Annotated in this window: 54 protein-coding genes (2 of these 54 cut by a window edge); 29 read left to right on the forward strand and 25 right to left on the reverse strand. The window is 44.3% G+C overall.

The window, feature by feature from the left end; translation table 11 throughout:
• The 6 genes from ACHFJ9_RS12085 to ACHFJ9_RS12110 all read right to left on the reverse strand — a co-directional run.
• A protein-coding gene (locus ACHFJ9_RS12085) for a hypothetical protein (RefSeq protein ID WP_074191004.1) crosses the window boundary here: on the reverse strand, positions 1–58 show its beginning. It extends 122 nt beyond the left edge of the window; only the first 58 of its 180 coding nucleotides appear in the window; the start codon lies at positions 56–58; its stop codon lies off the left edge, out of view.
• Between the two features lie 325 nt (positions 59–383).
• A complete protein-coding gene (locus ACHFJ9_RS12090) occupies positions 384–845 on the reverse strand; it encodes an NfeD family protein (RefSeq protein ID WP_301574887.1) in 462 nt (153 codons plus the stop codon).
• A 3-nt stretch (positions 846–848) separates the two neighbouring features.
• Positions 849–1,766, reverse strand: coding sequence for an SPFH domain-containing protein (locus ACHFJ9_RS12095; protein WP_005393087.1), 918 nt, complete (start codon positions 1,764–1,766; stop codon positions 849–851).
• A gap of 154 nt (positions 1,767–1,920) precedes the next feature.
• A complete protein-coding gene (locus ACHFJ9_RS12100; protein WP_048626123.1) occupies positions 1,921–2,775 on the reverse strand; it encodes a co-chaperone YbbN in 855 nt (284 codons plus the stop codon).
• Positions 2,776–3,254: 479 nt separating this feature from the next.
• Positions 3,255–4,082 carry an SDR family oxidoreductase gene (locus ACHFJ9_RS12105; RefSeq protein ID WP_395356932.1) on the reverse strand — a complete coding sequence of 276 codons (828 nt, stop codon included), beginning with the start codon at positions 4,080–4,082 and terminating at the stop codon, positions 3,255–3,257.
• A 40-nt stretch (positions 4,083–4,122) separates the two neighbouring features.
• Positions 4,123–5,037: a TIGR01777 family oxidoreductase gene (locus tag ACHFJ9_RS12110; RefSeq protein ID WP_005393083.1), complete on the reverse strand. Its 915-nt coding sequence runs from the start codon at positions 5,035–5,037 to the stop codon at positions 4,123–4,125.
• Positions 5,038–5,289: 252 nt separating this feature from the next.
• Between ACHFJ9_RS12110 and ACHFJ9_RS12115 the strand changes: the two genes are divergently transcribed.
• From ACHFJ9_RS12115 to yfcE, 6 genes are all read left to right on the forward strand, one after another.
• Positions 5,290–6,024, forward strand: a complete 735-nt coding sequence (locus ACHFJ9_RS12115) for a DUF1538 domain-containing protein (protein WP_005393081.1) — start codon at positions 5,290–5,292, stop codon at positions 6,022–6,024.
• Positions 6,021–6,812 carry a DUF1538 domain-containing protein gene (locus ACHFJ9_RS12120; protein WP_005393079.1) on the forward strand — a complete coding sequence of 264 codons (792 nt, stop codon included), beginning with the start codon at positions 6,021–6,023 and terminating at the stop codon, positions 6,810–6,812. The genes ACHFJ9_RS12115 and ACHFJ9_RS12120 overlap by 4 nt, the downstream gene beginning before the upstream one ends.
• On the forward strand, positions 6,802–7,152 hold the full coding sequence (locus tag ACHFJ9_RS12125; RefSeq protein ID WP_005393077.1) for a P-II family nitrogen regulator: 351 nt from the start codon (positions 6,802–6,804) through the stop codon (positions 7,150–7,152). Before ACHFJ9_RS12120 ends, ACHFJ9_RS12125 begins: the two co-directional genes overlap by 11 nt.
• Complete coding sequence (locus ACHFJ9_RS12130) at positions 7,149–7,556, forward strand: CBS domain-containing protein (protein ID WP_005393075.1); 408 nt, start codon at positions 7,149–7,151, stop codon at positions 7,554–7,556. Before ACHFJ9_RS12125 ends, ACHFJ9_RS12130 begins: the two co-directional genes overlap by 4 nt.
• Positions 7,557–7,706: 150 nt before the next feature.
• Entirely contained in the window at positions 7,707–7,916 is a 210-nt protein-coding gene (locus ACHFJ9_RS12135; protein WP_005393073.1) for a hypothetical protein, read from the forward strand.
• A 64-nt stretch (positions 7,917–7,980) separates the two neighbouring features.
• Positions 7,981–8,526 carry a phosphodiesterase gene (yfcE, locus tag ACHFJ9_RS12140; RefSeq protein WP_005393071.1) on the forward strand — a complete coding sequence of 182 codons (546 nt, stop codon included), beginning with the start codon at positions 7,981–7,983 and terminating at the stop codon, positions 8,524–8,526.
• Positions 8,527–8,564: 38 nt separating this feature from the next.
• Here the strand turns inward: yfcE and ACHFJ9_RS12145 are convergent, their stop codons facing one another.
• Genes ACHFJ9_RS12145 through ACHFJ9_RS12160 form a run of 4 tightly spaced genes read right to left on the reverse strand, consistent with a single transcriptional unit; the run spans position 8,565 to position 11,071 of the window.
• Positions 8,565–8,843, reverse strand: coding sequence for a SelT/SelW/SelH family protein (locus ACHFJ9_RS12145; protein ID WP_005382088.1), 279 nt, complete (start codon positions 8,841–8,843; stop codon positions 8,565–8,567).
• 21 nt (positions 8,844–8,864) lie between these two features.
• Complete coding sequence (locus ACHFJ9_RS12150; protein ID WP_256955889.1) at positions 8,865–9,620, reverse strand: sulfite exporter TauE/SafE family protein; 756 nt, start codon at positions 9,618–9,620, stop codon at positions 8,865–8,867.
• A gap of 46 nt (positions 9,621–9,666) precedes the next feature.
• Positions 9,667–10,182 carry a transmembrane regulator ToxS gene (gene toxS / locus ACHFJ9_RS12155; RefSeq protein ID WP_005393067.1) on the reverse strand — a complete coding sequence of 172 codons (516 nt, stop codon included), beginning with the start codon at positions 10,180–10,182 and terminating at the stop codon, positions 9,667–9,669.
• Positions 10,183–10,192: 10 nt separating this feature from the next.
• A complete protein-coding gene (locus ACHFJ9_RS12160; protein WP_395356937.1) occupies positions 10,193–11,071 on the reverse strand; it encodes a transcriptional regulator in 879 nt (292 codons plus the stop codon).
• A 271-nt stretch (positions 11,072–11,342) separates the two neighbouring features.
• Between ACHFJ9_RS12160 and htpG the strand changes: the two genes are divergently transcribed.
• The 3 genes from htpG (at position 11,343) to hemH (ending at position 15,344) form a co-directional block, all read left to right on the forward strand.
• Positions 11,343–13,247 (forward strand): molecular chaperone HtpG, encoded by a 1,905-nt coding sequence (gene htpG, locus ACHFJ9_RS12165; RefSeq protein ID WP_176320265.1) that lies wholly within the window; start codon positions 11,343–11,345, stop codon positions 13,245–13,247.
• 321 nt (positions 13,248–13,568) lie between these two features.
• Positions 13,569–14,213 (forward strand): adenylate kinase, encoded by a 645-nt coding sequence (gene adk / locus ACHFJ9_RS12170; protein ID WP_005393061.1) that lies wholly within the window; start codon positions 13,569–13,571, stop codon positions 14,211–14,213.
• Between the two features lie 168 nt (positions 14,214–14,381).
• A complete protein-coding gene (gene hemH / locus ACHFJ9_RS12175) occupies positions 14,382–15,344 on the forward strand; it encodes a ferrochelatase (RefSeq protein ID WP_395356940.1) in 963 nt (320 codons plus the stop codon).
• A 43-nt stretch (positions 15,345–15,387) separates the two neighbouring features.
• On the opposite strand, the gene ACHFJ9_RS12180 is transcribed toward hemH, so the two are convergent.
• Positions 15,388–16,776 carry a peptide MFS transporter gene (locus tag ACHFJ9_RS12180; RefSeq protein ID WP_395356942.1) on the reverse strand — a complete coding sequence of 463 codons (1,389 nt, stop codon included), beginning with the start codon at positions 16,774–16,776 and terminating at the stop codon, positions 15,388–15,390.
• A 334-nt stretch (positions 16,777–17,110) separates the two neighbouring features.
• Between ACHFJ9_RS12180 and rfaH the strand changes: the two genes are divergently transcribed.
• Entirely contained in the window at positions 17,111–17,611 is a 501-nt protein-coding gene (rfaH, locus tag ACHFJ9_RS12185) for a transcription/translation regulatory transformer protein RfaH (protein ID WP_005393056.1), read from the forward strand.
• A gap of 146 nt (positions 17,612–17,757) precedes the next feature.
• On the opposite strand, the gene asnB is transcribed toward rfaH, so the two are convergent.
• From asnB to nagA, 4 genes are all read right to left on the reverse strand, one after another.
• Positions 17,758–19,422: an asparagine synthase B gene (gene asnB, locus ACHFJ9_RS12190; protein WP_005393054.1), complete on the reverse strand. Its 1,665-nt coding sequence runs from the start codon at positions 19,420–19,422 to the stop codon at positions 17,758–17,760.
• A gap of 230 nt (positions 19,423–19,652) precedes the next feature.
• The gene (locus ACHFJ9_RS12195; RefSeq protein ID WP_006742714.1) at positions 19,653–21,242 is read right to left on the reverse strand and encodes a cation:proton antiporter family protein; all 1,590 of its coding nucleotides are present in this window, start codon (positions 21,240–21,242) and stop codon (positions 19,653–19,655) included.
• 81 nt (positions 21,243–21,323) lie between these two features.
• Positions 21,324–22,538, reverse strand: coding sequence for an ROK family protein (locus ACHFJ9_RS12200; protein WP_005393050.1), 1,215 nt, complete (start codon positions 22,536–22,538; stop codon positions 21,324–21,326).
• Between the two features lie 2 nt (positions 22,539–22,540).
• Complete coding sequence (nagA, locus tag ACHFJ9_RS12205; protein WP_395356945.1) at positions 22,541–23,677, reverse strand: N-acetylglucosamine-6-phosphate deacetylase; 1,137 nt, start codon at positions 23,675–23,677, stop codon at positions 22,541–22,543.
• Between the two features lie 490 nt (positions 23,678–24,167).
• Here nagA and nagE point away from each other — a divergent pair, with 490 nt between their 5' ends.
• Together nagE and glnS are read left to right on the forward strand one after the other, a co-directional pair.
• Positions 24,168–25,739, forward strand: a complete 1,572-nt coding sequence (gene nagE, locus ACHFJ9_RS12210) for an N-acetylglucosamine-specific PTS transporter subunit IIBC (RefSeq protein ID WP_006742711.1) — start codon at positions 24,168–24,170, stop codon at positions 25,737–25,739.
• Between the two features lie 235 nt (positions 25,740–25,974).
• Positions 25,975–27,645, forward strand: a complete 1,671-nt coding sequence (glnS, locus tag ACHFJ9_RS12215; RefSeq protein WP_005393044.1) for a glutamine--tRNA ligase — start codon at positions 25,975–25,977, stop codon at positions 27,643–27,645.
• Positions 27,646–27,934: 289 nt separating this feature from the next.
• Here the strand turns inward: glnS and fcrX are convergent, their stop codons facing one another.
• Complete coding sequence (gene fcrX, locus ACHFJ9_RS12220; RefSeq protein ID WP_005382141.1) at positions 27,935–28,384, reverse strand: ferric iron uptake transcriptional regulator FcrX; 450 nt, start codon at positions 28,382–28,384, stop codon at positions 27,935–27,937.
• A gap of 200 nt (positions 28,385–28,584) precedes the next feature.
• Here fcrX and ACHFJ9_RS12225 point away from each other — a divergent pair, with 200 nt between their 5' ends.
• Positions 28,585–29,088, forward strand: a complete 504-nt coding sequence (locus ACHFJ9_RS12225; RefSeq protein WP_395356948.1) for a DUF4442 domain-containing protein — start codon at positions 28,585–28,587, stop codon at positions 29,086–29,088.
• Between the two features lie 50 nt (positions 29,089–29,138).
• On the opposite strand, the gene fldA is transcribed toward ACHFJ9_RS12225, so the two are convergent.
• The 3 genes from fldA to ACHFJ9_RS12240 form a co-directional block, all read right to left on the reverse strand.
• Positions 29,139–29,672, reverse strand: coding sequence for a flavodoxin FldA (fldA, locus tag ACHFJ9_RS12230; RefSeq protein ID WP_005393040.1), 534 nt, complete (start codon positions 29,670–29,672; stop codon positions 29,139–29,141).
• A gap of 48 nt (positions 29,673–29,720) precedes the next feature.
• Positions 29,721–29,942: a DUF2788 domain-containing protein gene (locus ACHFJ9_RS12235; RefSeq protein ID WP_005393038.1), complete on the reverse strand. Its 222-nt coding sequence runs from the start codon at positions 29,940–29,942 to the stop codon at positions 29,721–29,723.
• Positions 29,943–30,054: 112 nt separating this feature from the next.
• Positions 30,055–30,822 carry an alpha/beta fold hydrolase gene (locus tag ACHFJ9_RS12240; protein WP_395356950.1) on the reverse strand — a complete coding sequence of 256 codons (768 nt, stop codon included), beginning with the start codon at positions 30,820–30,822 and terminating at the stop codon, positions 30,055–30,057.
• A 92-nt stretch (positions 30,823–30,914) separates the two neighbouring features.
• Between ACHFJ9_RS12240 and seqA the strand changes: the two genes are divergently transcribed.
• On the forward strand, positions 30,915–31,457 hold the full coding sequence (gene seqA / locus ACHFJ9_RS12245) for a replication initiation negative regulator SeqA (RefSeq protein ID WP_005393026.1): 543 nt from the start codon (positions 30,915–30,917) through the stop codon (positions 31,455–31,457).
• A gap of 92 nt (positions 31,458–31,549) precedes the next feature.
• Positions 31,550–33,196, forward strand: a complete 1,647-nt coding sequence (gene pgm, locus ACHFJ9_RS12250) for a phosphoglucomutase (alpha-D-glucose-1,6-bisphosphate-dependent) (RefSeq protein ID WP_012842047.1) — start codon at positions 31,550–31,552, stop codon at positions 33,194–33,196.
• A gap of 62 nt (positions 33,197–33,258) precedes the next feature.
• On the opposite strand, the gene ACHFJ9_RS12255 is transcribed toward pgm, so the two are convergent.
• On the reverse strand, positions 33,259–34,032 hold the full coding sequence (locus tag ACHFJ9_RS12255) for a DUF1853 family protein (RefSeq protein WP_152812699.1): 774 nt from the start codon (positions 34,030–34,032) through the stop codon (positions 33,259–33,261).
• A gap of 232 nt (positions 34,033–34,264) precedes the next feature.
• Between ACHFJ9_RS12255 and ACHFJ9_RS12260 the strand changes: the two genes are divergently transcribed.
• Complete coding sequence (locus ACHFJ9_RS12260) at positions 34,265–35,023, forward strand: Nif3-like dinuclear metal center hexameric protein (RefSeq protein ID WP_005393019.1); 759 nt, start codon at positions 34,265–34,267, stop codon at positions 35,021–35,023.
• 87 nt (positions 35,024–35,110) lie between these two features.
• Here ACHFJ9_RS12260 and ACHFJ9_RS12265 read toward each other — a convergent pair whose 3' ends face one another.
• Positions 35,111–36,400, reverse strand: coding sequence for a citrate synthase (locus ACHFJ9_RS12265; protein WP_005382163.1), 1,290 nt, complete (start codon positions 36,398–36,400; stop codon positions 35,111–35,113).
• A gap of 396 nt (positions 36,401–36,796) precedes the next feature.
• Here ACHFJ9_RS12265 and sdhC point away from each other — a divergent pair, with 396 nt between their 5' ends.
• From sdhC to sucD, 8 genes are all read left to right on the forward strand, one after another.
• Complete coding sequence (gene sdhC, locus ACHFJ9_RS12270; RefSeq protein WP_017634811.1) at positions 36,797–37,189, forward strand: succinate dehydrogenase cytochrome b556 subunit; 393 nt, start codon at positions 36,797–36,799, stop codon at positions 37,187–37,189.
• Entirely contained in the window at positions 37,183–37,527 is a 345-nt protein-coding gene (gene sdhD, locus ACHFJ9_RS12275; protein ID WP_005382169.1) for a succinate dehydrogenase, hydrophobic membrane anchor protein, read from the forward strand. Before sdhC ends, sdhD begins: the two co-directional genes overlap by 7 nt.
• Entirely contained in the window at positions 37,528–39,294 is a 1,767-nt protein-coding gene (sdhA, locus tag ACHFJ9_RS12280) for a succinate dehydrogenase flavoprotein subunit (protein WP_005393016.1), read from the forward strand. It abuts the gene before it with no gap.
• A gap of 15 nt (positions 39,295–39,309) precedes the next feature.
• The gene (locus ACHFJ9_RS12285; protein WP_109168617.1) at positions 39,310–40,020 is read left to right on the forward strand and encodes a succinate dehydrogenase iron-sulfur subunit; all 711 of its coding nucleotides are present in this window, start codon (positions 39,310–39,312) and stop codon (positions 40,018–40,020) included.
• 170 nt (positions 40,021–40,190) lie between these two features.
• Positions 40,191–43,016, forward strand: a complete 2,826-nt coding sequence (gene sucA, locus ACHFJ9_RS12290; protein WP_005393014.1) for a 2-oxoglutarate dehydrogenase E1 component — start codon at positions 40,191–40,193, stop codon at positions 43,014–43,016.
• Between the two features lie 28 nt (positions 43,017–43,044).
• On the forward strand, positions 43,045–44,253 hold the full coding sequence (gene odhB, locus ACHFJ9_RS12295) for a 2-oxoglutarate dehydrogenase complex dihydrolipoyllysine-residue succinyltransferase (protein WP_005393012.1): 1,209 nt from the start codon (positions 43,045–43,047) through the stop codon (positions 44,251–44,253).
• A 213-nt stretch (positions 44,254–44,466) separates the two neighbouring features.
• Positions 44,467–45,633, forward strand: a complete 1,167-nt coding sequence (sucC, locus tag ACHFJ9_RS12300) for an ADP-forming succinate--CoA ligase subunit beta (RefSeq protein WP_046874251.1) — start codon at positions 44,467–44,469, stop codon at positions 45,631–45,633.
• Positions 45,633–46,505 carry a succinate--CoA ligase subunit alpha gene (gene sucD / locus ACHFJ9_RS12305; RefSeq protein ID WP_005382181.1) on the forward strand — a complete coding sequence of 291 codons (873 nt, stop codon included), beginning with the start codon at positions 45,633–45,635 and terminating at the stop codon, positions 46,503–46,505. The genes sucC and sucD overlap by 1 nt, the downstream gene beginning before the upstream one ends.
• Positions 46,506–46,576: 71 nt before the next feature.
• Here sucD and znuB read toward each other — a convergent pair whose 3' ends face one another.
• Complete coding sequence (gene znuB / locus ACHFJ9_RS12310) at positions 46,577–47,362, reverse strand: zinc ABC transporter permease subunit ZnuB (RefSeq protein WP_046874250.1); 786 nt, start codon at positions 47,360–47,362, stop codon at positions 46,577–46,579.
• Complete coding sequence (gene znuC / locus ACHFJ9_RS12315) at positions 47,355–48,143, reverse strand: zinc ABC transporter ATP-binding protein ZnuC (RefSeq protein ID WP_006742704.1); 789 nt, start codon at positions 48,141–48,143, stop codon at positions 47,355–47,357. Before znuC ends, znuB begins: the two co-directional genes overlap by 8 nt.
• 78 nt (positions 48,144–48,221) lie before the next feature.
• Here znuC and znuA point away from each other — a divergent pair, with 78 nt between their 5' ends.
• The 5 genes from znuA to ACHFJ9_RS12340 all read left to right on the forward strand — a co-directional run bounded on the left by znuA (position 48,222) and on the right by ACHFJ9_RS12340 (position 56,244).
• A complete protein-coding gene (gene znuA, locus ACHFJ9_RS12320) occupies positions 48,222–49,109 on the forward strand; it encodes a zinc ABC transporter substrate-binding protein ZnuA (RefSeq protein WP_006742703.1) in 888 nt (295 codons plus the stop codon).
• A gap of 201 nt (positions 49,110–49,310) precedes the next feature.
• Positions 49,311–52,688 (forward strand): AraC family transcriptional regulator, encoded by a 3,378-nt coding sequence (locus ACHFJ9_RS12325; protein ID WP_256936111.1) that lies wholly within the window; start codon positions 49,311–49,313, stop codon positions 52,686–52,688.
• Positions 52,689–53,513: 825 nt separating this feature from the next.
• Positions 53,514–53,741: a ferrous iron transport protein A gene (locus ACHFJ9_RS12330; protein ID WP_005382190.1), complete on the forward strand. Its 228-nt coding sequence runs from the start codon at positions 53,514–53,516 to the stop codon at positions 53,739–53,741.
• Positions 53,741–56,017, forward strand: coding sequence for a Fe(2+) transporter permease subunit FeoB (gene feoB / locus ACHFJ9_RS12335; protein WP_048626130.1), 2,277 nt, complete (start codon positions 53,741–53,743; stop codon positions 56,015–56,017). The genes ACHFJ9_RS12330 and feoB overlap by 1 nt, the downstream gene beginning before the upstream one ends.
• Positions 56,014–56,244, forward strand: coding sequence for a FeoC-like transcriptional regulator (locus tag ACHFJ9_RS12340; protein WP_005396058.1), 231 nt, complete (start codon positions 56,014–56,016; stop codon positions 56,242–56,244). Before feoB ends, ACHFJ9_RS12340 begins: the two co-directional genes overlap by 4 nt.
• 93 nt (positions 56,245–56,337) lie before the next feature.
• Here the strand turns inward: ACHFJ9_RS12340 and ACHFJ9_RS12345 are convergent, their stop codons facing one another.
• Positions 56,338–56,766: an HIT family protein gene (locus ACHFJ9_RS12345; RefSeq protein ID WP_012842045.1), complete on the reverse strand. Its 429-nt coding sequence runs from the start codon at positions 56,764–56,766 to the stop codon at positions 56,338–56,340.
• 126 nt (positions 56,767–56,892) lie between these two features.
• Positions 56,893–57,671, reverse strand: partial view of an arginine--tRNA ligase gene (gene argS, locus ACHFJ9_RS12350; RefSeq protein ID WP_395356958.1) — the end only. Its footprint extends 955 nt past the window's final position; 779 of the gene's 1,734 nt are visible here — the last part of the coding sequence; its start codon lies off the right edge, out of view — the gene reads right to left on this strand; it ends in the stop codon at positions 56,893–56,895.

The raw sequence follows: 57,671 nt of genomic DNA on the forward strand, positions 1-57,671 counted from the left end.
AGGCAAAGGAAGAAAAAGAAAAGATACCGCATAACATTAAAAAGAGAAGTTTCTTCATAGTACATCCTCTTACTTACCAAATAAAAAGCATTCAACTTAAATGCTTATGCGTTAAGTATGTATGGGGGGGCAAAAAGATCAAAAAATAATTCAATAAAGTTTTATTTTTTAAAATAAATTTAGAAAGATAATTTATATCGATATATTTCTATCTTATTGATTATCGTATGATGAAGAATTAAATAATTGGAAGAATAGGGTAGGATATTAATAATATTTCTGCTACTTATTTTTTGTTCGATTTTAATTAAATCAATGAAATGAAAGCGGTTGTTTAGATTAAAATAATGGAGCATAGTTATGCCCCATTACTTTGGCATAAATTACTTAGAATCAGGCTCAATGATTAAAATAATACCATCGATATCTTTTATTTTAACGCGCGTTCCTGCTGGAAGTGCTTGATCCGACTGTGCCGACCACGTGGTATCGGCAACCTTGATACGATTGAGCCCAACAGAAAAGTCCTCTTCAATGGTAAGTGTGCGTCCGATTAACTGCTTATACTTTTGGTTCAGATCTCTTTCTTGGTCTTCTTTCTTGTCTTGAGACCATTGTCGTCGCCACCATAACCAAGTGGTGATTAAGCTGAAACTTGCAAAGCAAAGCCATTGTAATTGCCAGCTCATTGGCAAAACGGTCATTAGTGCCCCAACGATAAGTGCAGAAACTCCGAGCCAGAGAAAATATCCCGCCGTCCCAAGTAGCTCTACCGCTAGAAGTGCAAAACTGAAGGCTAGCCAATGCCAGAAAGAGACGCCTTCCAGCAAACTGAAAAAGTCCATAAGTTATTCTTTATCTTGTTGTTTAAACATCTCTGCTATCCCTGCAACCGAGCCCATTAGTCCGGTCGCTTCTAATGGAAGCATAATGATTTTGCCGTTTTCGGCTTGACCAATGCTTTTGATCGCTTCGGTATAGCCCTGAGCAATGAAGTAATTGACGGCTTGCATATCGCCTTTGGCAATCGCTTCAGAAACCATATAAGTCGCTTTTGCTTCTGCTTGCGCGGCGCGTTCACGAGCTTCAGCATGGAGAATAGCAGACTGCTTTTCGCCCTCAGCTTTTAATATCTCCGATTGCTTATGACCTTCAGCCTTTAAAATTTCAGCTTGGCGTACCCCTTCAGCTTCGAGAATCTCCGCTCGTTTATTTCGCTCGGCTTTCATTTGAGCATTCATCGCCGCCGTTAGATCGGATGGTGGCTGGACATCTTTTATTTCAATTCGTGTGACTTTTACACCCCATGGGTTGGTGGCTTGGTCAACAATTGCCAGCAGCTTTGAGTTGATCATGTCACGCTGACTCAGCATTTCGTCCAACTCCATTGAGCCTAAAACGGTACGGATATTGGTGAGAGTTAAATTTCTAATGGCATGTTCCAAATCGTTGACTTCATAAGCCGCTTTGGCAGCATCGATGACTTGAACAAATCCGACGGCATCAATAACTACGTTAGCGTTGTCTTTTGAAATAACTTCTTGCGCTGGAATATCAAGAACGCGCTCCATCATGTTGACTTTTTGCCCTATCTTATCAACAAATGGGATGATCAAGTTTAAGCCGGGTTTTAGCGTATGGGTGTAGCGTCCGAAGCGTTCGACTGTCCAGTTATTTCCTTGTGGCACCGTCTTAATGGCTGAAGATAAGATAACTACAGCAAGAACGACGAAAATACCGATGGTAATCAGTGAATCAATTGGCATGAGTTATTCCCTTAAGTGCATAATGTCCGATTCATTTTTACCTATTTATAGACAATAGACAATTGAAGTTCTGAGAACCTTAAGAGGTTATTGGTTTTTATATAACAAAGGCCGGAATATCCGGCCTTTAGTTGAAGTTTCGCTTTTCAGCGAGTTAGTACAGAATCGAATACAGCTGACGGCGATATTTGCTTGCTAATGCGTTGCCTTGACCTAGCGCACTGAGAATATCCATAAAAGTCTTCTTCACTTCACCGTCTTGGGCGCCCAAGTCTTTTTTAAGAATATTCCACAGCAGTTCCAGCGCTTCTTCATCACGACCCACTTGGTTGTACTGTACCGCCAATTCACAAGCAAGTTCGAAGTTTGCCATGTCTGCTGCGTATGCTTGTTCTAGTCGTTGTAACTCAGGGCTATCTGCAGCCTGCAAATGCAGCTCGAGCTTGGCTATTAGACTCTTGTAGTAGTTATCTTGATACTCAAGAGGGATAGCGTTCAGTAGCTCTTGGGCGACATCAAATTGTTTGGTTTCTAATAAACAATCAGCCATCGCGAGTTTCACATCGCCACGCTCTTGCAGTTCTGGCGGCAAAGTGTGGATGATGCTTAAAGCCTGAGCATGCTCACCTTGCTGAAGAAGTTCACTGACTTGCTTTAATAGCTGTTCATCTGGGCTTGGCAAATGCTTTTGTAGCATGGTTGCAATGGCATCAATTGGCTGAGGGCCACCCAATCCATCGACGGCTTGACCATTTATAAACAGCGCGATAGTTGGCAATACTTGCACACCAAATTGAGACGCTAGAGCCGGCTGATCTTCACAATTTAATAAAGCAAGCGTAAATGCACCGTTGTACTGTTGAGCAAGAGATTGCAACTCAGGGAGTATCTGTGCGCTTTCTGGTTGAGCATTGGCCCAAAAGTGGATCAGAACGGGAGTGTTCATTGATCCTTCAAGAGTTTCGCGAAAGTTCTGTTCTGTTATCTCAACGATAAATGGGGATTGCATCAGAGTATCCTTGCTTTGTGTCTTGTCGTTGATAATAGATATGGAGTTGATTTAAGGGAAATTCAAGCGATGGTTGCTAATCGTCATCAATAATGAATCATTCTATTTTGTGAAAGGATGCGGTAAGAGAATAGTGTTACTGCTGAGTAGGTGTAAGGCAAAAAGAAAACGCTGCCGAAGCAGCGCAGTTCTAATGCTATTTGTTAGTGCGGTATCAAAATAGGATGAACATGGTCAACACTACACCCACACTAAGCCAGTTAAGCTGATTTAATGTCATTATTGCCTCGCAGTAGTAAAAACATTGCTACAAAACGTAATGGGTGGCGATACCAAATCTAAGCAACTCATTCACTTTAGGCTGAATAGTGCTCACTGAATTGCGTAGAAATTGATTCGTTTGTTTGAGGTTTTTTTAACCTACATGCTCATAATGACATCACATTGTTACGATGAAATTACATTGTGACAAAACTTTTTTATGCAGCTTGTCGCAAAATTTTATCAAGCACACGGGTTGGTAATAACCTTTTCAAGATTGCGAATAATTTAGTCGGCGTAGTAATTCGATAGCGAATTTTAGGTGAAGCGCTAGTTAATGCATGAAGAACAGGTGCGACGCAGGACTCTGCAGGTAAAACAAATCGATTATTAGATTTGTCGTTGTTGAGTCGCTCTCTTTGTCCTTCATAGGCGAGGCGGTGAGGGCTGGATTCAATATCAATCCACTTCTCGAAGGCTTTTAATGCATTGTTTCTAAATTGAGTTTCGATAGGCCCAGGTTCTATCAATGCCACTTTGATATTCGTATCCGCAAGCTCTAGCCGTAGTGTGTCAGTCCAGCCTTCTAGGGCAAACTTTGACGCATTGTAGGCGCCACGGTATTTCATTGCAGTAAAGCCAAGAACAGAACTGTTTTGTATTATGCGTCCTTCGCCTTGTATGCGCATGTGAGGAAGCACTTCTCTGACTAACTGGCGCCAACCAAAAAAGTTGGTCTGAAATTGAGCTTGAAGAGCCTCGGTGGGCAAGTCTTCCAATGCACCGGGCTGGCCATAGGCACCATTATTGAACACGGCATAAAGCTTACCCTCTGCTAGCTCTAATGCTTGCTTCACGCCCGAAGAAATACTTTCAGGGCTGTTTAGGTCTAGCTTGATGCAGGTTAGCCCTTCATTAATTAGACGTTGGACATCTTGCTCTTTCCTACAAGATGCTATGACATGAAATCCCTCGTTTTGCAGGGCGTGAGCGCACACGTAACCTATACCGGTTGAGCAACCCGTAATAAGAATCGACTTTTTCATAAATTAAGCCTCAAGAAACATTGAATGAGGTCATCATTCATCAGCTCCGGTCATGAAGCAAGTGCTTGAGTGCTGGCTCTATTCTGGAGTAGCTAAATTTGAAGCCAAGTTCGGTGAGCTTTTTGGGTTTTGCTCTCATGCTATCGAACAATAAGCAGGAAGATTCACCCATTAGGAGTTCCATTGCCCATTTAGGCGTGAACAAGATATGTGGTCGTTTGAGCGTTTTTGCCAACGTACCGCTAAAGATACGGTTAGTCACAGGGTGAGGTGCGCACATATTGAACGCACCGTGGGCATGTGGTGTTTCAAGCAAGTACATGATGGCGCGGACCATATCCAGAATGTGAATCCAAGGCATGTACTGGTTACCGTTCCCGAGCGGGCCGCCTACGCCAAGTTTGTAAGGTAAGAGCATTTTCGCCAAAGCCCCGCCATTAAGGCCGAGTACAACGCCAGTTCGCAATAGACAAACACGTGTTTGTTCAGACTCTGCGCGTTTGGCTATTTGTTCCCATTTTGCACAAACCTCGTGAGGAAAGTCTTCACTGTTAACATGCAGGCACTCATCAAACGGGTGGTCTTGTTGATCGCCATAGTAACCAACGGCCGAGCCACTAATAAAAACTGCGGGAGGCTCTGTGCTGGCGTGGATCAGTTCAACGATTTGTTCGGTAATTTTCCAGCGACTTTTGCAGATTTTTTCTTTCTGCTCGCTGGTCCATCTTTTATCTGCGATAGGCTCACCCGCAAGATTAATTATGGCATCAATGTGATTGAGATCGGCGAATGACTCAAGCGAGTCAAGGTATTCGATATTACCCAAATCAGCGTGTTGGAGGCGTTGTTTTGCTTGCTCAGGAGAGCGTGTAAGTAGCATAACTTGGTGAGTGGATAGCAGCTTGAGCAACTCCGAACCAATAAACCCAGTGCCACCTGTGAGTAATATCTTCATGTTATCTCTTTGAATGTACACGTATTAGAACATTATAGTCGTTTTGTGCTGAGCTTGATCATCTCAACACTATTATTTCTAGGATAGTGGCAAGCCTGTAGCGAGGCTACTGACTTCACATATTGAAAAAATGTAACTAAATGTTATGTATGGCGCTAATTCGTTCACGGTAGGAGAACTAAATCTATGCCAGACTAAAAACATCGCTACCGGAACAAGCGTAATCAGTTTGCACCATCAAGGAGGATAGGTATGGAAGCATTTGTTGCTCTTTTTCGAGCGCTCCTTAATAGTGCTCGCGATCTGCTACCCATCGTTGTTGTTATCACTTTTTTTCAATTAGTTGTTTTGCAAGAGCCACTTCCTAATCTCATCTCCATTCTTTTTGGCTTATTGCTTGTGGTTTTAGGGTTAACGTTTTTTATTTTTGGTCTAGAGCTTGGTCTTTTTCCTATCGGAGAGAGTATGGCTCAAGCCTTTGCAAAAAAAGGCAGCGTATTCTGGTTGTTAGTTTTTGCGTTTTGTCTAGGCTTCGGCACCACGATCGCCGAGCCTGCATTAACGGCCGTAGCAGAAGAAGCATCAGAAGTTGCGGCAGAAGGCGGGATGATCCCAAACTCAGAGCAATCGATGCAGGATTATGGACAAGGGCTACGAGTAACGGTGGCTCTTTCTGTGGGAATCGCCATCGTTATTGGCGTTCTGCGCATCTTAAAAGGGTGGCCAATTCATTACATGATCATCGGCGGCTACGTCGGCGTTGTAGTCCTGACGTGGTTTGCACCTGAAGCCATTATTGGCGTTGCTTATGATTCTGGAGGTGTGACGACGTCGACTATCACCGTGCCTTTGGTCACTGCACTAGGGGTTGGTTTAGCATCGGCGATTAAAGGGCGCAACCCCATGGTGGATGGTTTTGGTTTGATCGCTTTTGCCTCGCTGCTACCGATGATGTTTGTGATGGTTTACGGAATGGTCGTAACATGATTTCAATTGAACATTTCCTAGACACTTTATTATCGACCGTTCGAGATGTCATTCCCATCGCCAGCATTATTTTTGGTTTTCAGTTAGCGGTGTTAAGGCGTCCAGTTAACAACCTTAAGAGGGTTTTGCTTGGGTTTGTTTATGTGATTCTTGGGCTCGCTCTTTTTTTGCTCGGATTAGAAATGGCTCTGTTTCCGCTCGGAGAGACCATGGCCGTGCAACTGACGGCGCCGGAATTTTTACAAGAGTTTAAAGTCTCTGTGGGAAAAGCCTTAGTGTGGGTCGACTACTATTGGGTGTATACCTTCGCCTTTTTTATCGGTTTTAGTACCACGATTGCTGAGCCTTCTCTAATCGCTGTAGCGATAAAAGCAAACCAAGTTTCTGGTGGCAGTATCAGTATTAACGGCTTACGCGTGGCTGTTGCATTTGGGGTGGCCATTGGCATCGCGCTAGGGAGCTATCGGATTGTTGTCGGTGACCCTATCCACTATTACATCATTGCGGGTTATATCGTGGTTGTGATTCAAACATTTTATGCGCCAAAGCTTATTGTTCCGCTCGCCTACGATTCTGGAGGCGTCACGACTTCTACTGTCACTGTTCCGCTTGTAACCGCACTAGGGCTGGGGCTTGCTTCTACCGTCCCAGGAAGAAACCCAATGATTGATGGCTTTGGCTTGATCGCTTTTGCCAGTCTGTTTCCTATGATCTCTGTGATGGGCTATGCGCAAATAACCCAATGGCTGAATAAAGATGTCTCGGAGGACGAAGAAAATGCGCTTTAAATTGATACTTGCGTTTGTTGAAGACAGCAAAACAGACAAGGTACTGGACGCTGCTCGCGAAGCTGGCGCGACTGGTGCGACGGTGATTAATAACGCTCGTGGACAAGGCTTAAATCAAAAGCGAACGTTTTTTGGCTTAACGCTGGAAGTACAAAAAGATGTGCTGCTGTTTGTCGTTGAGGAGCACCTTTCTCGACACATATTAGAAACCATCAATGAAGTTGGTGAGTTCGACAGAGAGTCGGGGCAGGGCATTGCTATTCAGATCGATATTGAGGATGCAGTCGGTGTCGCGCATCAAGTAGAGACGTTGACCAAAGTGGTTGAGGATGAGTTATGAGCAGTCAAACGATAATTAGAGTTCGAGATGTAATGGCGGCTACTTATGTCATGGTTGATGGGCTAATGACAGTTTATGAAGGCATAACGTTGGCTAAAAAATACCAAGTAAAAGCGCTGGTGGTGAAAAAGCGAGATGACAACGATGAATATGGCATCGTCTTGATGAATGATATCGCCAAAAAGGTGCTGGCGAATAATCGCTCTCCACAGCGCACGAATATTTATGAGATCATGACCAAGCCCGCTTTGTGTGTCGACCCTGATATGAATGTGAAATATTGTGCGCGCCTATTTGAACGATTTGGCATTAGCCGAGCTCCGGTCATTGAAGATGGGGAGGTCATTGGCATGGTGAGTTATAACAATATTGTCATCAATGGCATGGTGCGAGAAGAAGTGTAATAGGTTGATATAAATGAAAAATCAACGCATTTTTTTCTCAAGTCAGCGACTGTTACAAAGAACTAAAATATTTAATATATGTTAGGTTGCATATGTGTTAATTCACCATTATTCTTTGCGCCCTAAGTCTATTGTCGAGGAATTTGTATCATGCCTTTAGTCTCTTGCCCTGTGTGTGAGAAACAAATCTCAAAGCGCGCTCACGCATGTCCAGGATGCGGAGAGCCAGACCCGCTGCACCACCTAGCTAAGTCAAAATTTATGTCGATGGTGTTTTGGATACTGGTGTTGGTTGGAACTGCGTATGCCGCATGGTTCTATATTTTGCCTATGGTCATTGAATCATTGCGTTATCAGTAGTCGTTGGTTGAGCTGTCATAAAAATGCCGTAGAATGACCTCGTACTTTGTGAGGAGACGATGTCGTGAAACTATTTTTTGCCTCAGATCTGCATGGCTCTTTGCCAGCAACTAAAGAAACTATTGAGCTATTTTTAGCCTCTGGTGCGGAGCACCTGATTTTGTTGGGGGATACGCTAAACCACGGGCCAAGAAACCCGATTCCAGAAGGTTACAACCCACCGCAGGTGGCGGAGCTATTGAACCAATACAGTGATCAAATTATTTCTGTGCGTGGTAACTGCGATAGTGAAGTAGACCAAATGCTATTGAAGTTTCCAATGATGATGGATTACTCGTGGGTGCTACTTGAATCTGGCAAGAGAATCTTTTTGACTCATGGTCACTTGTACAACTCTGAAAAACGGCCGCCACTGCGTGAAGGTGATATCATCGCCCACGGTCATACGCATGTTCCTGTCGCAGAGATGCAAGATGGGGCCATTATTTTTAACCCAGGCTCGATGACATTTCCACGTAATGGTTTACCAAGAAGCTTTGGTACTTTAGAAGACAATACGCTAACGGTAAAAACGCCAGAAGGCGAAGTATTAGCACAAACCATGATTTAACGGTTTTACTAAGTAAAAAATAGGGAGCAAATTGCTCCCTATTTTGTGTCTGAATGTCCTAAATCGCGTTCTGGGTCGATAATGTCTCTTACGCGCTGTTTTAGCACCTTTGCTTCAGGAAAGCCGCTGTCTTTTTTCCGTTCCCAAATTTGCTGGCCATTACAGAAAATTTCGAAGCGACCACCCGTATCTGGGTGTAAGCTGATCGTTTCTATTTCTTCGCTAAAAGTATGCAGTAATTCTTGCGATAGCCAAGTTGAACGCAACATCCAGTTGCATTGGCGGCAGTAATAAATATCAATGATTGCTTTATCCATGAAACTTTCCTTTTAATCGGTTTAAACTAGCAACTTGATACCCACGGCAAACGTGAGAATTTCGAATGCAATTTTAATCACTCGGTTGCTGTATCGAGTCGCGGCCCATGCGCCTAAACTGCCGCCTAGAAATGAGCTTAACAATAAAACAGGCAACCAAGCCCAATGTATCGGAGCGCCAGCTTGGACGACGGCAATGCCTCCAATGCCATTCCAAAACAGGCCGACACAAATCATGGTGTAAGCAACGGCTTGTTTATAGTTATACCCAAACCAGCGAACTAAAAATAATGTCACGAGCAGACCAGAACCTGCGGTCAGCGACCCGTTGATGATACCTATGAGCATTAGTCCGACACCGCCGATGACCCAACCGATTGGGTGACGGTTACGTATTATTTCTGATTGGCCTAACGATTTCTTAAATCGTGAATAGATGCCGAGCGCGAGAATCATGCTCCCTAGCATTTTTTCCGCCATACCATCAGGTATTTGGACAATTAAATTCGCCCCTAAGACTACGCCAATGCTGCCAGAGACTATAAGGTAGAGCGCGATCTTCCATTTAATTGTGCCTGCTTTTAAGTGTGTACTTGCTGCCCCTAAGCCTAAAGCGACGGAAGCCACTTTATGTGTCCCCAGCGCAACCGAGAATGGCAAGCCGAGAAAGATGAGCAAAGGGAATTGAAGTAAGCCTGCACCGCCGCCAGAAAGCGAAGCCAGAGTATTGGCGATAAGTGAGCCGAAAAAGAGGGTGAGGGTATCTAGCCAATCCATAAGCAAAATAAAGGGGGCGTCTTGCCCCCTTATCATCAAATCAAAGTTAGTTTTTAAACAGCACCGAAGAACCGTGGTTCAAGCTAGTGAGCAATAGCGTTTTTTCGTTCACGACATCAATACGGCGACTTTGCTCAGCATCAAGCTTAAAGATTTGAGTGATCAAACGTAGCTGTGCTTCGGAGAAGTCTTTTGATTGAGAAGATGAAATATCTTTAAACTCAGAAGGCGAAACCAACAAATAGTTGTCACTTACTTCCCAGCGCCCTTTTTCCGAGATATTAATCGTGGATTCTGCCGTTGAACCTTGAGCGAATAGTTTGATATTTGCTACGCGAATATAGTCCCCATTAGGGAGATATTTCACATTTGATTCAACATTAACACGACGCAGTGGGCCGACAGGATCGTCAGGCAAGCTGTCTGTAATGACCGTCACCATGGTTGACTGCCACTCATTGGCAGTGAGGACCTGTTCCACTTTTAGGTCGCTACCCCAATATAACCAACCACTGAAAAGAACGGATACGGCCAAAACCGCAGATGCTAATTTTATCTTCATTCTGGCCTCCTTATTTACAGATATCGGTTGGGTCATTTTGACCAGCGAAAATACGCAATGTCACGTTCTCATATGAATGTTGACTGTCATGAATGTAGTTCAGAATCAGCTGATTGTTCTGGCCACCTGTAGCAATCACTTCTACCGGCATTGAATCTTCTGCATGGTATTTTACGTAGCGTTCAATGCACTGCTCAATGGACGGCAACCAACTATTGATTTGCGGGTGGTTCACTGGCGTCATCACAGGTACATTTTGATACTCACCAATCTGACGGAATTGGGATTCTGCAGGATTGGTGAAGAGCAATACACAAATAGGAAGCAGTAGAGACAAAAGAACGATCATACGCGGCAGCCAGTTATTAGTGTTAGCTGCTGGTTTTGGCTGTGCCTTAGGTAGTTCTACTTGAGGCTCTACTTCAATCGTGGTGTCTGCCGCCGCTTCTGTTGACGGCGCGTCACTTGTTTCTATTTCCGCAGCGTGCGCTTCATTTTCAGAAGTGGCTTCTTCAACGTCAGTATTAGAGTCAGCAGATAATGGGCTTAAGCGTTCCACTGAACAAATGAGTTGATAACCGCGTTTGGGAACCGTTTTAACAAACTCTGGAGATTTTGTTGAGTCCTTCAACATCTTACGCAGAGTAGAGATCGCTTGAGTCAGGCTTGAGTCATCCACCTCAAAACCTTGCTCACGCCAAACAAACTCGTGAAGCTCGTTACGGGTTAAAACTTCGTTTGGTCTCTCTGCCAACATCAGAAGTATACGGCTTTCGTTGCTTCCTAATCGTACAACGTCGTTGCCGTTTTGTTGGTCAGCGAGCGAATTACTATTTGGATCAAAGGTGAACCTTTGAGCAAGTAGAAATTTGGTGCCGATGTTAGTCATTTAGTTCTTCTTAGATGGATGATGTTGTAATTATAGTGATTTATGTCACAAAATTACCGAAGCGCATGGAGTGCGCACGACATTTTAGATGCTTTTAGGCTGGTAGGATAATTAAATTTTTCTAAAAAAACACCGTTTTTAGCAATATTGACCTTGAATTTACATTTGTCAGCCACATGTTAAATGACATCTCAGTAAGGTAATTTCAAGGGGAAAGTCACAAACTTATCTCCATGAAAAAGCCAATTAGTTTAGATGTTATGGAGCACACATGAGCGAAACCGTATCTCAAAACAAAGAAACTCGTGGTTTTCAATCAGAAGTAAAACAACTACTGCATTTAATGATCCATTCTCTTTATTCAAATAAAGAGATCTTTTTGCGCGAGCTGATTTCTAACGCATCAGATGCATCGGACAAGCTGCGCTTCCAAGCGCTATCTAACCCAGACTTATATGAAGGTAATGCAGACCTTTGCGTGAAACTGTCGTTTGATGAAAGCGCAAATACCTTAACCATTTCTGATAACGGTATCGGTATGAGCCGCGATGATGTGATCGAGCACTTAGGTACGATCGCAAAATCCGGGACCGCGGAGTTTTTCTCAAAGCTGTCTGAAGAGCAGAGCAAAGACTCTCAGCTTATTGGTCAGTTTGGTGTTGGCTTCTACTCTGCGTTTATCGTTGCTGATGCCGTCACCGTACGCACTCGTGCTGCGGGCCTAGCCGCTGATGAAGCAGTACAATGGCACTCAGCCGGTGAAGGTGAGTACACCATCGAAAACATCACTAAAGAATCGCGTGGTACTGATATCATTCTTCATATGCGTGAAGAAGGTAAAGAGTTCCTAAATGAATGGCGTCTACGTGATGTGATCAGCAAGTACTCGGATCACATTGGCATCCCAGTTTCCATCCAAACTGTTGTTCGAGATGACGAAGGCAAAGAAACGGATGAGAAGAAGTGGGAGCAAGTCAACAAAGCTCAAGCACTGTGGACGCGTAATAAATCGGATATCTCAGATGAAGAGTATCAAGAGTTCTACAAGCACGTGTCACATGACTTTGCCGATCCATTGGCTTGGAGCCATAACCGTGTAGAAGGTAAAAACGATTACACGAGCTTGCTTTACATCCCATCTAAAGCGCCATGGGATATGATGAACCGCGACCACAAATCAGGCTTGAAACTGTACGTACAACGCGTGTTCATTATGGACGATGCAGAGCAGTTCATGCCGTCTTACCTACGTTTTGTACGTGGTTTAATAGACTCCAATGATCTGCCACTCAACGTATCGCGTGAGATCTTACAAGATAACAAAGTGACTCAGTCTCTACGTAATGCTTGTACTAAGCGTGTGCTAACGATGTTAGAGCGCATGGCTAAGAATGATGAAGAGAAATACCAATCATTCTGGAAAGAGTTTGGCCTTGTGATGAAAGAGGGGCCGGCAGAAGACTTTGCAAACAAAGAGAAAGTTGCAGGCCTATTGCGCTTTGCTTCAACTGAAGTGGATTCTGCGGAGCAAACCGTGGGTCTAGCTGCTTACGTTGAGCGCATGAAAGAAGGTCAAGATAAGATCTACTACTTGACGGCAGACAGCTATGCAGCTGCGAAAAACAGCCCTCACTTAGAGCAGTTCAAAGCGAAAGGCATTGAAGTTATCTTGATGTACGACCGCATTGATGAGTGGCTGATGAACTACTTAACTGAGTTTGATGGTAAGCAGTTCCAGTCAATCACAAAAGCTGGGCTCGATCTAAGTCAGTTTGAAGATGAAGCAGAAAAAGAGAAGCAGAAAGAAACTGAAGAAGAGTTTAAGTCGGTTGTAGAACGCACGAAGTCTTACCTAGGCGATCGTGTGAAAGAAGTTCGTACGACCTTTAAACTCGCGTCTACACCTGCTGTTGTGGTAACGGACGACTACGAAATGGGCACTCAAATGGCGAAGCTTCTTGCAGCGGCGGGTCAGGCAGTGCCAGAAGTGAAGTACATCTTTGAGCTAAACCCTGAGCACGAGCTGGTTAAGCGCATGGCTGACGAAGCGGATGAAGAGGCATTTGGTCGTTGGGTAGAAGTCCTGCTTGGTCAAGCAATGCTTGCAGAGCGAGGCTCAATTGAGGACCCAACGGAGTTCTTAGGAGCTGTTAATAAACTTTTGACTAAGGTGTAATAACCTCAGTACATCAAAAAGCTCGCATTTCGCGAGCTTTTTGTTTGTTGTCGCAAAATTTTGCATCTCAAGTGTTGAGTTAATAATCAATAGGGCATGAAAGAGGGTATCGTTAACATTCTTTAGTCTTAATACACTCTTTGCGCGGCGAACCTGTGATAGAATCTACGACTTGAATGTGAGTAATAAGGCGTGTATTTTTGCTCGCCTATATACGTTATACCGAAACTTATCGTTGCGAGTGCTTCTCGGGTTTGATGTCTAAGAAGCCCAGCTATTGTGAGCTTCGGTATAAATCTTAAATATTAAAGAGGATAAATCATGCGCATCATTCTTCTAGGTGCTCCAGGTGCAGGTAAAGGCACACAAGCAAACTTCATCATGGAAAAATACGGTATTCCACAAATCTCTACTGGTGATATGCTTCGTGCTGCTATCAAAGCAGGTACAGAGCTTGGTAAACAAGCTAAAGCTGTTATCGACGCTGGTCAGCTAGTTTCTGATGAAATCATCCTTGGTCTTATCAAAGAGCGTATCGCTCAAGAAGACTGTGCAAACGGTTTCCTACTGGATGGTTTCCCTCGTACTATTCCTCAAGCTGACGGCCTAAAAGAAATGGGCGTTGATGTAGACTACGTTATCGAATTTGACGTTGCTGACGATGTGATTGTTGAGCGTATGGCAGGTCGTCGTGCTCACCTTCCTTCTGGTCGTACTTACCACGTTGTTTACAACCCACCTAAAGTGGAAGGTAAAGATGACGTAACTGGTGAAGATCTTGTTGTTCGTGATGACGACAAAGAAGAAACAGTACGTGCACGTCTAGGTGTTTACCACGAGCAAACTGCACCACTAATCAACTACTACGGTAAAGAAGCTGAAGCAGGCAACACTAAGTACCTTAAGTTTGATGGTACTAAGCAAGTAGCTGAAGTTAGTGCAGATATCGAGAAAGCACTTTCTTAATTTGCTGAAGTCAAAAATTTAATATTTTGATATATTGAAAGCGACCCAAGTGGTCGCTTTTTTAGTTTACTCGTAAACATATATCTAAATAACTTCAAGCTGCAGCGATGCAGCACTTTGAGGCTATTTAAGTATATGAACCAAGCCGTTTACCATGAATAGGATGTTATGAAAGAGAATAATAAACAGGGTGTACTCCTAGTGAACCTGGGTACTCCTGACGCACCAACCGCTCCTGCCGTAAAGCGCTTTTTAAGTCAGTTTCTTCATGATCACCGAGTGGTAGACATGACTCGATGGCTTTGGTGTCCGCTATTGCACGGCGTTATCCTTCCAATCCGAGCTCCCAAGGTTGCTAAACTCTACCAATCAGTTTGGATGGAAGAGGGCTCGCCACTGATGGTGTACTCTAAGCGTCAAACAGAAAAGTTGGCTCAAAAGCTTGATATGCCAGTCGAACTTGGCATGACTTATGGAAATCCAAGTTTGCAATCAGGTTTTGAAGCGCTATTGGCCCAAGGGGTAGAGGAAGTCATCGTTTTACCTTTGTATCCGCAATACTCGGGCACAACAACGGCAGCGGTTTCTGACGGAATCACTAAAGCGTTTAAAAACCTGCCCGTGATGCCGGGCTTTAGCTTTATTCGGGATTACTACAATCACCCGAAATACATCGAAGCGTTAGCGCATTCAGTTCGTGAACATTGGCGAGAGTATGGTAAGGGAGACTACTTGCTATGTTCTTATCACGGTATTCCAAAACGTTACGCTGATAATGGAGATGTTTACCCTCAGCACTGTGAAGAGACGACTCGCTTACTCGCTGAAGCGTTAGGGTTAAACGAGCAACAGATAGGTATGACGTATCAGTCTCGATTTGGCCGAGAAGAGTGGTTACAGCCCTATACCGATAAAACCCTAGAGGCACTTCCTGCAAAAGGGGTAAAAAATATCAATGTAGTGACACCAGCATTCTCTTCGGATTGTTTAGAAACGTTGGAAGAAATCTCGGAAGAGTGTAAAGAGATTTTCCTTGAAGCAGGTGGTGAAAACTTTACCTACATTCCTTGTTTGAACGATAGTGAGCTTCATATAGAAATGATGGCTGAGTTAGTTCACTCTAAGCTTTAGGTACAAAAAAGGGTCGCAAAAGCGACCCTTTTTTGTAGAGCGATTAAGCGACTTGCACTTGCTGCTCTTCGACTTGTTCTGCTGTGCTGTGAGTATTCTCTGCACCATGCATCCAGCGAACGAGCGTATTCGAGAATAGAAGTAGGATGACACCACTCACGGTAGCGCTGACGGCAATGCCACTAAAGATAGCCATTGCGCCCAATTCGCCTACGTGAGATCCCACATAGCCCGCAACGTAGTTTGCAATCGCATTACAGCCAAACCATGCACCCATCATGAGTGAAGCTAAGCGAAGCGGTGCTAACTTGGTCACCAGTGAAAGACCAATTGGAGATAAGCACAGTTCGCCCAATGTATGGAAGAAGAAAGCACCCACCAGCCACAACATTGATGTTTTTACCGTTGTGTCTCCACCTTGTTCTAGCACAGCGCCAACCATACATAGGAAGCCAATTGCCAAGAAAAATAGTGCCATCGCAAATTTAACTGGCGAAGTGGGTTCTCGTTTACCTAATTTTACCCAAAGGACAGCCAGAACTGGCGCTAGAGTAATAATGAAAAATGGGTTTAGTGATTGGAACCACGCAGCAGGAACTTCAAAACCACCAATCATGCGATCAGTATATTGTTGAGTGTAGATGTTCATCAGACCACCAGCTTGTTCAAAGCCTGCCCAGAAGACAATAGTGAATAAGCTCATGACCAGAATTACTTTTAGTCGATTCACTTCTTCTTTGGTGAGTGGCTGCTTCGTGGTTGAGTTTTTGTTGTTTAGATCTCGTTTCGCCGCCGGTTCGCGGCCAATGTCACCAAGCCATGATTGAGCTAGCACCATTTGCATCACTAAGCTAATAATCATACCTACACCTGCGGCCACAAAACCGGCTTTCCAACCGTAAGAGGTTGTCACAGAGCCAGAAACGACGCCGGCAAGTAACGCACCTAAGTTGATACCCATATAAAAGATAGTGAATGCGCCGTCACGACGGTTGTCACCTTCTTTATATAAATCGCCAACCATGGTTGAGATATTCGGTTTAAAGAGGCCGTTACCAGTGATAAGCAGGCCAAGACCTAAATAGAAACTGTGTAGCGAACCAATACCCAGAGCGTCAGCGGGAAGTGCGAGTGTAAACTGGCCGATAGCCATTAACGCGCCACCAAGCAAAATTGAACGGCGTTGACCTAGATAGTTATCCGCTAAGTAACCTCCGATGAGAGGTGTGATATACACAAGACCAGTATAAATACCGTATAGATCTAGTGCGTCTTTAGTTGACCAGCCAAGGCCGCCATTCATCGTTGTATCTGTAAGGTAAAGTACTAGAATGGCGCGCATTGCGTAGTAAGAAAAGCGTTCCCACAGTTCAGTACCGAACAATAAGAACAAGCCACGAGGGTGGCCGAAATATTGATGTTGGTTTGACATAAGCTCTTCTAATAATAGTTATTACATTTTTTAACGACTTCTACGTATACATTGCAATTTAATGAGTGACAAACAATAAAATTTTGCATTACGACTAAAGTTGCTTGTTAAGTAACTGTTTTTGGGTGAATTTGCAGATGATATGATGGTGTGTTGGCTGTGTTACAAACTTAATTTCCATTTTTGTCTATGGACTTCTTCTCGTAAGCTATTGAAAAGATATCGTTAATGCGAGCGATGTATAATCATACTTTTATAGATAAACTGAATGTCAATGACTCAACTTTGGCTTAATGCTAGGATAAAAACAAAATAGAATTGGCTAGTAAAAAAGATGAAACGTTGGTATCTACTTTATTGTAAACGTGGGGAGCAGGTTAGGGCGAAACAGCACCTTGAAAACCAAGGTGTAGAGTGCTTTTATCCAACTGTAGAAGTTGAGAAGATTTTGCGCGGGAAAAGACAAAAAGTCGAAGAGCCGCTGTTTCCTTGTTATGTGTTTGCTTACTTTGATTATGAACAGGGACCTAACTTCACCTCAGTCCGCTCCACTCGAGGGGTTGTTGATTTCGTGCGTTTTGGTGCTCAACCGAAAGAAGTCCAAGGTGACTTAGTCTTTGAATTGATGCAGCTAGAAAAATGCTGTAATGAAAATACCGCTTCTGAGTGTATGCCAAAACCAGGTGATCAAATCCGAGTTAAGAGCGGTCAGTTTGCAGGTATAGATGCTATCTTCCAAGAGCAAGATGGTGAGAAACGCTCAATCATGTTAGTGCAGATGATCACTAAACGAGTGCCTGTCAGCATTGACAACAGCGATTTAGACTTGAAATAGCTAATGCGTACAAACAAAAAAAGAGGTGCTTTGGCACCTCTTTTTTAATCTTGCTGGTGATCACCAGCAGTGGGACGCTGTTTAGCGAGCTTAGCAAAACAACGATGATTACCGATTAGGTAGGGCATGACACCCTACTTAGTCGCTTAGTAAGCGTCGTTATGGACGGTTTGCACCGCACGACCTGACGGGTCTACACAGTTTTGGAATGACTCATCCCATTCAATCGCTTTCGCTGATGAACAAGCTACTGAAGGACCACCTGGCACACACTCAGCCGCTGAAGGTAGTGGGAATAGCTCTTCAAAGATTTCTCGGTACACGTAACCTTCTTTGGTGGTTGGCGTGTTGTATGGGAAGCGGTATTGAGCCGTTTCCATCTGCTGATCCGTCACTTTTTGCTCTGCGACTTCTTTCAACGTATCAATCCAGCTGTAACCTACGCCATCAGAGAACTGCTCTTTTTGACGCCATGCGATCGACTCTGGCAAGTAATGCTCAAAACACTCGCGTAGAATGTGTTTTTCCATTTTGCCGTTGCCACACATCTTATCTGCTGGGTTTAGGCGCATTGCAACATCAATAAACTCTTTATCAAGGAACGGTACTCGGCCTTCAACCCCCCATGCCGCTAGCGATTTGTTTGCGCGCGCGCAGTCAAACATGTTCAGAGCAAGCAGCTTACGTACTGTTTCTTCGTGGAACTCTTTCGCGTTTGGTGCTTTGTGGAAATATAGGTAACCACCAAAGATCTCATCTGCACCTTCACCAGAAAGTACCATCTTAATGCCCATCGCTTTGATCTTGCGACCCATTAAGAACATAGGCGTGGATGCGCGGATGGTGGTCACATCGTACGTTTCGATGTGGTAAATCACGTCGCGAATCGCGTCGAGACCTTCTTGAATTGTATAAGTCATTTCATGGTGAACGGTACCGATTTGGTCGGCAACTTCGCGAGCGGCTTTCAGGTCAGGCGCGCCTTCTAGGCCAACAGCAAAAGAGTGCAGTTGTGGCCACCAAGCTTCTGACTTTTCATCGTCTTCAATTCGCATTGCAGCAAAACGTTTAGCCACAGCAGAGGTGATGGATGAATCTAAACCACCTGATAGTAAAACACCATATGGAACATCCGTCATTAGTTGGCGTTTAACCGCTGCTTCTAGTGCTTCAGTCAGTTCTTCTTTGCTGGTGGTGTTACCTTGAACGGCAGCGTATTCGTTCCAGTCACGAACATAGTAACGCGTTGGCTCGGCATCTTTTGAGCTGTAGTAGCTACCAGGAGGGAACTCGCTCACTGTTTTACATACTGGAACAAGTGCCTTCATCTCTGATGCAACATAGTAGTTGCCATGCTCATCATGACCTTGATAAAGAGGGATAATGCCAATGTGGTCGCGACCGACTAAGTATTCGTCTTTTTCTTCATCGTACAGAACAAAAGCGAAAATACCGTTTAGTTCTTCAAGGAGATCTGCACCCATATCTTGGTACAGTGCAAGAATGACTTCACAGTCTGAATCGGTTTGAAACTCGTATTTTCCTTCGTAACGAGCACGAATTTCTTTATGGTTGTAGATTTCACCATTGACTGCAAGGATGAGCTTTTTATCAGGGCTGTATAGCGGTTGTGCACCACTATTTAGACCAACAATCGCCAAGCGCTCATGCGCTAAAATAGCGCGCTCTGAAGAGTAAATCCCAGACCAGTCAGGGCCACGATGACGAAGTTTTTTCGACATTTCTAATGCGATAGGGCGCAATGCGGCTGCATCGCTTTTAATGTCTAAAATGCCAAATACTGAACACATACTACATCCTTACTAAACTAAATAATTTCTAATCGGTATGGCTTCAATTTGCCATTACTAGTAAAAAAAGCAACGTTTTGTGATTATAAAAATGATAAAAAGCCTTGTTGTGTAAATATTATTTAATTTAATGGCTCGTTTGGTGAATGAAATCAAGGTTTGGTATAAAAACCATACAAAAAAGCCTTTCTATTGATAGAAAGGCTTTTAAAAAATATTAGTATGGTTGCTTATTTTATTGGTGTGAACTGAGGTTCGAGTTGTTTACACACATGTCGAGCAAAACCGCTACCTGCTTCACTGTATATATTGAATGCGGCGTCAACTCCGCTTTCCAGCAAACCTTCCAACTGATCTGGGTACTCGGCGATAGCAGCTATTTGCCCTTTATATTTTCTGCGTTTAAGCTGCTCAAGTGCGGTTTGGTTACCTTGATGATGAGGCATGGCAAGCAGCACCAGTTTGACATGACCTGTATCTAAAATTCGTTCCCAAAAATCTGGGTCTGTGGCATCGCCAGCGATCACGTTTCTTCCCTCTGAACGGTGCTGATGTGCTGCATCTTCACGAATTTCTATGCCTAGTGAAATTTTGCCATAGCGCGCACGTAATTCATCATAGGCCCCAGTCCCGATGCGCCCCATGCCTAAGATCAATACCTGGGCATGCCCAGGGTTAATGAGTTGGTCACGCTGGTTAAGCTTTTCTGCGGCTGTCTCTTGCAGCCACTTGCCGGAGTGTTGATAAATTTTGTGGCTAAGGCGGTTAAGTGGCGCAGAAATAATAAAGGACACAGACACCGCAACCGCAATCGCAGCGAGCATATCGCTTGGCATCCAGCCCATTTTATAGGCCAACCCTGCGACAATAAGGCCAAACTCACTGTAGTTGAACAGCGATAAAGAGGCGAGCAAAGAGGTACGTACTCGAAACTTAAAGTGATTAATCGTGACGAAGTACAAGAGCCCTTTTATTGGCAGCAGTAAGATAAATAGTAGGGCGAGTACGACGCCATTGACGCTCAATGAAGCGGACAAGCCAATGTTTAAAAAGAAGCAGACTAAGAACAGCTCCTTCATATTGAATAGCGATTTGGATAGCTCTGAAGCTTTAGGGTGGCCTGCGAGTAACATGCCTAAAATCAGCGCGCCCAAGTCTGGTTTCATACCGACCAGTTCGAATAGCCCAGCCCCAACAACAAGCGCGAAGAAAATACCGAACAGCACCAGCATTTCGCCGTGGCCAACTTTATCTAACAGCTTATAGAATAGCGGACGAAGGAAAGGCAATGCGAACAAACCAATGGCATACCATTCTGGGACTTTGCCAGTTGAAGCAGTCAGGAATACCACGGCAAAAATATCTTGCATAACCAAGATACCGATCGCGAGTGTGCCGTAGGTAGCGTTCATTTCCCCTTTTTCTTGCAATGCTTTTACGGCAAAAACGGTACTGGAGAACGATAGTGCAAAAGCTAAAAGTAGGATTTGACCGCTATCCATACTGGCGAGCGAAGTTAAGCCCAGTAGTTTTAAACCTGATAGCGCTAGTGCAAAAAAAGCGGTAGACAGTATGTTGTGGGCGGTCGCTCCTCCCCATATTTCTTTGGACAGTAGCGTTTTGACATCAAGCTTGAGTCCGATCGTGAATAGAAGAAGAGTGACACCAAGATCTGCAAGAGTGACGATAACGTCATTGCTTTGATAGCCAAATGCATGCAAACCAAATCCTGCCAGTAGAAAACCAACGAGGGGAGGGAGGCTACATTTAAGCGCAATAAAGCCAGCTAAAAAAGCTGTTGTAATTAGAATAATTTCCATACTGTTGAGCTGTATTCCTGATATACAAAAACGGGCTGTGAAAACACAGCCCGAGATTGTAACTCAATTAGTTGTATAAACTTAGTCTTCAAGTAACTTTTGTAACAAAACTCCGTTTAGCATTGCGCGTTTAATCATCGCAAATGCACCCATCGTTGGCTGCTTATCAATGTGTGAAGCCACGATAGGAAGGTCGTTATGGAAAGTTTTGAGAGATTGATTTTCGACATTACGTTGAATTGCAGGGAAGACAATGTCTTGTGCGGCAGTAATGTCGCCCGCAATGACAATTTTCTGAGGGTTAAACAAGTTAACGGTAATTGCAATCGCTTTACCTAACTGGTTACCCACTCGCACTAAACTTTGCTTTGCAAGTTCGTCACCATCCATTGCATGCTGACACACAGCTTCAATCGTGATGTTTTCAAGGTCAGTCAAGCTTGACTCATAGCCTTGAGCAATCAGTTGTTTTACTCGTTGGATAATGGCTGGGTTCGCTGCTACGGTTTCTAAGCAACCAAAGTTCCCACATTGGCACTGTTCACCAAGCGGATCGATTTGAATATGACCAATTTCACCGACGTTGCGGTTAAAGCCAAGAAAAACCTGGCCGTTAACGATAATACCTGCGCCAGTACCGCGGTGAACGCTAACTAAAATGGAGTCCTGACAGTCTTGGCTTGCCCCAAAGTAGTGCTCCGCTAACGCCATGCCACGTACGTCATTCCCAACAAAGCATGCGGTATTAAACTTCTCTCCAACAATTTCACCCAGCGCCAGATTATCGATATCGGTATTCGGCATGTACTCAACTACGCCTGTTGTTGGGTTTACAAGGCCCGGTAGCGTAATACCAATTGCGATGAGCTGATCAATTTTGTCTTCGCAACGGTTTACGAATTCTTTAAGTAAATCGATAAGCCCAGCGATCAAGTCAGCTTGGTTGGTGTAATGCAGTTCGTGCTGATCTTCCGCAAGTGCAGTGCCACCTAAATCGTACAAACAAAATTGTACGTAATCTCGACCTAAACGAACCGCAATAGAGTGGAAGGGTTTGACTTCGGTGGTCAGAGAGATTGCACGACGACCACCAGTTGAAGCTTGCTGGGCGACCTCTTTAATAAGGCCGCGCTCTAAAAGTTGGCGGGTTATTTTGGTAACACTAGCAGGTGCGAGCTGGCTCACATCTGCGACTTGAATACGGGAGATAGGACCTTGCTGATCAATCAGCCTATATACCGCAGCGCTGTTAAGCTGTTTTACTAAATCTACATTACCAATCTGTCCGCCATTCATGCTTAATTTTGCTCGTATTGTCCGTTAACAACCGTCGCTTTTACTTTGAAGTCACGATCGAAAATGGTCAGGTTTGCAACCATCCCTTTTCGAACTCGGCCAAGGCGATCCTCAACACCAATTGCAGTTGCTGGGTATAACGTGGCCATTCGTAGAGCTTCGTCTAAAGCGATCCCCGCGTGCTCAACTGAATTCTGAACTGCTTCTATCATTGTCAAAGCTGAGCCGCCTAGTGTGCCGTTTTCATCAACACACTTACCATCTCGGTAATATACTTTCTTACCGACAAAAATAAAGTGATCAATGTTAGCACCTGCTGGAGCTGTGGCATCCGTCACCAAAACAAGCTTTTCACCTTTGATTCTATGAGCAATTCGGATGTTTGCGTAGTCTACGTGGAAACCATCAGCAATAATGCCAGCATAAACGTCAGGCGTATCATAAATTGCACCAACAACTCCAGGTTCACGACCAACCATTGGTGTCATCGCATTAAATAGGTGTGTGGCAAAAGTAATACCTGCTTCAAAGCCTTTACGCGCTTCGGCGTAGGTCGCATTTGTATGACCAATAGAAACTACGATGCCGGCTGCTTTTAATCGTGCAATATGCTCTGGATCGTTTTGCTCTGGTGCAAGCGTTACTTTAGCGATGATATCGGCGTTTGCGCAGATAAGATCAATCATGTTTTCATCTGACGGGCGAATAAAATCGACGTTGTGGATACCTTTTTTCGCGACGTTAAGATAAGGACCTTCTAGGTGTAGACCAAGTGATTGGTTTTGATATTGGTTGTGGTATTCACGAGCGGCAGAAATTGCAGTTCGCATATCTTCGTCTGATGAAGTAATGAGCGTTGGTAAGAAGCTAGTACAGCCGGACTTGAGGTTTGCTTCGTGCATGATTTGCATGGTTTCCGGTGTGATTGCATCGTTTAGCATTACACCGCCACAGCCATTCAGTTGCAGGTCGATAAAGCCCGGACTTAGGTTTGCGCCTGCGAGGTCTTTCACTTCGATGCCCTGAGGTAGCTCTGCAGCCGGTACAATAGATTGAATAAGGTCGTTTTCGATGATGACCGCATGATCGGTAAGAACATCACTACCGGTATAAATTTTACAGTTACTTAGCGCGTACATAGTCAGCTAGTCCTTATAGATGAGAATTCAATTTCTATATCGTTACCTAAGTGGAGACTGCTTTAGTCATATGGGTACTTAGTTTGTATCACTGAATTAGATAACGAGTCACATACAGCAAGTCGCGTTTTATCGATGTTATTGTCATAGTAACTAACTGAAAAGTAATAATTGTATGGTTTTTTATGATTCTTTTTCAGAGCAAAGTTACAGTGATTTACCCGCCTAGATACCAAAATAACACTGATTCTGCCTTGCATAAAGTGCGAGAATATTATCTTTAAAACGCCATTTTTTTCGTATAATAAAATAAGTTTTATGATCTCGCTAGCAAAAACCTTCCGAAAGGGCAAATTGTGGTGATTATGATCACAAACGGTGAGCTTTTAATTTGCGGAGCAAAATTAATGTCATAAACTGAGGATGACTAAATTGGACGACTGAAATAAGTCATTCAACATAACATCTAATCCTATAGGGGGAACTTAAGGTGAATATTCTCGGATACGCGCAGAAGTTAGGTAAAGCTCTTATGCTTCCTATTGCGACTTTGCCAATCGCAGGCTTGTTACTGCGCTTGGGCCAGCCGGATGTTTTTGACATCGCATTTATGGCACAAGCAGGTAACTCAATCTTTTCTAACCTTCCATTGTTATTTGGCCTTGGTATTGCGATCGGTCTATCTAAAGATGGTCAAGGTGCAGCTGGCCTTGCTGGTGCAGTTGCGTACTTTGTACTGACAGCGACAGCGTCAACAATTGATGCATCAGTAAACATGTCGTTCTTTGGTGGTATCATCGCAGGTATTATTGCTGGCCACTCTTACAACGCTTTCCATGCTACACGTCTTCCTGAGTGGCTTGCTTTCTTCTCTGGTAAACGTTTAGTGCCGATTATGGCAGGTCTATTCGCTTTAGTTGCTGGTGCAGTTGGTGGCATTGTATGGCCAACAATTCAAGGTGGTCTAGATGCGCTTGCTCATGGCATCTCAACTTCTGGCGCTATTGGTCAGTTTATCTACGGTACACTGAACCGAGCCCTTATTCCTGTAGGTCTACACCACGTACTTAACTCATTCTTCTGGTTTGGTATGGGGTCTTGTCAAGAAGTGCTAGTAACTGGTGCAAATGCTGCGGGTCAAGCGCTTCCTGCTCTACAACAACTGTGTGTTGATCCTGCGCTAGCGAAAACGCTTGTGGCTGGTCAAACTCATACATTTGAATTCGCTAACTCTGTCACTCCTGAAATCACTGCAACAGTGAAGGAAGTAACTGAAACAGTTAAATCTGGTGACCTACACCGTTTCTTCGGCGGCGATAAGAGCGCTGGTGTGTTCATGAACGGTTTCTTCCCAGTAATGATGTTCGGTCTACCTGGTGCGGCGCTTGCTATGTACCTAGCGGCTCCTGCTGAGAAACGCAGCCAAGTTGGTGGTGCATTGTTCTCTGTTGCATTCTGTTCATTCCTAACTGGTATCACAGAGCCTCTAGAGTTCATGTTCGTATTCCTAGCGCCTGCACTATACGCGATTCACGCAGTGTTCACTGGTCTGTCGCTTGTTGTTGCTAACATGCTTGGTACGCTACACGGCTTCACATTTTCAGCTGGTCTAATTGACTACTTGTTGAACTACGGTCTAGCAACTAAACCGCTACTACTTGGTGCAGTTGGTCTTGGCTTTGGTGCTCTATACTTCTTCACATTCAGCTTCGCAATCCGCGCATTCAACTTGAAATCGCCTGGTCGTGAAGATGACGACAGCGAAGCAGCTGCGCCTGCTGGTGAGAAGAAAAGTGGTGACCTAGCTCGCCAATACTTAAAAGCACTTGGCGGTCATGATAACCTAACTTCAATCGACGCATGTATCACTCGACTACGCTTGACGCTAAAAGATCGTTCAGTCGCTGATGAGGAAGTACTGAAGAAATTGGGTGCGAAAGGTGTGGTTAAACTTGGTGAAAACAACCTTCAAGTTATCCTTGGTCCTCTAGCTGAAATCGTTGCTGGCGAAATGAAAGCAATCGGTGCTAATGAAGACCTATCGAATGTAAAACTGCCTTAATTACATCGAACTGATATCTGACTAAGGCCTCCCTCGGGAGGTCTTTTTTTGTTTTGGCACTTTGAATCTGCTGTGCTTTCGCACTAACTCGATAAATATTGTCGTTTTAGCGCGAGTTCTTGTTGTCTAATTGCTTAGAATTGTGGATCATTAGAAACAATGTACTCTGCAAAACCATACTTGGATGCAGAGTTCCGTTTTCTCTGACAATACTAATATTTTTGAGGTGCTATAGATGAGTGAAGCTGATGCTCGTCCATCAAACTTTATTCGCCAGATCATTGATAAAGATCTAGCGGATGGTAAACACACTAGCGTGCATACTCGATTCCCGCCGGAGCCAAATGGCTACCTGCATATCGGTCATGCTAAGTCTATCTGTTTGAACTTCGGTATTGCTCAGGACTACCAGGGTCAATGTAATCTACGTTTCGACGATACGAACCCTGAAAAAGAAGACATCGAATACGTTGAGTCTATCAAGAAAGATGTAAACTGGTTGGGCTTTGAGTGGAGTGGTGAAGTATGTTATTCATCAAACTACTTCGATAAGCTTTACGAATATGCAATTGAATTGATTAACAAAGGCTTAGCGTACGTAGATGAGCTAAGTCCAGAGCAGATTCGTGAATACCGTGGCACGCTAAAGGCGCCAGGTAAACCAAGCCCATACCGTGACCGTTCTGTTGAAGAGAACTTAGCGTTATTTGAAAAAATGCGCGCTGGTGAATTTGAAGAAGGTAAAGCGTGTCTTCGTGCCAAGATTGACATGGGTTCTTCATTCATGGTTATGCGCGATCCAGTTTTATACCGTGTGCGTTTTGCTACGCACCACCAAACTGGTGATAAGTGGTGCATTTACCCAATGTACGACTTCACGCACTGTATCTCTGATGCATTAGAAGGCATTACACACTCTATCTGTACGCTTGAGTTTATGGATAACCGTCGTCTGTACGACTGGGTTCTGGACAACATCACGATCGAAAGCCGTCCACATCAGTACGAGTTTAGTCGCTTAAACCTTGAATACACAGTGATGTCTAAGCGTAAGCTTAACCAACTCGTCACGGAAAAACTGGTTAACGGTTGGGATGACCCACGTATGCCAACAGTCTCAGGTCTGCGTCGTCGTGGCTTCACGCCAGCATCTATCCGTGAGTTCTGTAAGCGTATTGGTGTAACGAAGCAAGAAAATATGATCGAGTTTAGCTCACTAGAATCTTGTATTCGTGATGACCTAAACGAGAACGCTCCGCGTGCAATGGCTGTGCTGGATCCTGTTAAAGTTGTTATCGAAAACTTTGAAGAAGGTGCAGTAGAAAACTTGACGGTTGCTAATCACCCAAACAAACCAGAGATGGGTGTGCGTGAAGTACCATTCACTCGTGAGTTGTGGATTGAGCGTGAAGACTTCCGTGAAGAGGCGAACAAAAAGTACAAGCGTTTAGTGTTAGGTAAAGAAGTTCGCTTACGTGGTGCTTACGTGATCAAAGCAGAGCGCGTTGAAAAAGATGCCGAAGGCAACATCACGACTATCTTCTGTTCTTACGATGCAGACACACTAGGTAAGAACCCGGCTGATGGCCGTAAAGTAAAAGGTGTGATTCATTGGGTATCAGCTGATAAAGCATTACCAGCGGAAATCCGTCTTTACGATCGTCTATTTACGGTTCCAAACCCGGGTGCAGCAGAAGACTTTGCTTCTACAATCAACCCTGAATCATTAGTTGTGATCAATGGTTTTGTAGAGCCTAGCTTAGCATCAGCAGAAGCAGAAAAAGGCTATCAGTTTGAGCGTATGGGTTACTTCTGCGCAGACTCGAAAGATTCTTCTGCAGATAAACTAGTATTCAACCGCACGGTTGGTCTACGTGATACTTGGGCAAAAATTGAGAACCAATAATCTCGATTAATGCAAAAACCGATAAAAATGCCAGCAAATGCTGGCATTTTTTTATTCTCATTATCGTAATGCGGCGGTTATAGGTAGTGTAGGGAGTTGCTTAAGAACGAGGGACGTTTGATAAATGTTCGGTTTGGAGGCAAAACAATGATGTTTATTAAGGTTTGAATTGGTAAGTCTAATCGACGCTTTACAAAAGTTGGTACGGCAATTCAGCTATTGAAAGATATCGCCCTCAGAAACAAAAAACGCCAGCATGAGCTGACGTTTATTTTAAATCAACAAACCGTTATTTTTTTGGTTTGTGTGCATCTGGATTGTCTTTACAACCACCATCACTGCACTTGCCGTACAAGTATAAGCTGTGGTTTGTTAGCGTGACATTGTACTTAGCTGCAATCTCTTTTTGACGTTCTTCAATAAGATCGTCAGAAAATTCAATTACCTCACCACAGTCTAGGCACACTAGATGGTCGTGGTGATGTTGAGTCGATAATTCGAAGACTGACTTACCACCTTCAAAGTGGTGACGAGTTACAATACCAGCATCATCGAATTGGTTTAGAACTCGGTAAACAGTTGCTAGGCCAATCTCTTCACCTAGATCAATCAACTTTTTGTACAAATCTTCAGCACTGATGTGCTGGCAGTCTGGCTGCTGAAGTACTTCTAGAATTTTTAGCCTTGGAAGGGTTACTTTTAAACCCGCATCCTTCAGCGCCTGATTATTATCTGACATATACTTTCCCGTTGGATCATCTGCAGCGATTTAACAGAATTCAATCTTCCTACCATTATAGGATAAGCGCTCAGAACATTAAACCACGAACTTCAAAGGGTTAATAGAATCTTTTTGTAAATTAGAAACAGGTCGATTATATTACAGATCTGACCAGTTACAACTTTGTAACATTGAGCTTAGAGAGGGCACGGACTGCGATGAATAAGCGACTTGCGAAGATATACAAACCAGGAATTGTAAAATTCGCACTCAATATTTGGCCACCTTTTTGGGGCGCTGGTATTAAAATCTTACATATTTCTGAAGACTTTCGTACCGTGAAGGTGCGTTTGAAACTTCGCTGGTGGAATAAAAACGCCAATCGTACTCAGTATGGTGGCAGTATTTTCTCTTTAACTGATCCCATATACTCGTTGATGCTGATGGGGATTCTACGCGAGGAGTATTACGTGTGGGATAAAGAGGCGAGTATTAACTTTATTAAGCCAGGGCAAAGTGATTTATATGCAGAATTCGAAGTTACTGAAGGGATGCTAGAAAACATTTATCAAATGACACGGAATGGGGAAAAGTGTTTTCCTGAATTTATTACCCATGTAAAAGATAAACAGGGGAACGTGGTTTCAGAGGTTCAACGCAAGCTTTATGTAAGAAAGAAACCTCAGTATCGTGAAGAGGAAGCGCTCACCGATGCTTTGTGAAAATATACAAAAAGACCTCCAATCGGAGGTCTTTGCATAATTCGATTTATTTAGCCTTCAAGCTCAGCTAAACACATTTCTTCGTAAATCTGTTTAACCCAGTTCTCAACACGCTCGTCAGTCAGTTCCGGTTGACGGTCTTCATCGATACATAGACCTACGAATTGGCTGTCGTCGCCTTCAACAAGTGCTTTAGACGCTTCAAATTCGTAGCCTTCTGTTGAAGTATGGCCAAGAATTGTGCCGCCTTTAGACTCAACGATATCACGTACTGTGCCCATCGCGTCACAGAAATATTCTGCGTAGTCTTCTTGGTCGCCACAGCCAAAGATAGCCACTAGCTTAGTAGAGAAGTCGATTTGCTCAAGTTCAGGGAAGAAATCATCCCAATCACATTGTGCTTCACCGTAGTACCAAGTTGGGATACCTAGAAGAAGAAGATCGAAGTTATCAATGTCTTCTTTGCTGCTTTTCGCGATGTCTTGAACGTGAACTAGATGCTTACCTAGTTGCTTTTGAATCATCTTTGCAACGGCTTCAGTATTACCTGTGTCGCTACCGAAGAAGATACCTACACTTGCCATAGAGTCTATACCTTTACATTGTTTGTTATTGGCGATGGTACTAAGGGTTTAACCTAACCCAGAGCCTTCCCAAGTTAGCTGAATTACACCTTTTGCAATAAAGCCAGCACAGCCTAGGAAAAGGACTAACCACACAATACGACGACCAAAAACAGGTACATTGCCTTGCTTTAGCACATCTTTTATCGCCATCCCGATGAAAAAGAAGATAGCAGCAAAAAGAAGATCGAGCCCAATAGACTCGAGCATATCCATATAGTCGTAAAGCATTTTAGTCCTTCATGCCGAAAAATCTTGGGCGCACTATACCACTGTTAAACGGTAAAGTTAATGCACTACAAGAAGGGTTATTTCAATAATCTATTGTTGCTTTTCGAATTTGTTAACTCGAAATGTATTTCCGAATGACTCTCATTACTTCAGCCGGTTTTTCGGCGTGAAGCCAGTGGCCAGTATTAGCGATAATATGTGCTTTTGCTTGTTTGAACTGTTTTTGCACCGCAGGTTGGTGCTCTGGCATTAAGTAATCGGAATCACCACCTTTAATAAACAGAGTGGGTATGTCTGTTGGGGCAATTTCCTGCCAGCCGATAATTTGTGCGTAATTCTCAAAAAGGCTCGGTACGTTAAACCGCCAGTCCATTTTATCGCCATTTTTGTATAGTGACTTAGAGAGAAATTGTCTTACACCGTCGATCTCAACATGTTGAGCTAGGATATCCATCGCTTGTTGACGGCTTGCTGGCTTTTCGTTAATTACGGCGTGTAAACCATTAAACACATTGTCGTGACGGTTTGCTGTGTAGGTGACAGGTGCCATGTCGAGCACAACCAACTGTTTGACGAGCTCTGGAGCAATGTCCACCAGTGTCATCGCGACCTTTCCACCCATTGAGTGCCCAATAATAATAGATGGATCTACATTTAAGTGTTGTAGGAGTTGCGCCACATCTTTTGCCATGTCGGCGTAATTATGAATGTGTGAGTGAAAAGAGAGGCCGTGATTTCTCAGATCAATACTGATCACCGTATGATCTTTAATAAGATCGCGGGCTAGTAGACCCAGATTACTTAAACTACCAAACAATCCGTGAATCAAAACAACTGTTTGGCCTTGGCCTTCCTGCTTATAGTTGAGTAATGCTGACATTTTATCTTATTCGTGATGGGTTTAACGTGGAGTATCCGAGAGGATCTCGTTATAATCCCCCAGAGTTTAAACATTGAGAATGTGAAAAGCGAATGAAAACAATTGAGGTTGATGAGGATCTATACCGTTACATTGCTAGCCAAACTAAGCATATCGGTGAAAGCGCCTCGGATATTTTGCGACGCCTTTTAAACCTTGATGGTCAGTTGCAGGAAGCTGAAGCCGCGCCTGTAGTAGAGAAGCCACAAGGGATTGTAGTAAGTAAAGATGCGGGTAAAACGGAATCTGTTGATGTAGTGAAAGAAATGCGTTCGCTGCTTATTTCTGATGAGTTTGCCGGTCTAAAAAAAGCGATTGATCGCTTTATGTTAGTACTATCGACCTTACATAAATTAAATCCAGAAGGTTTCGCGCAGGCTACGAATGTAAAGGGACGCAAACGCGTGTACTTTGCAGATAATGAAGAAACCTTGTTGGCAAATGGCAACACGACCAAGCCAAAAGCCATTCCTGGCACACCGTTTTGGGTTATCACGAACAACAATACCAGTCGTAAAAGACAGATGGTTGAACAAGTGATGACACACATGGGGTACCAACCTGACTTAATAGAAAAAGTAACAGGTTCAATCTAAGAAACCTGATAGAAGCCTCATAATGTGTCGCAGTTAGCGGATATTATGAGGCTTTTTTAATTTTATTTGTATTTAAAGAAAGGATGTCAAACATGGCTATGCACCCTCGTGCTGGGCAAAAAGCGCAGCAGGAAGATCTTCATAATATTCCGGCACTTGTTGCCAATTACTTCTTGCTTCAACCTGATGCTAAGAACCCCGATCACAAGGTTCAATTCGGCACATCAGGTCACCGTGGTACCGCTGATAAGCATACATTTAACGAAAACCACATTTTGGCTATTGCTCAAGCGGTTGCAGAAGTTCGTGCCCAGCAAGGGACCACAGGTCCTTTGTTTGTCGGTAAAGACACGCATGCTTTGTCTGAACCTGCATTTTCTAGCGTGATTGAAGTTTTGATTGCGAATGGCGTAAAAGTCATCGTACAGCAGGATAACGGCTACACGCCAACACCAGGTATCTCGCACGCAATTCTGACTTACAACATCAAGCACGATGAAAAAGCAGACGGTATTGTGATTACACCATCTCATAACCCACCACAAGACGGTGGTATCAAATACAATCCGACTCATGGTGGTCCGGCAGAAGCTGAGTTGACTCAAGCGATCGAAGATCGTGCGAACGCACTGATTGCCGAAGGTTTACAAGGTGTTAAACGCTTACCACTAGCAGAAGCAAAAGCATCGGATCTGTTTGTGGAGATGGACTTGGTTAAACCCTATATCGATGATCTGGTGAACGTTATCGATATGGAAGCAATCCAAAAAGCAAATCTGAAGATTGGTGTAGATCCATTGGGTGGCAGCGGCATCGATTACTGGCGTCAAATTGGTCAGGCATACAACCTAGACCTAACGCTAGTAAGTGAAGCGATTGATCCTTCTTTCCAATTCATGTCTCTCGATAAAGACGGCGTTGTACGTATGGACTGTTCTTCTCCATACGCAATGGCGGGTCTATTGGCACTGAAAGACGAATACGATTTAGCATTTGGTAACGATCCTGACTACGACCGTCACGGTATCGTTACGCCAAAAGGTTTGATGAACCCGAACCACTTCTTAGCCGTTTGTATCGACTACCTATACCGCCATCGTGACGCATGGGGTAAAGATGTAGCTGTTGGTAAAACACTAGTATCAAGTGCACTGATTGACCGTGTTGTTGCGGATCTAGGTCGTGAGCTATGTGAAGTACCAGTAGGCTTTAAATGGTTTGTTGATGGTCTGTACACTGGTAAATTCGGCTTCGGTGGCGAAGAAAGTGCCGGGGCATCTTTTCTTCGTAAAGATGGTACGCCTTGGTCAACAGACAAAGACGGCATCTTGTTATGTCTTCTAGCGGCAGAGATCACTGCGGTAACGGGTAAGAACCCACAAGACTACTATGAAGAGCTAGCGGCGAAACACGGTGAGTCGAAATACAACCGTATTCAAGCTGTAGCGAATGGCCCTCAAAAAGACGTACTGAAGAAGTTGTCACCAGAAATGGTCGCGGCTGAAACACTAGCGGGTGATCCAATTACGGCTCGTCTCACGCATGCGCCTGGTAATGGTGCTGCAATCGGTGGTCTAAAAGTAACGACTGCCAACGGCTGGTTTGCTGCTCGTCCATCAGGCACAGAGGACATCTACAAGATTTACTGTGAAAGCTTCAAAGGTGAAGAGCACCTAAAACAAATCGAAGCAGAAGCACAAGAGATCGTTAATCAAGTGTTTGCAGCTGCCGGCCTGTAAACCATTCAATAGTCGATTTAGAAAACAAAGGGTTGATGTGCAAGCATCAACCCTTTTGCGTTTTAAGATTCCTGAACTGAGTTGTTTCCGGGCCAGGAATCCGGTACCACAAACCAGAATTGACCGTCCTCCGTTTGTGCATGTACAAATCGGTCTGAAGGCTTTTCAATGGGTTGAGATAAATCGTCCGTACCAATCGCCCAGCATGGTTTGTGTAAATGATAAAGTGGCTTACCGATTAACTCCCATTGGCTCTGGTAGCACCAGTAACCACTAATCTGACTTGGATTTAGTTCATAACCCAAGCACTCGCTAGGAGTTGGCTCTGGAGTAAACGGATTAATATAGAGTCGTCCTTGCATCAATAGACGTTCTTGTGGAGAGTCGTTTAACGGAATTATTTTTTGAAATTCCGGGCGATCGCTCATTTTCAACTGATGAGTAAGCATTCTATTCAGTTTTGTATGCAGCTGGTCGTGAGCATTCGGACCATACCAAACGCCGTTATAAAGAAGATAAAACTTAATCGCTACTTCCCAGTGCTCTATTTGATTTGATTCTGTATTCCGCAACACCAAGTCGATAGCACCAATAGTCTTACCTTCGATGTCGTTTAACTGAACCTCTTCCGCGATAACCTGATATCGTTCTGAACTAGAGAGAACTGCAGTGCATAAGTGCTGATATAAAAAGCCCAATCTTGGATTACCATTGTATTGCTCAGCGTTATTTAAAGGCGTTACCGAAAGATCCTCTAAGGTTGTAAACGGAGGGCGTAACTTGAAAAGAGGAGGTGAAGTGGCGATCCATTGGTAAAAGCGTTGCAGTTGGTTCATCCGTATCCCTATATGTATGGTGAGGCGACAAGCTTTGTTATTGTAACTAAATTTGCTTTTGAGGGTAGGGTGGCTAGCATCGATATTGGGGTTCGAGATACACTTTAAGTACCTAAATGATATCAAGGTGCCAGATGTCAAAACGTTGTTGTATCAACTAGGTTGCACACTCTCGGTCTGATTTCATCGAGAGGTTATTTAGGTTTACATGCGCTAGAAATTGGAAGTAATAATGAATAACTTAAAGCTAGAACAGATTCTTAATGACAAACTGTCACCGCAGTTAATTAAAGATTACGCACCAAACGGGTTACAGGTAGAAGGGACGCCAGCCGTAAAGCGTATTATCACTGGCGTAACTGCCTCCCAAGCCTTAATCGATAAAGCGATTGAGCTTAATGCAGACGCATTACTCGTTCATCACGGTTATTTTTGGAAAGGTGAACCTGAGCCAATTCGTGGTATGAAAGGTAAACGAATTCGTAGTCTGATCAAAAACGATATCAACTTATATGGTTATCACCTTCCTCTGGATATTCACCCAGAGCTAGGCAACAACGCCGAATTAGCTCGCTTACTTGAAATAGAAGTAGAAGGTGGGCTTGAAGGACATCCTCAATCAGTAGCCATGTTTGGACGCTTGAAAAAACCGATGTCTGGTGCTGAGTTTGCGAGCAAGATCAATCAAGTTCTTGATAGAGAACCACTGCATATTGCTCCAGAGAATACCGATAAGATGATTGAGACGGTCGGTTGGTGCACTGGTGGAGGGCAGGATTTTATTGAGCTTGCTGTACAACACGGATTAGATGCGTTTATCTCTGGCGAAATTTCTGAGCGTACAACCTATACTGCGCGAGAAATGGACATTCATTACTTTGCTGCAGGTCATCATGCTACTGAGCGTTATGGTGTTCAGGCTTTAGGAAAATGGCTAGCGGATGAATACGGCCTACATGTGGAGTTTATCGATATTGATAATCCGGTTTAGTGTTCGCTATTCATAACGTGAGACGCTGAAAAGAAAAAGGGTTGAGACAAAATCTCAACCCTTTTGTTTATCTTCTAACTAAAAATATCATTCACGTTCGTGAAGTGGAGAAAACTCACGCTGTGTCTCACCAGTGTATAGCTGACGAGGACGACCGATGCGGTTCAGTGGATCGCTGTGCATTTCGTTCCAGTGAGCAATCCAGCCGATGGTACGAGAAATCGCGAAGATAACCGTAAACATAGAAACTGGAATACCAATCGCTTTAAGAATGATACCTGAGTAGAAGTCTACGTTCGGGTACAGCTTCTTAGAAACGAAGTACTCATCAGAAAGCGCAATGCGCTCAAGTTCCATTGCTACATCTAGTAGAGGGTCTTGAATGTTTAGCTCTTTGAGAACTTCATGACACGTTTCGCGCATTACTGTCGCACGTGGATCGTAGTTTTTATAAACGCGGTGACCAAAGCCCATTAAGCGGAATGGGTCATCTTTGTCTTTCGCGCGGTCTACATACTCAGGGATGTTATCGACGCTGCCAATCTCTTCTAGCATTCTCAAGCACGCTTCGTTTGCACCACCGTGAGCAGGTCCCCAAAGTGATGCAATACCAGCGGCAATACATGCAAATGGGTTAGCACCAGAAGAGCCAGCTAGACGTACAGTTGACGTCGACGCATTCTGTTCGTGATCCGCGTGTAGAGTGAAGATTTTATCCATCGCACGCGCAACGACAGGATTTACTTCATACTCTTCGCAAGGGTTTGCGAACATCATGTGTAGGAAGTTTTCTGCGTAGCTCAAATCGTTGCGTGGGTAGATAAATGGCTGACCGATAGAGTATTTGTAACACATTGCAGCCAGTGTCGGCATCTTCGATAGCAGACGGTACGCCGCGATCTCACGGTGCTCGTCGTTGTTGATGTCAAGAGAGTCGTGGTAGAAGGCTGCAAGTGCACCGACTACACCACACATTACTGCCATCGGGTGAGCATCACGTCGGAAGCCATGGAAAAAGCTTGCGATTTGCTCGTGGACCATAGTATGACGCGTTACGGTCGTCTTGAATTGCTCGTATTGTTCTCGGGTAGGGGCTTCACCATAAAGAAGGATGTAACATACTTCTAAGTAATCTGCGTTATTGGCTAATTGATCAATCGGGAAACCGCGGTGCAAAAGAATACCTTTGCCGCCATCGATGTACGTGATTGATGATTCACAAGATGCAGTGGCAAGAAAACCTGGGTCAAAAGTAAAGTAACCATTGGCTCCCAGCTTACGAACGTCAATTACAGGTGTACCTAGCGTACCGTCCATAATTGGCAGTTCGATTGGCGCTTGACCTTCAACATGAAGGGTCGCTTTCTTATCCGCCATAACAATCTCCTTTGTTTATTATTTAATCCGTCCAGGATGTTTATGTGCCATTTTTGTACTGTTGTTAAAGCTTAAAGTCAATTTTTCTCCATCTTTGTGTGCACTTGTTATGATTTTTCTCATGAAAATCGTTAAAAATCTGTTCTATGTAGCATAATTTGTTACACCAATTGTATTAGAATGTTGCTCGCCGTATATTGGCTAAGAAAATTTTAGTTAAATCCTTATAAATTCGGGGCTAGAAACAAAGAGTGAGGTTTGTTGCTGGACTCCGATTGTTAACAAGTTGTTTACAATTATCTGGGTGGTTACTCGCGATATTTGTTAAATAGATGTTAACTTTTGTACGTTTGGAAGCTGAAATTGGTTATAACAATAAATGCTCAATGGAGCTGAGTGAGCAAGCCCGTGAAAGAAAGAAAGTCAAGACCTGTTAATTTAGATTTACAGACCATCCACTTTCCTATCACAGCAATCGCATCCATCCTACACCGTGTGTCTGGGGTAATTACGTTTGTTGCGGTGGGTATACTACTGTGGTTACTGTCCATTTCTCTGTCATCCCCAATGGGTTTTATGGAAGCCGCTGACATCGTCGATAGCTTCTTCGTAAAATTCATCCTGTGGGGAATTCTTACTGCACTTGCCTACCACATTGCAGGTGGTATCCGTCACTTGTTGATGGATCTAGGTCACTTTGAAGAGCTAGATTCTGGCACGATGAGCGCTAAAGTCGCGTTTGGTGCAACAGCAGTATTATCATTATTGGCGGGGATCTTGGTATGGTAAAACACGTATCTTCATTTGGTCGTAATGGTGTACACGATTTCCTACTGATTCGTGCAACTGCAATCATTATGACGCTATACACGATTTATCTGATTAGCTTCTGTGCATTTTCAGATATCTCTTACGCATCTTGGACCCAATTCTTTGGTGGTACCTTCACTAAAGTATTCACCATGTTGGCACTTGTCTCGATCCTGATCCACGCATGGGTCGGTTTATGGCAGGTATTAACGGATTACATTAAGTGCGCGAAACTTCGTGGCGCACTGCAACTTGGTGTTATTGCCGTGCTATTCGGCTATGTCTTCTCTGGTCTATTTATTCTGTGGGGTGCGTAAGTGTCTATTCCAGTTCGTGAGTTTGACGCCGTAGTAATCGGCGCTGGTGGTGCAGGTATGCGCGCTGCACTACAAATTTCAGAACAAGGCCTATCATGTGCTTTGTTGTCAAAAGTATTTCCAACACGTTCTCATACTGTGTCTGCACAGGGCGGTATTACCGTTGCTCTGGGTAACTCGCACAAAGACGATTGGCAATGGCACATGTATGATACCGTTAAAGGTTCCGATTACATCGGTGACCAGAACGCGATTGAATACATGTGTAAAAATGGCCCTGAGTCCGTTATCGAACTAGAAAAAATGGGTCTTCCATTCTCTCGTTTTGATAACGGTACTATCTACCAACGTCCATTCGGTGGTCAGTCAAAAGAATTTGGTGGTGAGCAAGCTGCACGTACAGCAGCAGCTGCGGACCGTACAGGTCACGCGCTTCTGCATACGCTTTACCAACAAAATGTGAAACACAAAACCACCATTTTCTCGGAATGGTATGCACTAGACTTGGTGAAAAACCAAGACGGCGCCGTAATGGGCTGTACTGCGATTTGTATGGAAACAGGCGAGATTTGTTACTTCAAATCGAAAGCAACGATTCTAGCAACAGGTGGTGCAGGTCGTATTTACGCGTCGACCACTAACGCACACATCAACACTGGTGACGGTGTAGGTATGGCATTGCGTGCGGGTGTACCTATGCAAGACATGGAAATGTGGCAGTTCCACCCAACGGGTATCGCTGGTGCAGGTGTTCTTGTAACAGAAGGTTGTCGTGGTGAAGGTGGTTACCTTCTAAATAAAGATGGCGAACGCTTCATGGAGCGCTATGCTCCTAACGCGAAAGACCTTGCAGGTCGTGACGTAGTTGCACGTTCAATGATGATCGAAATTCGTGAAGGCCGTGGTTGTGATGGTCCTTGGGGTCCACACATTAAGCTGAAGTTGGATCACCTTGGTAAAGAAGTGCTTGAGTCACGTCTGCCTGGTATCTGTGAGCTGTCTCGTACTTTCGCGCACGTTGATCCAGTGAAAGAGCCAATTCCAGTAATTCCAACCTGTCACTACATGATGGGTGGTGTACCGACTCAAGTGTCTGGCCAAGCAATCAAGCAAAAGGCTGACGGCAGCGAGATGGAAGTACAAGGTCTATATGCATGTGGTGAGATTGCTTCTGTATCAGTACACGGAGCAAACCGTCTAGGCGGCAACTCATTACTAGACTTGGTCGTGTTTGGTCGCGCGACTGGCTTGCACCTTGGCGAAACGCTCGCAGCGCAAGCTGAGGCACGCCCTGCAACTGAATCTGATATTGAAGCATCTCTAGCGCGTACCATGCGTTGGGAAAATAGTACTGGCGGTGAAGATCCAGTTCAAATCCGTAAAGACCTACAAGCTTGCATGCAAAACAGCTTCTCGGTATTCCGTGAAGGCGATGCAATGGCAACGGGTCTAGAAGAGTTGAAAGTGATTCGCGAACGTCTGAAAGATGCACATCTAGCGGACAAGTCTTCTGAATTCAACACGCAACGTATTGAGTGTCTAGAGCTAGACAACTTGATGGAAACAGCATTCTCTACAGCCGTAGCGGCTAACTACCGTACTGAAAGCCGTGGCGCACATGCTCGTTTCGATTTCCCTGAGCGTGATGATGAGAACTGGCTATGCCACTCTATCTACAACCCGGAAACAGAAGCGATGACTAAGCGTGATGTGAACATGACGCCAACGCATCGTGAAGCTTTCCCGCCGAAAGTACGTACATACTAAAGGGAGGATACGACTATGAAATTGAACTTCTCTTTATACCGTTACAATCCGGATGTGGATACCAAGCCTTACATGAAAGAGTATACCCTTGATGTAGACGAAGGCTCAGACATGATGGTGCTTGATGCATTGATTCTGCTAAAAGAGCAAGATCCAAGCATCGCGTTCCGTCGCTCATGCCGTGAAGGGGTATGTGGTTCTGATGGTTTGAACATGAATGGTAAAAATGGTCTAGCGTGTATCACACCGTTATCTGCTCTACAAGGCGATAAGATAGTTATTCGTCCACTGCCAGGGTTACCTGTCGTGCGTGATCTTATCGTTGACATGACACAATTCTATGATAACTATGCGAAAGTTAAACCATTCTTGATTGATGATGGTGCATTACCACCATCACGCGAGAACCTACAATCACCTGATGATCGTGCTCATTTAGATGGATTGTACGAATGTATCATGTGTGCATGTTGTACAACGTCTTGCCCATCATTCTGGTGGAACCCTGACAAATTCATCGGTCCAGCTGGTCTTCTTGCGGCGTACCGTTGGCTAATTGATAGTCGCGATACGGCAACAGATGAACGTTTGTCTGATCTTGATGATGCATTTAGCGTTTTTCGTTGCCATGGCATCATGAATTGTGTAAGTGTTTGTCCTAAGGGATTAAATCCGACGAAAGCCATCGGCCATATTAAGTCGATGCTGGTTAATCGCTCGGTTTAATTTACTCGCTCTTAGGAATGTCGCAGTGTTGCGGATCACCCGATATGACCGCTTCACTGCTTCAAGAATATTTCGAGTAAAGAATACAAAAATTGCCGACTAGTTCTGGTCGGCTCTTATAGCTCGGCAAAGACCGAAGCAAACGTGAAAACTACTGGTTAAGGGAAAATATGCACAACGGCGTGATGAAGGCATGGCTCGAGTCTTCACACTTGGCTGGCGCCAATGCAACGTATGTAGAGGACCTCTACGAACTGTATCTAAGTGATCCCGATCTGGTAAGTGAGGAGTGGAAACGTGTTTTTGAAGGCTTACCTAAGCCGTCAGAAGAAGTGGCAGAACAACCACATTCACGTGTCCGTGACTACTTCCGTCGACTCGCTAGAGAAACAAAGCATTACAATGTCCAAGTTAGTGACCCAGATGTCGATGCAAAACAAGTAAAAGTTCTACAGCTAATCAACGCATACCGTTTCCGCGGACATGAAGCTGCAGAATTAGACCCACTAGGTCTATGGCAACGCCCAACCGTGGCGGAGTTAGACCCTGCTTTTCATAATCTTACCGAAGATGACTTCGAAGAAACTTTCAACGTAGGTTCTTTTGCTGTTGGGCAAGAAACCATGAAGTTGAAAGACATCTATGAAGCCCTCAACAAAACTTACTGCGGTTCCATCGGTGCTGAATACATGCACATGACTGACACAGAGCAAAAACGTTGGATCCAACAACGTCTTGAGTCTGTCGTAGGCCAGCCATCATTCAACAAAGATGAGAAGCGCACATTCCTAGAAGAGCTAACAGCCGCTGAAGGTTTGGAGCGTTACCTCGGGGCGAAATTCCCAGGTGCAAAACGTTTCTCTCTAGAAGGTGGTGACGCACTGATTCCGATGACGAAAGAGTTGATCCGTCACGCGGGAACAAGTGGGATGCGTGAAGTGGTTATCGGTATGGCTCACCGTGGTCGTTTGAACATGCTGGTGAACGTGCTTGGTAAGAAGCCTCAAGATCTGTTCGATGAGTTTGCCGGTAAACACGACGAAACTTGGGGCACCGGTGATGTGAAATATCACCAAGGTTTCTCTGCCGACTTTGCTACCCCAGGTGGTGATGTTCACTTAGCTCTTGCATTTAACCCATCGCATCTAGAAATCGTCAACCCAGTAGTCATGGGGTCGGTGCGAGCACGTCAAGATCGCTTGGGTGATAATCAAGGTAGCAAAGTGCTTCCTATCACTATCCACGGTGACTCTGCAATCGCTGGTCAGGGTGTGGTTGCCGAAACGTTCAACATGTCACTGGCTCGTGGTTTCCAAGTCGGTGGTACGGTGCGTATTGTTATTAACAACCAAGTTGGCTTTACGACGTCTAACCCTCGTGACACGCGTTCAACGATGTACTGTACAGATATCGCGAAGATGGTTCAGGCGCCAATTTTCCACGTGAATGCCGATGACCCAGAAGCGGTTGCTTTTGTTACTCGTATTGCTTTGGATTACCGCAACGAGTTCAAGCGCGATGTCGTGATTGATTTGGTGTGTTACCGTCGCCATGGTCACAACGAGGCCGATGAGCCAAACGCGACTCAGCCTTTGATGTACCAAAAAATCAAAAAACACCCTACACCACGCAAATTGTATGCGGATATTCTGATCGATAAAAACGAATCAGATATCGAGACAGCGACTCAGTTAGTCAATGAGTACCGCGACGCATTAGACCGCGGTGAAGTGGTGGTTAAAGAATGGCGTCCAATGGCGTTGCACTCTGTAGACTGGTCCCCTTACTTAGGGCATGAATGGGATATGGAGTGGGATTCAAAATATGACAAGACGCGTCTTATCGAGTTGGGTAATCGTCTTTGTCAGTATCCAGAAAGCCATAAACTGCAAAGCCGTGTTAATAAGCTTTACAACGATCGCCTAGCAATGATGACCGGTGAAAAAGCAATCGACTGGGGTATGGCCGAAACATTGGCGTATGCAACATTAGTTGATGATGGTAAGCGAATTCGCCTTTCTGGTCAGGATTCGGGTCGTGGTACTTTCTTCCACCGTCACTCGGTTCTTCATAACCAAACAGATGCAAGTACGTACATTCCATTAGCGAATATTCATGACAATCAGGGTCCATTCCAAGTGTTTGACTCAGTACTGTCAGAAGAAGCGGTATTGGCATTTGAATACGGTTACGCAACAGCAGAGCCAGGTGGTTTGACTATTTGGGAAGCGCAGTTTGGTGACTTTGCCAACGGCGCGCAGGTTGTGATTGACCAATTCATCTCGTCAGGTGAGCAGAAATGGGCACGCTTGTGTGGTCTCACAATGCTTCTACCTCACGGTTACGAAGGTCAAGGCCCTGAGCACTCCTCTGCACGTCTAGAGCGTTACCTTCAGTTGTGTGCTGAGCAAAATATGCAGGTTGTAGTTCCTTCAACACCGGCTCAAGTATACCACATGATTCGTCGTCAAGTTGTACGCCCAATGCGTCGACCTCTGATTGTTATGTCGCCAAAATCTTTGCTGCGCCATCCTCTATGTACTTCGACAATTGAAGACTTAGCGGACGGTACATTCCAATCTGCAATTCCAGAAGTAGATGATTTAGACCCAAGCAAAGTAAAACGCGTCGTGTTCTGTTCAGGTAAGGTTTATTTTGACCTACTGGAGCAGCGCCGTAACAACGAGCAAGACGATGTCGCTATCGTGCGTATCGAGCAGCTTTATCCATTCCCGATGGAAGAAGTACAAGCAGCGATTGCTCAATACACTAACGTTGAAGACTTCGTGTGGTGTCAGGAAGAGCCTCAGAACCAAGGTGCTTGGTACTGTAGCCAACACAACTTCCGTGCCGCTATTCCTGCAGGTGCAGATCTTAAATACGCAGGTCGCCCAGCTTCTGCTTCGCCAGCAGTTGGCTACATGTCGGTGCACTTGAAACAACAAAAAGCGTTGGTTGAAGACGCTCTGAACGTGAACTCAAAAACTTCGAATTAAGAACTAGAAGTTAAAGGAAGAAACAGATATGACAATTGAAATTCTGGTTCCAGATTTACCTGAATCAGTTGCTGATGCAACCGTAGCGACATGGCACAAACAACCAGGCGACGCAGTAGAGCGTGACGAGGTTTTGGTTGACATCGAGACAGACAAAGTCGTTCTAGAAGTGCCAGCTCCGGAAGCAGGCGTTTTGGAAGCTATCGTTGAAGAAGAAGGTGCGACAGTACTTTCTAAACAAATCATTGCTAAATTGAAGCCAGGTGCAGTTGCAGGTGAGCCTACCGCAGACAAAACAGAAGGTACGGAAGCATCTCCTGATAAACGTCATAAAGCTGCGCTTAGCGAAGAAAGCAATGATGCACTAAGCCCAGCAGTACGTCGTTTATTGGCTGAGCATGGCTTAGAAGCAAGCCAAGTGAAAGGCACTGGTGTTGGTGGTCGTATTACGCGCGAAGATATTGAAGCGCATCTTGCGAACGCTAAAGCTGCGCCAAAAGAAGAAGCACCAGCAGTGGTTGACGTGCCGGCAGCGGCTCGTAGCCAAAAACGTGTTCCAATGACTCGCCTGCGTAAGACAGTCGCTAACCGTCTGCTAGAGGCGAAGAACAACACGGCAATGCTAACGACGTTTAACGAAGTGAACATGAAACCAATCATGGACCTTCGTAAACAGTACAAAGATCAGTTCGAAGAGCGTCACGGTATTCGTTTAGGCTTCATGTCTTTCTACGTGAAAGCTGTAACAGAAGCGCTTAAGCGTTACCCAGAAGTAAATGCTTCGATTGATGGCGATGACATTGTTTACCACAACTACTTCGACATTAGCATGGCGGTATCAACGCCACGTGGTCTAGTTACACCAGTCCTAAAAGACTGTGACAAGCTTGGTTTCGCTGATGTTGAAAAAGGCATCAAAGAACTGGCTATCAAAGGTCGTGATGGCAAGCTAACGGTAGACGAGCTAATGGGCGGTAACTTCACTATCACAAACGGTGGTGTGTTCGGTTCACTAATGTCTACACCAATCATCAACCCACCTCAATCAGCGATTCTTGGTATGCATAAGATCCAAGAGCGCCCGATGGCAGTGGATGGCAAAGTTGAAATCTTGCCGATGATGTACCTAGCGCTGTCTTACGATCACCGCCTAATTGATGGTCGCGAGTCTGTTGGCTTCCTAGTGACTATTAAAGAGTTGCTAGAAGATCCAGCACGTCTCCTATTAGACGTTTAATATCGCTAAAACGTCTAGTTATCGTAGGTAGCTAGACGTTAAAAATTTCAATGGCTAGACTAGCTCAACGTCTGGCCTTCATTTGAATCCCACACCATGAGTACTCGTGATGAGGGATTGATTTGAGAAGACCCTACAGACGTACAAGCAGCCAAGACTGCAGCGTTATGGAAATAATAAATCCCTTAAGGGAAAAACAAACGGAATATCGAAATGAATTTGCATGAATACCAAGCCAAACAGCTGTTTGCAGAATTCGGTTTGCCTGTGCCAGAAGGCTACGCGTGTGATACACCACAAGAAGCTTTTGAAGCTGCAGGCCGTATCAGTACAGAAAAGAAAGTAGTTAAATGTCAGGTTCACGCTGGTGGCCGTGGTAAAGCGGGCGGTGTAGAGCTGCACGATACAAAAGAAGGCGTTAAAGAGTTTGCACAAAAGTGGTTAGGTAAAAACCTAGTGACTTACCAAACAGACGCTAACGGCCAGCCAGTTACAAAAATCCTTGTTGAAGAAGCTTCAAACATCGCAAACGAATTATACCTAGGTGCGGTTGTTGACCGTGCAAGCCGTAAGATCGTTTTCATGGCTTCAACAGAAGGTGGTGTGGAAATCGAAAAAGTTGCGGAAGAAACGCCGGAGCTTATCCACAAAGCAGCAATCGATCCACTAGTAGGCCCACAAGCTTACCAAGGTCGCGAGCTTGCGTTCAAACTTGGTCTTGAAGGTGACCAAATCAAACAATTCGTTAAGATCTTCATGGGTCTTGGCACTATGTTCTCTCAGTACGACCTTGCTCTGCTAGAGATCAACCCACTTGTGATTACTGGCGAAGGCAACCTGTTATGTCTTGACGGTAAGATCAACATCGACTCAAACGCACTGTACCGTCAGCCTAAGCTTCGTGAAATGCACGATCCTTCACAAGAAGATGAGCGTGAAGCGCACGCAGCTCAGTGGGAACTGAACTACGTAGCACTAGACGGTAACGTTGGCTGTATGGTTAACGGTGCTGGCCTAGCAATGGGTACGATGGATATCGTAAACCTACACGGCGGCAAGCCAGCTAACTTCTTAGATGTAGGTGGCGGCGCGACGAAAGAGCGTGTTGCTGAAGCATTCAAGATCATCCTATCTGATGACAACGTGAAAGCGGTACTTGTTAACATCTTCGGTGGTATCGTACGTTGTGACATGATCGCAGAAGGTATTATCGGTGCGGTTAAAGAAGTAGGTGTAAGCGTACCTGTTGTTGTTCGTCTAGAAGGTACTAACGCTGACCTAGGTCGCGAAGTTCTTGCTAATTCTGATGTTGATATCATTGCTGCTGAGTCGCTAACGGATGCTGCTCAGAAAGTTGTTGCTGCTGCGGAGGCTAAATAATGTCTGTATTAATTAACAAAGACACTAAAGTAATCTGTCAGGGTTTCACTGGTGGTCAAGGTACTTTCCACTCAGAGCAAGCTATCGCATACGGCACTCAGATGGTTGGTGGTGTGTCTCCAGGTAAAGGTGGCCAAACTCACCTAGGTCTACCTGTATTCAACACAGTTCGCGAAGCAGTAGAAGCAACTGGCGCAACAGCGACAGTAATCTACGTTCCAGCACCTTTCTGTAAAGATGCAATTCTAGAAGCGATTGATGCCGGCATCGAGCTAATCGTAACAATCACGGAAGGCATCCCTACAACAGATATGATCGACGTGAAAGTGAAGCTAGAAGAAACTGGCGTTCGCATGATCGGTCCTAACTGTCCGGGTGTTATCACTCCTGACGAGTGTAAGATCGGCATCATGCCTGGTCACATCCACAAGAAAGGTAAAGTAGGTATCGTATCTCGCAGCGGTACTCTAACTTACGAAGCAGTTAAGCAAACAACAGACGAAGGTTTCGGCCAGTCTACTTGTGTTGGTATTGGTGGTGACCCAATCCCAGGTTCAAACTTCATTGATATTCTAAAACTGTTCCAAGAAGACCCTGAAACAGAAGCGATTGTTATGATCGGTGAAATCGGTGGTACTGCAGAAGAAGAAGCAGCAGCATACATTAAAGAAAACGTAACGAAGCCAGTGGTTTCCTACATTGCTGGTGTAACTGCTCCTCCTGGTAAACGTATGGGCCACGCTGGTGCGATTATCTCTGGCGGTAAAGGTACTGCTGAAGACAAATTTGCAGCACTAGAAGCGGCGGGCGTTAAGACTGTGAAATCTCTAGCAGAGATCGGCCAAGGTCTACGTGAAGTAACGGGCTGGTAATTTCCAACTCGAAGCTTAAAGCTAAAAAAGCCTAGCAATTATTGCTAGGCTTTTTTGTATCAAGGTACTTTTTACGATTTTTGGCGAATAAATTGGCTAAGCATAAACAGAGATGTTGCGCTGATTACTACTGATGGGCCAGCCGGCGTATCGAAGTGCCATGATAGGCTAAGCCCCATTAGTACTGCCACAGAGCCAATAATAGATGCGAACAGTGCCATTTGCTCTGGTGATGAAGAGACCTTACGTGCTGTTGCTGCTGGGATGATCAGCAAAGAAGTCATGATAAGTGCCCCAACAAACTTCATTCCTACGGCAATCACAACACCTACCATAAGCATTAACACCAATCTAACCAAGTCTGTATTGACGCCCTCGACGGCAGCAAGCTCTTCACTAACTGTGCTCGACAATAAAGGTCGCCAAAAAACGTAAAGACACACACTAACAGCAGCGACACCTGCGTAAATGAACATCAGATCTTGCGGAGATACTGCGAGTAAGTCACCGAACAAGTAACTCATCAGATCTACACGGACATTATCCAAGAAACTAACAGAAACTAGACCAACAGATAATGCGCTATGGGCGAGTATACCCAGAAGCGTATCGGTTGCGACCAGTTGTTGTTTCTGTAGTGTCACGAGCAATACCGCGAGTGCTAAACAGCAAACGAGTAGTGCAAGATAAAGGTTCACGTTGAGCAGAAAGCCTAATGCCAAACCCATCAATGAAGCATGTGCCAGGGTATCACCGAAGTAAGCCATTTTGCGCCAAACGACAAATGACCCAAGAGGACCTGCAATGATCGCGATGCCAATACCAGCAAGAATAGAAGGTAGAAGAAACTCAATCATGGTGATGATGTCCGTGTTTATGGTTGGAGCATGATGTCGCATCGCCAGTTACTGGCGTTCCGGATAAATCGTGATGATGATGCTCGTGGTCGTGATGATAAAACGCGAGCGATTCTCTCGCTGCATTGCCAAATAGCGCGATGTAAGAAGGGTGCTGAGTAATCGTGGCAGGTGAACCAGAGCAGCAAACATGGTGATGCAGACAAATGACATCATCTGTTTTGGCCATGACTAAATGTAAGTCGTGTGACACCATAAATACACCGCAATCGAATCGGTGACGAATGCTTTCAATTAGATCGTAGAGATCGATTTGACCTTGAATATCCACACCCTGCGCAGGTTCATCTAGCACTAACAGCTCTGGGCGTTGAAGCAAAGCACGCGCAAGTAATACGCGTTGGTTTTCACCACCTGATAAGCGATGCATGTTACTACTAATTAAATGCTCAGCGCCAACAAGCCTTAATGCATCAATACATTCTTGTTTACTGTATTTTCCTGCTAAATTTAGAAAACGGGTGACATTCAATGGAAGAGAGTCATTGAGTTTCAATTTTTGAGGAACATAACCAATTTTTAGTTTTCTTTGTCGGTTTAATTTGCCGCTAGTCGGTTTTTGAAGGCCTAAAATGACTTTGACTAACGTTGATTTTCCCGCTCCATTGGGACCAATTAGGGTTGTTATTTTGCCCTTTTGTAATTCCATACTAATGTTATCGAGAACTCTGCGGCCATCGAACTCGACGCATAAGTGCTCAAGATGGACTAAGGAAGACATGAATGAAACTCATTTGCAAATCAATAATGTTATAATGTAACATTATCACACTTTCTACACCATATCCCAAGTAAAACTATGAAAAGAGCATTAATTCTTGCTGCGTCAGCGATGCTAACGTTGCCAGCACACGCAGTAACGGTACTAACGAGTATCAAACCTATTCAGTTATTAGTGACAGAGCTTACTCAAGGGGTGACTTCGCCAGATGTATTACTGCAGTCTAACACTTCGCCCCATGATTACGCTTTACGCCCATCGGATGTTAAGAAAATCGCTTCTGCTGATTTAGTCATTTGGTACGGACATGATCTCGAACCGTTTCTGGAAAAAGTCGTGTCAGACAGATCGAATACTCTGACTATTAGTCAAATTCCAGATCTAGATTTGCGTGAGTTTGATAGTGAGCACAACCATGACCATGATGGCCACGATCATGGTTCACATGATCCGCACTTTTGGTTAGGTGTAAGTCAAGCACAACAAGTTGCCAAGGCTGTCGTAAATCAACTAGGATCACTTGATCCGGAAAATGCAGCACAGTACCAAGAAAACCTTAAAAAATTTGAAACTGAGCTCAGCCAGACGGACCTAGAGATCAAGAAGAAATTATCGCCAGTGAAAGACAAAGGTTACTTTGTGTTTCACGATGCTTATGGTTATTTCGAAGAGCGTTATGAGTTAAATCAAATGGGGCACTTCACCGTGAGCCCGGATCGTAAGCCGGGAGCAAAAACCTTAATCCAAATTCGTCAAAAGTTAAGTTCAGGAGATGTAGCCTGCGTGTTTTCTGAACCTCAGTTTACTCCAGCTGTCGTTCAGAGCGTGATGCGAGGTAGCAAAGTTGCCAAAGGTGAACTTGACCCATTAGGGAGCACAATTGAAGCAAAACCGGGCAGTTACTTTACTTTTCTCAACAATATGGCGAATAATTTTGAGCAGTGCTTGAGCCAAAAGACGGATTAAGTAGTGTTGTTGTGTAGGAATAGTCCTTTTAACGTGATCCAGTAGTAAGAATTACAACCTTTGGCAAAGCGAGCCTTTTCTCAAACAGTAATTGAGATATCATTATCAATAATTAGCAGCTCAAAATAACCGTATAAGTCCATGCTGTAGAAGATATGGACGGTGAGCGCCGAGCACAAATTGATATAAAAGGTTTTCGTCTTGCTACGCCAATTAGCCCTTGTCTTGTTGGGCTTTTTCCTATCTTTCCAAGCATTTGCTCTTCATAATGCGAATGCCATCTTTTACCCTTTGCCGACTCAGGTTAAGGGTACTTTTATTGCGGCTAAAAAATTGTTCTTGGGTGAGCAAGGGGGCTTGTGGATTCACGACGTGCATGGGCGGGTGTTGTTTTATGATGGCCAAAATATCCTACCTAAATCAGGCAGTTTTTTACAAATGTCTGCCAAGCAACTGGCTTATCATGAAGGCTCGTTCTGGACCTTTGTTGAGAATGAGGTGTATCAAACTTATCCAAATCAAGAAAGACGTTTAGTCTTTAGCTTAAACCCCGGGTCGCAAATAAGAAAAATCGGTTCTTCTGAAGATTATATTTGGGTTAGTGATGGCGCACATTTCTATACTTACAACATCGATACTAACGAGTTAAAGTCCTTTTCTTTGTTGCAGCTCTATCAACATAGCAACAATAGCTATGTTTATATTAACGATGCAGTTCTGCTCGAAGAGAAGTGGGCACTTGCTACAACTTCTGGCTTTTATCTTTCAGAAGGAGATAAGTTTGACCATGTAGTCGCTTCAGGTCAGAACTACATTGAAAAGATCTACTACTCACACACGCGCAGAGAAATTCTGGTAGGAACGTTGCGTGGGGCATTAATTTTCAATATTTATCAACCTGATAAAGAGGTGATTAAGATTGGCGGCTCTCATGTGTTGACTTTCGCTGAGACAAATCAAGAGTACTGGGTGGGGACTGAGCATGGTCTGTATTTATACTCATTCTTGTCAGGTGAAGTGACAGAAGTCGAGCCTGCAAGCTTTCTTGAACTGGAGCTGGATAATACAAAGATCTATTCGCTACTGAGTGACAACATGGGAGGGATGTGGATCGCGACTAACCAAGGCATTCGCTATTACTCCTTGTTTAGTAAAAAGTTTGAACGAGTAACCTTCAGTAGTTACGACTCGCAAACCTTATCAGGGCGAATTCGACAAACTTCCACAGGACCTGATGATGCGCTTTGGTTCGCGGATGACCGAAAGCTTTACCGGACAGGTGAGAGTGGCAACATCAAAGTCTTGGAGCTTGATTCGCAGATCAATGAATTTGCATTTCAAGGTGGGATGCTTTGGCTTGCGACCTCTAAAGGGCTCGAAATATTCGAGCTGAATGGTCTTAACAAAGTGACATTTCCTTATTTACAGGTTATGGCTGGACACGCAGTGGAGCACGTGACTGTAGATGGTAATGATCGTCTCTGGGTATCAAGTGGATACCATCTTTACAATGTTGATATAACCAAGCAAAGCGTAAGAAACTTTGGAAGTGAGTGGCTAGTAAGTCAGTACTTACCAGCTAAGGTTACGCGTTTATACGACACTGAAGATTCTCTATTGATAGGGACCGATCATGGGGTTTATCAATACAGCAATGAAAACATCCAGTTCATCCGCTATTCCGAAAAGTTTGGTGAATCATTAGACATGGTCACGGCGGTTGATGGCAGTCAGTGGTTTGCGTCATCTTACGGCGTTTTTAAAACGATTAAAGGAAGTGACGAGAAACGTGTTGTTGAAATGAGTGTGCCCAACGCGCGACCTGCTTGCTTGATCAGAGACAGGCAAGGCGTGTGGTTAGCCTCTTCTGTCGGACTAAGCTATTACCACCTTTCGGGTGAATTAGTGAAACATTATTCATCAGCGTCTGGCTTAATGAACAACGAGTTTCTACCAGGAATTTGCAGTGTTATACAGTACACAGAAGATGGTGAGCGAGAGCTCGTCCTAGGGTCGAAATACGGGTTGGTAAAAGCTGAAGCATCCAAGCTGCTTGTGTCCAACCCTCCAGAGTCGAAGTTTATCGTGAGCCAAGTTGTGCTTGAAAACGAGGTTCTACAAGTTGGTAGCGCCGATTTGAATGGAATAAAATTACCGTATGGCTCTTCTCTAAGTTTCTTATTTGGCGTGATGCCAAAACCAGACAGCCAAAATTTGTATTATCGATTGAATAGCGATGATCCTTGGCAAGCGCTAGAGGGAGGCCAACTGACTCTAGAGCATCTCAATTCCGGTGAATACCACCTACAGGTAAGTAATGAGTCTCAAGTCGCTGCTGGATTGGTTGGGCTCGAGTCGTATTTTATTGTGCTTAATCCTTGGTATTTATCGCAACTCGCAATTTTAGGTTTTGTGGTCGCGAGTATTGCCATGGTTGCACTACTTATGTACTGGCGTTCTCGCTATGTTGTACAGGCTAACCGTGATTTAGCTGCGCAAGTGACACTCAAAACTAACCAGTTGAGGCATCAAAGCCGAGTGTTGTTGACGAGTAACCAACAGCTACGTAAACAGATTCAAGTCAGAAACCTGTTGGTTGATCACGTGGCGCAATCTATTAAGTCCAGTGTGGATTTTATAGCGTCAAAATTACCCATACCTTTGGATGCAGCTACGGAAGATCATCTGGCGAAAACGACATGGCAATTAAATGAGTTAAAAAGTGTTCCTGGCGAAGCTAGCGGCGGTAGTCACAATTACAATTTGAGTCAGATAACTCAATCGGTGGTTGATGTATGGCAAGATGATTTTGCGAAGGCTGGGATTATGGTGGAGCTTGAAGATGAGAGAAAAACAAGTCGAATTGCTCTGGAAAGCTTTAACCTTGATGTTATCTTCAACAGCATTTTTGCCAATATCATCAAGCGTTCTTTCCGAGGCCAAACGGTGAGAATCATGCTAGAAGAGGGCAATGATATTGTTTCATTGAGTTTTCTTGATTATGGGACGCAACTGCCTAATAAAGTCACGACCGGGCGTCCATCTAATATGAACCACTCTGAATTGAGTATTGATCATCTTGCCCAGTTAGTGACAACGAGTGGAGGATACTTGGCGGTGTTTACTTCCGACGCTCAAAATAAAATCGAAATTACATGGCCAACTGCGAAGGAAATGAGTTATGTGGATGAATCTTTGCAAGAATTTGAGTCTGAACCTATCGTCGAAGATAAAGTGACCCCAGAGAAAGAATGGTTGCAAAAAGTCTATCAGCTGGTGGCTGAGCATTACCATGACCCTGAGTTTGGTACTGCTTTAGCGGCTAAAATGCTGTTCATGTCAGAACGCTCTTTACAGAGGCGCTTTAAATCAGCCTCGTCAAGAACGTTAAAAGATTATGTAACCGAAGTTCGTTTAGAAACGGCGTGTGAGCAGTTATTAGCGGGCGAGAAAATCAGCGAAGTAGCGTTTAACTGCGGCTTTAATGATCCTTCTTACTTTAGCCAAAAGTTTAAATTGCATTTTGGTTTGCCTCCTTCCAAGTTTGCTTTGACTCAAGAAAGCCAAGAAACCAACTAAAAAACTCATTACACACTCCCTAGTGAATATTCAAAAGACTGGGGAGCTGCTTATAGTGCTCTACTATTGCTAGAGCTACCAATGCAGTGATTCTCATTGCTTCTTCATAACATCTAGCCTACAAATCCATTCTCAATACGTAAGCACGGTCACGCTCTATCTGTTAGTAGCGCTGTTCTTAGCTATAACCATACATGGCTTAAGAGGACGGATTTACCTACGGCGACAAATAGATGAATGGTTGTATTTTTGTATCTAGAGTGCGTTGGTTCATTTGAGTAGTGGGGGAATGCGAAATTCGTGAAAACAGAACTGTGCTGAAAAGGTGGATAAGCTAAAGAGTTTAGAGAGATGAAAAAAAATATCGTGGTATAGCCGGGGGGACTATACCACGGGTGTCAATGACACCTTCGCTTGCTGCCGGAGTGACATGTTGCCATGCCACCTCTGGAATTCATTTGAGAGGTTGCCCTCTCGATGGAGTAACTATACGAGAGGTTACTTATTTTTCTTATAAAAATAACGCCATGTTGATATGAGAAAAGCGACAAAGTTTTAAGTTTCAACTAAATTATTGTTTTGTATGGAATTTTTTATTTTTTCCCTTTGTTTGTGACATTTTTATTTCATTGATCGTGATTTTTAATTGTTAATTTTGACGTAAATAACGAGAGGAAATTTACGGAGTTGACGTTTGAAAGCATGAAAACATTTATGAAATCTTTGATTTCACACAAGGATTGAAGGGTTATAGAAGAGTAATATTGGCAGCCTAAACTTATTAAATAATAATATTTCTCATTAGCAATACTCTTAAGGGCCACTATGAAGTTATCAGAGATTAATCCTGGCGATACGGTGACGATTCGGTTGTTAGATGGTCTTTCATCAGATATCAGAAAGAAACTCATGGTAATGGGGCTGCTTCCCAATACAGAAGTCAAAGTGATTCGACGTGCTCCAATGGGCGATCCTTTACAAGTCGAAGTCCGTGGTGTGTCTGTCGCATTGCGAGAAACCATTGCTCAGAAAATTGAAGTGGAGCGAGTGTAATGCAATATCAAGTGCTTACCGTAGGTAATCCTAATAGTGGTAAAACGACGCTATTTAATGGTTTGACTGGCGCAAAACAGCAAGTTGGTAACTGGGCAGGCGTCACCGTTGAAAAGAAAACGGGACAATTCAAACATGCGGGTGACGAGTTTTTGCTCACTGACCTTCCTGGCATTTACTCGTTAGACAGTGGTAATGATAGCAATAGTATTGACGAATCCATTGCATCGCGTGCGGTTCTAACTCATCCTGCCGACCTCATTATCAACGTGGTTGATGCCACGAGTTTAGAGCGCAGCTTATATATGACGTTACAACTTCGCGAACTTGGCCGTCCTATGATTGTTGTTCTCAACAAAATGGATGCGCTAAAACGTGAACGTCAAATGATTAACGTTTCAGAGCTTGAGAAAACGTTAGGTTGTCCTGTAGTAAGTTTATCTGCAACCAATAAAACTCAAGTTGCAGAGTTTAAAGAAAAACTTCATAAGTCCATTGTTCAAGGGGTCGCGCTTAAAGAGTTATCTTTGCATTACGGTGAAAAGATGGAGTCGGCGATTCAAACTGTTTCCGCACTTTTTAACGATCAAACCGTCGCCCATCGTGCATTAGCGATTCGTGCGCTTGAAAAAGACACGATGGTTCTCAATAGCCTTTCCGATATTGATAGAAGCAAAGTATTGGAAGTCATTGCGACTTTAGACTTGGATATCGATTTGCATGTCGCGGATACCAAGTACACATACCTGCATGAACAGTGTAAAAAAGTTCGCCGAAGCGAAGGCAAGCTAAGCCGTAGCGTGACTGAAAAACTCGACCAATTTATTTTGAACAAGTGGATTGGGATCCCATTCTTCTTTGTTGTTATGTACTTGATGTTTATGTTCTCGATTAACATCGGTAGTGCATTTATCGACTTTTTTGACATTGGTGTAGGCGCATTGCTGGTTGATGGTGGACACCACTTATTAGATGGTCACCTCCCCGTATGGCTAGTTACGGTGATTGCTGATGGTTTAGGCGGCGGTATTCAAACAGTTGCGACCTTTATCCCGGTCATTGCGTGTTTGTACTTATTCCTTGCTGTGCTCGAGAGCTCGGGTTACATGGCACGCGCTGCGTTTGTGCTTGATAAAGTGATGCAGAAAATCGGCTTGCCGGGTAAAGCGTTTGTCCCTTTGGTTCTTGGTTTTGGCTGTAACGTTCCGTCAATCATGGCAACGCGCACGCTAGACCAAGAGCGTGAGCGCAAGTTGGCTGCGTCGATGGCACCGTTTATGTCATGTGGTGCTCGCTTACCTGTGTACGCTTTATTTGCTGCCGCTTTCTTCCCAGGCTCTGGTCAAAACATTGTGTTTGCACTTTACCTACTTGGTATTGTCGCCGCGGTGTTTACCGGTTTGTTCCTCAAGCACACGCTGTATCCTGGCAGCAGTGATAGCTTGGTGATGGAAATGCCTGACTATGAGCTTCCGACATTGCAGAACGTCGTGATCAAAACTTGGCAAAAACTTAAGCGTTTCGTACTGGGTGCAGGTAAAACCATCGTTGTGGTTGTTGCTATCTTGAGCTTCCTCAACTCGCTAGGAACTGACGGTACATTCGGTAATGAAGACAGTGATAAATCGGTTCTATCAAAAGCCGCTCAGGTTGTGACGCCAGTGTTTGCACCAATTGGTATTCAAAAGGATAACTGGCCAGCAACGGTTGGTATTATTACTGGTATCTTCGCGAAAGAGGCAGTCGTGGGCACATTGAACAGCTTATATACTACGCCAACCGATGGAGAGGATGCAGAATTTGATCTTATGGGTAGCCTAGAAGAAGCGGTGATGAGCATTCCTGAAAACCTAGCAGGGCTGAGCTATTCTGATCCTCTGGGGATTGACGTCGGTGATTTAGCAGATTCTCATGCAGTCGCAGAGGAGCAAGAAATTGATGAATCGATCTTTGGTAACATAAAAGAGAAATTTGTTTCTGGTCATGCTGCTTTTGCGTACCTAATTTTTATCTTACTTTACACTCCTTGTGTGGCTGCGATGGGTGCCTATGTTCGAGAATTCGGCAATAACTTTGCGCGCTTTATAGCGGTATGGACAATGGGGCTCGCGTACTTGAGTGCGACTTTCTATCATCAGCTTATGCATTTCGCTGATAGCCCTATCACCAGCGGCGTTTGGATTGCCGCAATTATTGCGATTTTCTTTGGCACGTACCGCGTTTTCATGCGCGTAGGCAAGAAACATCAAGGCGAGTTTGAGGCGCAAGTCGTATGATTTTAAAAGAGCTTTATCAATATATTGCCGAAAAAGGAACGGTTTCCCAATCTGAGCTAGCAAAACAGTTCGGAATGAGTGAAGACGGTGCAGACGCCATGTTAAGTGTATGGATTAACAAAGGTCGTATTTCTCGCTTGGTAGATACAAATAAAGCTCATCATATAACGCGAATACGCTATGCAGTCACAAAGCACGATGGTTTGTCACTTACCGTAACCATGTAGTAAGAGCAATGAACCATCGCGCAAAAACAACAAAGCCGCATCAGCAATGATGCGGCTTTTTACTTTCTGCCTGAATTAAAAGTTATATAACGGTTACGCTTTACGGAAGATAGAGCTTAACGACAACACATTACGAATTCGGTTAAGAATCTCTTCTTGTTCTTCGTCAGTACGAAACTCTCCTTTTGTATTCCCCCAAACTGGTCCTGGCCATGCCATATCGTCTTTAAAGCGCGCAATATGGTGAATGTGCAGCTGTGGCACCATGTTACCTAGGGCGCCAAGGTTTAACTTGTCTGGGCGGAATGTCGCTTCGAGTGCTTGGCTTACCGCTTGAGATTCGAGCAAAAACTGTTGTTGCTCTTGCATTGGCAAGTGGTGTAGCTCTTTCAAATTTTCGCGTTTAGGCACCAAGATAACCCATGGCACAGCATTATCTTTATGAAGAAGCGCGACGCAAAGTGGGAAGTGACCAATCACCGAAGTGTCTTTTGCCAATTGAGGATGAAGTTCAAAACTCATTATTGCAGTCCGATTAACTTTTAGTTTGAATTAGTATACGACAGATAAAACAAAAGGTTGGCGCTTTCACGTCAACCTTTGTCATCATTTAGCTTGTGCTACTTAAGCTAACTACGTAAAAGCGGATTACATACGATCTAGAGTATCGATACCCAGTAGAGACAGACCTTGCTTGATGGTCTTCGCTGTTAGCGCAGCTAGTTTCAGACGGCTTTGTTTCACTGCTTCGTCTTCAGCAACTAGGATAGGGCACGCTTCGTAGAAGCTAGAGAACTGACCTGCTAGTTCGAATAGGTAGCTACACATGATGTGTGGTTGGCCTTCGCGAGCAACAGATTGAACCGCTTCTTCGAACTGCATAAGTTTAGCAATAAGTGCTTTCTCTTTCTCATCAGTGATTTTGATGTCACCTTGGAGAGCGTCCATAGCAACACCAGCTTTAGCGAAAATAGAAGCTACGCGAGTGTATGCATATTGCATGTATGGTGCTGTGTTACCTTCAAACGCTAACATGTTGTCCCAATCGAACACGTAGTCAGTCGTACGGTGTTTAGATAAGTCAGAGTATTTAACCGCTGCCATTGCAACTGTTTTAGAGATCTTCTCTTTTTCTTCCGCATCCAGTTCAGGGTTTTTAGATTCGATCAGTTGTGCTGCACGAACTTCTGCTTCATCTAGAAGGTCGGCAAGACGAACGGTACCACCCGCACGAGTCTTGAATGGCTTACCATCTTTACCAAGCATCATGCCGAACGCGTGGTGCTCAAGAGATACTGACTCTGGTACGTAGCCTGCTTTACGAACAATTGTCCAAGCTTGCATTAGGTGCTGGTGTTGACGTGAGTCGATGAAGTAAAGCACACGGTCTGCGCTTAGCTCTTCATAACGATATTTTGCACATGCGA

The organism is Vibrio sp. D3, from assembly GCF_043995865.1.
In the GTDB taxonomy this organism is placed as follows: Bacteria; Pseudomonadota; Gammaproteobacteria; order Enterobacterales; family Vibrionaceae; genus Vibrio; species Vibrio diabolicus.

What these genes read in the sequence shown, in the direction of transcription:
- nagA (WP_395356945.1), bottom strand. Translation starts at nt 23,677, where the DNA reads ATGTACGCGCTAAGTAACTGTAAAATTTATACCGGTAGTGATGTTCTT.
- ACHFJ9_RS12255 (WP_152812699.1), bottom strand. Translation starts at nt 34,032, where the DNA reads ATGAACCAACTGCAACGCTTTTACCAATGGATCGCCACTTCACCTCCT.
- ACHFJ9_RS12285 (WP_109168617.1), top strand. Translation starts at nt 39,310, where the DNA reads ATGAAATTGAACTTCTCTTTATACCGTTACAATCCGGATGTGGATACC.
- asnB (WP_005393054.1), bottom strand. Translation starts at nt 19,422, where the DNA reads ATGTGTTCAGTATTTGGCATTTTAGACATTAAAAGCGATGCAGCCGCA.
- sucA (WP_005393014.1), top strand. Translation starts at nt 40,191, where the DNA reads ATGCACAACGGCGTGATGAAGGCATGGCTCGAGTCTTCACACTTGGCT.
- adk (WP_005393061.1), top strand. Translation starts at nt 13,569, where the DNA reads ATGCGCATCATTCTTCTAGGTGCTCCAGGTGCAGGTAAAGGCACACAA.
- odhB (WP_005393012.1), top strand. Translation starts at nt 43,045, where the DNA reads ATGACAATTGAAATTCTGGTTCCAGATTTACCTGAATCAGTTGCTGAT.
- ACHFJ9_RS12095 (WP_005393087.1), bottom strand. Translation starts at nt 1,766, where the DNA reads ATGCCAATTGATTCACTGATTACCATCGGTATTTTCGTCGTTCTTGCT.
- ACHFJ9_RS12110 (WP_005393083.1), bottom strand. Translation starts at nt 5,037, where the DNA reads ATGAAGATATTACTCACAGGTGGCACTGGGTTTATTGGTTCGGAGTTG.
- ACHFJ9_RS12265 (WP_005382163.1), bottom strand. Translation starts at nt 36,400, where the DNA reads ATGGCGGATAAGAAAGCGACCCTTCATGTTGAAGGTCAAGCGCCAATC.
- ACHFJ9_RS12135 (WP_005393073.1), top strand. Translation starts at nt 7,707, where the DNA reads ATGCCTTTAGTCTCTTGCCCTGTGTGTGAGAAACAAATCTCAAAGCGC.
- znuB (WP_046874250.1), bottom strand. Translation starts at nt 47,362, where the DNA reads ATGATTGAGTTTCTTCTACCTTCTATTCTTGCTGGTATTGGCATCGCG.
- fldA (WP_005393040.1), bottom strand. Translation starts at nt 29,672, where the DNA reads ATGGCAAGTGTAGGTATCTTCTTCGGTAGCGACACAGGTAATACTGAA.
- feoB (WP_048626130.1), top strand. Translation starts at nt 53,741, where the DNA reads ATGCAATATCAAGTGCTTACCGTAGGTAATCCTAATAGTGGTAAAACG.
- ACHFJ9_RS12150 (WP_256955889.1), bottom strand. Translation starts at nt 9,620, where the DNA reads ATGGATTGGCTAGATACCCTCACCCTCTTTTTCGGCTCACTTATCGCC.
- sucC (WP_046874251.1), top strand. Translation starts at nt 44,467, where the DNA reads ATGAATTTGCATGAATACCAAGCCAAACAGCTGTTTGCAGAATTCGGT.
- glnS (WP_005393044.1), top strand. Translation starts at nt 25,975, where the DNA reads ATGAGTGAAGCTGATGCTCGTCCATCAAACTTTATTCGCCAGATCATT.
- ACHFJ9_RS12090 (WP_301574887.1), bottom strand. Translation starts at nt 845, where the DNA reads ATGGACTTTTTCAGTTTGCTGGAAGGCGTCTCTTTCTGGCATTGGCTA.
- ACHFJ9_RS12235 (WP_005393038.1), bottom strand. Translation starts at nt 29,942, where the DNA reads ATGCTTTACGACTATATGGATATGCTCGAGTCTATTGGGCTCGATCTT.
- fcrX (WP_005382141.1), bottom strand. Translation starts at nt 28,384, where the DNA reads ATGTCAGATAATAATCAGGCGCTGAAGGATGCGGGTTTAAAAGTAACC.
- ACHFJ9_RS12225 (WP_395356948.1), top strand. Translation starts at nt 28,585, where the DNA reads ATGAATAAGCGACTTGCGAAGATATACAAACCAGGAATTGTAAAATTC.
- htpG (WP_176320265.1), top strand. Translation starts at nt 11,343, where the DNA reads ATGAGCGAAACCGTATCTCAAAACAAAGAAACTCGTGGTTTTCAATCA.
- toxS (WP_005393067.1), bottom strand. Translation starts at nt 10,182, where the DNA reads ATGAAGATAAAATTAGCATCTGCGGTTTTGGCCGTATCCGTTCTTTTC.
- ACHFJ9_RS12125 (WP_005393077.1), top strand. Translation starts at nt 6,802, where the DNA reads ATGCGCTTTAAATTGATACTTGCGTTTGTTGAAGACAGCAAAACAGAC.
- ACHFJ9_RS12130 (WP_005393075.1), top strand. Translation starts at nt 7,149, where the DNA reads ATGAGCAGTCAAACGATAATTAGAGTTCGAGATGTAATGGCGGCTACT.
- ACHFJ9_RS12160 (WP_395356937.1), bottom strand. Translation starts at nt 11,071, where the DNA reads ATGACTAACATCGGCACCAAATTTCTACTTGCTCAAAGGTTCACCTTT.
- ACHFJ9_RS12120 (WP_005393079.1), top strand. Translation starts at nt 6,021, where the DNA reads ATGATTTCAATTGAACATTTCCTAGACACTTTATTATCGACCGTTCGA.
- ACHFJ9_RS12105 (WP_395356932.1), bottom strand. Translation starts at nt 4,082, where the DNA reads ATGAAAAAGTCGATTCTTATTACGGGTTGCTCAACCGGTATAGGTTAC.
- pgm (WP_012842047.1), top strand. Translation starts at nt 31,550, where the DNA reads ATGGCTATGCACCCTCGTGCTGGGCAAAAAGCGCAGCAGGAAGATCTT.
- znuC (WP_006742704.1), bottom strand. Translation starts at nt 48,143, where the DNA reads ATGTCTTCCTTAGTCCATCTTGAGCACTTATGCGTCGAGTTCGATGGC.
- sdhD (WP_005382169.1), top strand. Translation starts at nt 37,183, where the DNA reads ATGGTAAAACACGTATCTTCATTTGGTCGTAATGGTGTACACGATTTC.
- ACHFJ9_RS12260 (WP_005393019.1), top strand. Translation starts at nt 34,265, where the DNA reads ATGAATAACTTAAAGCTAGAACAGATTCTTAATGACAAACTGTCACCG.
- znuA (WP_006742703.1), top strand. Translation starts at nt 48,222, where the DNA reads ATGAAAAGAGCATTAATTCTTGCTGCGTCAGCGATGCTAACGTTGCCA.
- ACHFJ9_RS12240 (WP_395356950.1), bottom strand. Translation starts at nt 30,822, where the DNA reads ATGTCAGCATTACTCAACTATAAGCAGGAAGGCCAAGGCCAAACAGTT.
- ACHFJ9_RS12330 (WP_005382190.1), top strand. Translation starts at nt 53,514, where the DNA reads ATGAAGTTATCAGAGATTAATCCTGGCGATACGGTGACGATTCGGTTG.
- rfaH (WP_005393056.1), top strand. Translation starts at nt 17,111, where the DNA reads ATGAAACGTTGGTATCTACTTTATTGTAAACGTGGGGAGCAGGTTAGG.
- sucD (WP_005382181.1), top strand. Translation starts at nt 45,633, where the DNA reads ATGTCTGTATTAATTAACAAAGACACTAAAGTAATCTGTCAGGGTTTC.
- ACHFJ9_RS12145 (WP_005382088.1), bottom strand. Translation starts at nt 8,843, where the DNA reads ATGGATAAAGCAATCATTGATATTTATTACTGCCGCCAATGCAACTGG.
- ACHFJ9_RS12115 (WP_005393081.1), top strand. Translation starts at nt 5,290, where the DNA reads ATGGAAGCATTTGTTGCTCTTTTTCGAGCGCTCCTTAATAGTGCTCGC.
- ACHFJ9_RS12195 (WP_006742714.1), bottom strand. Translation starts at nt 21,242, where the DNA reads ATGGAAATTATTCTAATTACAACAGCTTTTTTAGCTGGCTTTATTGCG.
- ACHFJ9_RS12100 (WP_048626123.1), bottom strand. Translation starts at nt 2,775, where the DNA reads ATGCAATCCCCATTTATCGTTGAGATAACAGAACAGAACTTTCGCGAA.
- ACHFJ9_RS12180 (WP_395356942.1), bottom strand. Translation starts at nt 16,776, where the DNA reads ATGTCAAACCAACATCAATATTTCGGCCACCCTCGTGGCTTGTTCTTA.
- ACHFJ9_RS12340 (WP_005396058.1), top strand. Translation starts at nt 56,014, where the DNA reads ATGATTTTAAAAGAGCTTTATCAATATATTGCCGAAAAAGGAACGGTT.
- ACHFJ9_RS12345 (WP_012842045.1), bottom strand. Translation starts at nt 56,766, where the DNA reads ATGAGTTTTGAACTTCATCCTCAATTGGCAAAAGACACTTCGGTGATT.
- ACHFJ9_RS12200 (WP_005393050.1), bottom strand. Translation starts at nt 22,538, where the DNA reads ATGAATGGCGGACAGATTGGTAATGTAGATTTAGTAAAACAGCTTAAC.
- hemH (WP_395356940.1), top strand. Translation starts at nt 14,382, where the DNA reads ATGAAAGAGAATAATAAACAGGGTGTACTCCTAGTGAACCTGGGTACT.
- seqA (WP_005393026.1), top strand. Translation starts at nt 30,915, where the DNA reads ATGAAAACAATTGAGGTTGATGAGGATCTATACCGTTACATTGCTAGC.